We start from the raw sequence: 57,671 nt of genomic DNA on the forward strand, positions 1-57,671 counted from the left end.
TCCAAATGAAAACGAACTTGGATAAATGAGCGTATCCGCTTTAACCGCTTTGTCAATTTGGATTCTTCCAGTACCTTGTTCAATCGTGGAATAGTAGTCGTCTTTGTTTACTAACAGTTTTGCTGTATTCATTAAGGCAGCTTTTATCTGCTCAGGATTCCAAGTTGGATGGGCTTGTTTAATGAGCGCGGCTGCTCCTGCTACGTGTGGAGCAGCCATACTAGTTCCTTGCAGAGATTCATAGCCATTTGGAATGGTGCTCTCAATGGCAACGCCCGGCGCTACAACATCCGGCTTAATATCCCATGTATACGTAACGGGACCACGTGAGCTAAAATCAGCAATACTATCTTCTACCTTCTTATAATTTGTTTCAATATAGGGTTGTTGTTTCATCTTCTTCTTCAAGAAAAGGCCATCTTCCTTTGAAACGGAAACAACCGGAATTGAAATCCCTACCTCTAATCCACCCGCGAACTCACCTTTTACATTGTTATAAATCATAACGCCTATTGCACCTTTTTTTAACGCATTGATCGCTTTTTCTGTGAATGGAATGGTTCCTCTTTCTATTAGTGCGATTTTCCCTTTTACAGTATTGGGGATATCCTGTGGATAACCCTTTCCTCCGAAAACTATTTCTTCCTCTCGATTAAAACTCCATTCACTGGCTCCTTGCATCTGCGTTACGTTTATCTGCCTTTCATTAACACCGATTGTAACGTACGGAATTTGAATAGGAGGAGTTGAGGCTCCGACTGAAATTGCTTTTGATGCTGTTCCAGGAGAGCCGACTGTCCACATATTGGGGCCAGAGTTTCCGCTAGAGGTTACGGCTACAATTCCATTTTCAGCAGCTTTATTTAATGCAAGGCTTGTTGGCCAATCGGGACCATTCACGTCGTTTCCAAGTGATAAATTGATAACATCTACCTTGTCTTTTATTGCCTTTTCAATAGCCGCAATGACTTGCTCACTTGTTCCCATTCCCCCAGGTCCAAGTGCTCTATACGCAATAATTTCAGCTTCAGGTGCAACACCGTGAATTTTGCCGTTCGCTGCGATAATTCCTGCTACATGTGTTCCATGTATTGTCGGCATCCCTTGCTTAGCCTTTGTTTCCATTGGGTCACTATCTTTATCAACTAAGTCATAGCCACCTTTGTAATTTCTCCTTAAATCGGGATGTGAGTAATCCACCCCTGTGTCAATCACTCCTACTTTGATTCCTTCACCAGTAAGACGGTGATTGTCTGCATCTAAATAACTTCGAATATCTTCTGCTCCGATATAATGAACACTTTTCTCTACCGTCACACTGTAGGTTTGATTTGGGTATACATTTTCAACACTCGTCATTTCTGTGAGCTTCTTTAAATCCTCTTCATTTCCGGTAACCGAAAAACCCTCAAACACAGTGTCATACTCTTTATTTACTTTAATAGAAGGAAGTTGTTTTAAACGGTCTAAAACTTCGCTCTTTTTCATCGTTTTTGCTTGAATAATGACCGTTTTGATCCCTTCAACCCGTGAATCAGGTAACGGCGGATAATGAGGGAACGTTACATCTTTTGCCAGAACCTCATACGCTCCACCACTTGCACCCGTCAGGATAAGTAGAGTACATATTTGTAAACCAATTACGATCCACTTCATTCCCTTTAACATTTCCCATCCACCTCTTACCATATATTGCGCCTTTTAGCAGCATATCATTCTTAAAGAAAGTGGACTTTAACGCATTAAAGGAGTGGGGGACAGGCCCCCACTCCTTTAATGCGTTAAAGCGTTTATTATTTTGTTCCGAAGAGACGATCTCCTGCGTCTCCTAGTCCTGGTACGATGTAGCCGTGGTCATTTAGTTTTTCGTCCATTGCAGCGACAAAGATGTCTACATCTGGGTGTGCTTCTTGTACAAGCTGTACCCCTTCAGGTGCAGCGATGATACAAATAAGTTTTATGTTTTTCGCTCCCCGTTTCTTTAAGGAGTTGATTGCTTCTGCCGCAGATCCCCCTGTTGCAAGCATTGGGTCTAATACGTAGAACTCTCTTTCTTCCACATCACTTGGAAGTTTTACATAGTACTCAACAGGTTGCAATGTTTCAGGGTCACGGTATAACCCAACATGTCCTACCTTTGCAGCTGGGATTAACTTTAAAATCCCGTCTACCATTCCTAGTCCCGCACGAAGGATTGGAATTAAGCCCAGCTTTTTCCCTGCCAATACGTTTGTTTTCGCTATGGCAACTGGTGTTTCAATTTCGATTTCTTGCAGAGGTAGGTCGCGAGTAATTTCGAATGCCATTAGGCTTGCTACTTCATCCACAAGCTCACGGAATTCTTTAGTACCTGTATGTTTATCTCTTATGTACGATAGTTTATGTTGAATTAATGGGTGATCAAACACATACACTTTACTCAATATTAACAGCTCCTTTAATAGCTAAAAGTTATGAACCTACTTCCACCAAGGACTCTGGTACAAGACTTGTCCATCTAGTCACACTTCCATTGATTTTACAGAAAAAGTTTTCCTGTTTCAAGCGACATATATAAAAAATGTTGAAACGGTCTTATATATATCAATTCACGAGAAAAAGCAGACCTTTTAAGATCTGCCCTTTTACCATTTATTCGTATAACGGAAATTTCTTCGTTAGTGCTAATACGCGATTTTTTGCATCTATAATTGCTGCAGAATCTTCTGGATTACGTAGAATAAACGAGATGATGGATGCAATCTCTTCCATTTCTTCTACTCCAAACCCTCTGCTTGTTACAGCTGCCGTCCCGATACGGATCCCACTTGTCACAAATGGACTTTCCGGATCAAACGGAATCGTATTTTTATTGACTGTTATTCCCACTTCATCTAAAAGTTTTTCTGCAGCCTTACCTGTCGTATTTAACGAACGAACATCTACCAATAATAAATGGTTATCTGTTCCGTCTGAAACGATCGTTAGACCTTCTTTTTTCAACGATTCTGCAAGACGCGCAGCATTATTCACAACGTTTTGTGCATAAGTTTTGAAGCTATCTTGCATTGCTTCACCAAACGCTACAGCCTTTGCTGCGATGACATGCATTAACGGCCCACCTTGGATACCAGGGAAAATTGATTTATCAATTTGCTTTGCAAATTCTTCTTTACACAAAATCATTCCACCACGTGGTCCACGAAGTGTTTTATGAGTAGTAGTTGTGACAAAATGTGCATGTGGTACTGGATTTGAATGCAAGCCCGCTGCCACTAAGCCAGCAATATGAGCCATATCAACCATTAAGTAAGCTCCCACTTCATCTGCAATTTCACGGAATTTCTTAAAATCAATTTCTCTAGGATAAGCAGAAGCACCTGCCACAATTAACTTTGGCTTATGTAATCTAGCTTTTTCTAACACATCTTCATAGCTGATACGATGCGACTTATCATCCACACCATACTCCACAAAATTATATTGAATACCACTGAAGTTAACAGCGCTACCGTGTGTTAAATGTCCACCGTGAGAAAGGTTCATACCAAGGACAGTATCTCCAGGCTTTAACACAGTAAAATATACAGCCATATTCGCTTGAGCACCAGAGTGAGGTTGAACATTGGCATGCTCTGCGCCAAAAATTTCCTTCGCTCTGTCACGCGCGATGTTTTCTACAACGTCTACATGCTCACAACCACCGTAATAACGACGGCCAGGGTACCCTTCGGCATATTTATTTGTTAAAACAGATCCTTGTGCTTCCATTACTGCTTTACTTACAAAGTTTTCAGATGCAATCAATTCAATATTATCTTGCTGTCTTTTACGCTCTGCTTCCATCGCTTCGAATACAAGTTGATCTTGCTGTGATAAAGTTCCCATTGCCATCCCCCTTAAAAATTACATCCATTTTATTTTACCATTATTGTGAAATAGATAGAAGCCGAATTATTAAAACATTCACATCATTTATCGTTCGTTTATCTTATATCCATACTTCAGATAAGTGTTTAATCCCTCGCTCAATCTCAACAATACTCAATCCACTGTATCCTAGCAAAATTTCCGGATTGCGATAGTCTACAGTTTCATAAAATAGACTGGTTCCATACACTTTTAATCCTTTTTTTCTAGCAAGTTCGATCAGCTCTAACTCCGTATAACTAGAATCTAAAAACTCAATCACTACGTGTAAGCCTGACTTTTCACCTTTTATTATTACTTTTTCCGTGTCAAAATAATGATTTAAGCTTTCTATCACTGTTTCTCTCTTTTTTCGATACAGTGTTCTCATTTTATTTATATGTTTATCCCAGTGACCTTCTTTTATAAAAAGGGAAATCGTTAGTTGATGGATTTTCGAGACCGTTTGTTTGATGTAAAAAAGCTCTTGTTTATATTTTTCTAGCAACGGCTCTGGTAAAACCATATAGTTCACTCGTAATGATGGGATAAGAGATTTTGAAAAAGTTCCTAAGTAAATAACTTTTCCATAAGAATCTAATCCTTGTAGTGAAGGAATTGGCTTCCCTTCATAGCGGAATTCTCCATCATAATCATCTTCAATAATAAATCCGTCGTTGTCATTGGCCCATTGAATGAGCTTTTGACGCTGTTGCACTGGCATAATCATCCCAAGTGGAAATTGGTGTGATGGCGTACAATATACTAGGTTGATAGTAGACGTTAACAAATCTAGTTGGTCCACATCAATCCCGTGTTCTCGTACCGGTATTGGAACAACCTCCATTCCCGCTTGCTTAAAGATAAGGCTTGCCCGGTGGAAGCCCGGGTCTTCCATCGCAATAGTTGATCCTTTAGGGAATAAATATAAAAGTCGCTGAAGCAATGCTTGTGTACCAGCACCAATGATTACTTGTTCACCAGTACACCTTACACCTCTTGCACGATATAAATAATCTGCAATCTGGTTTCTAAGTTCAATCTCCCCCATATTTTCACCAAGCTGCAGGCTTTGAGGGTTGTCTAGAGCTGCAATGGTACATTTTCGCCAAGCCTTATGAGGAAAATGCTCTAAATCTATATCACCTTGGCTGAAATTAATAAGTTTGTCAGGCTGTTTCGTAATTGGTTTGTGTTGAAAATGTGACGCCTGGCCAAAAGGATGTGTAGGTTCTATTTCATTGATAAATAAACCCCTTCTAGGACGACTTTCAATGTATCCCTCCGCTAGTAACTGCTGATAAGCAGCATCTACTGTATTTAGGCTTACGTTTAGAAGCGTAGACAACTTTCGCTTGGAAGGCAGTTTTTCTCCCGCTATTCTTTTTCCTATTAAGATGTCGTTTTTTATATGTACGTAAAGCTGCTGATATAAAGGTTGATTTTTTGTGAAGTTGATCGTAAGGTCTGTCATCATTCGCGCCTCCTCTGACACCACTAACTTCTTTAAAACTGACACTAACAACAGGTTCAGTTTTTTATTACTTTAATTATATAGGAAGAAGGAGGAATAGATATGACAAAACATAATGTGGTTATAAAAGAAATGAAAACAAAGAAAGACTTCGAGAGTGCCTATCCTGTTATGCACGAACTGCGTACTCATTTATCTTTAGAGGATTATTTTTCGCTACTAGACAAAATGGTGCCACAAGGCTTCCGAATGTTTGCAGCGTTCCACGCAGAGCAAGTAGTAGCCGTAACAGGGGTAATTGAACTCGTAAACTTCTATAACTTCAAACATCTCTATGTGTATGACCTTGTAACAAAAGAAACAGAGCGTTCAAAAGGATATGGGGATGTATTACTATCGTACATTCACACTCTAGCTGAAGAATCTGACTGCAGGTACGTTGCCCTCTCATCTGGATTACAACGCACCGATGCCCACCGCTTCTACGAAGAGAAAATGAACTACAAAAAAACCTCATATTCATTTGTTTATGAAGTTGAAAAATAAAGAAAATTCGACAAGTGCCTGGCACCTGTCGAATCAGCATGATAAATTACTTTTTTCATTTGTGTAAACTGCTCGGGCTCCGCCGATGAGTTTTGGTCTTGTTTTGGCCATTGTGACATGGGCATGTCCGAGTGTTTTTTCTTTAGAGCGAATCGGTACTGCTACGTGCTTAAGGTGCATTCCGATAAAGGTATCACCTATATCGATGCCTGCATCTGCTTTAATATGTTCCACAACTACCGGGTCACTCAAGTGCTGATATGCGTATGTTGCCATTGCTCCACCTGCTGTACGAACTGGTACAACGGTTACTTCTTCTAGTTGAAATCGCGTTGCAGTTTCTCGCTCAAGGACGATGGCACGATTAATGTGCTCGCAGCATTGAAACACAAATTGACACCCGATTTCGTTTGAAACCTTTTGTAATTCCTCAAATATTAGTTCCGCCACTTCCTCAGATCCAGCCGTTCCAATTCTCTCACCGAGCACTTCACTTGTACTGCAGCCTACCACTATTACTTTGTTTTTTGTAAGGCTAGCCTGCTCCTTAAAATCACGAATAATTTGCGAGAGTTGAACTCTCCAAATTTCAATTTCCGGGCTCATGTTTTACAACATCCTTCCCTAAATCCTACTTGCTTTCATAAGTAGAGATCTTATCTAATCTATTTTTATGCCTTCCACCCTCGTACTCTGTGGTTAACCAAATCTTCGCAATCTCACGTGCTAATCCAGGTCCAATTACTCTCTCACCCATTGCTAAAATATTGCTATCATTGTGTTCCCGGGTTGCTTTTGCACTAAACATATCATGAACGAGAGCGCAACGAACTCCCTTGACTTTATTCGCTGCAATACTCATTCCAATACCCGTACCACAAATTAAAATACCTTTGTTCACCTCGCCATTTGCTACTTTTTCCGCAACTGGTACAGCATAATCCGGGTAGTCAACTGATGTTTCACAGTCACATCCCATATCTTCATACTCAATGCCCATTTCGTCCATAAGGCTTTTAATTTCTTCTCGAATATTTAATCCACCATGATCTGATGCAATTGCTACTTTCATATTTCTACACCTCTATCATTAATATTGATTAGCTTTCTACAATACCCTTTATTTATTCTCACTTAAGCTTTTCAATCATTGAATCAATCATTGCTGTAAGCTGATTATACGTCTCTCGATAAATTGTAAGTGATCCACCATACGGATCGATAATATCACCCTCAGAACCATTAGCAAATTCCATTATCGTAAAAGCTTTTGCAGCTACCCCAGGAAAACGGTCCACAACAAGCTGCTTATGCGAACTGGTCATTGTAAAGATATAATCTGCCCATTCTACTTGCTCCTCAGTAAGAAGCTTCGATGAATGTTCAATCCCTATTCCTTGTTCTCTTAATGCCTCCACAGTATTCATTGAAGCAGGACTACCATCTGCGGCAAAAACCCCAGCTGACTTTACATGTATATCTTTTAATTTATGCTTCACAATTGCTTCTGCCATCGGACTTCTACATGTGTTTCCCGTACATACAAATAATATGTTTTTCACGGTCGATTCTCCTTATTTTCTGCATTTCTTATATGTATATTATATAGCATTGACCATATGGAATACAGTTTTTCACTTTAGAGAACAAAAAGCTCAGAGCGCCCCGTTTAACCTCAGGCATAGCAAATGTTTTGGAGAGAATAAAAGGGTGCACTTCCCTATTCATCTCTCCAGGTTTGACCTCAGGCGGGCTGGGTGCTGGAGCTAGATTAAGAATACACAAATACATAAGATACACTTATACTTTCTTAAACTGCAAAAAAAGAACTAGCAACTACTAGTTCCATTAAAAAGGTAGCAATAGTTTAATACCAAATGCAAAAAGGATACAACCGCCTAAGGCTTCGCTATATTTCCCCAACCACTCTTGCACTCGTCTTCCGAGTAATAAACCAGCCCACGTTAATAGCATACTGACCAAACCGAAGATGGAAATGGCAACAATAGGATGAACCTTGTAAATTCCAAGACTTAACCCAACAGAAAAACTGTCCAAGCTCACACTTAACGCAAAAACAAATAATCCGAAACCAACGGGTGTGATCATTGGTTCCTCGTCTTTTTTAAACGAAGAAATCATCATTTGAATACCAAGTAGCAACAATAAGACTCCACCAATTATGGTAGCAATTGTACCGAACTGGTCAGATAAAAAGCGACCAATAATGATCCCAGCAAGTGGCATCCACATATGGAAAATGCCGATTGTAACGCCTATGTATAGTATTTGCCTTAATCTAAGCCTGATTAACCCCATCCCAAGCCCTATTGAAAATGCATCCATTCCTAATGCAAACGCCATGATGAATAAGGTTACGACTTCTCCTACTATCACTGTTGTATCCATTCTAACCCTCCTCGGACTTGCTAATTCAACATATGCACGTCCAAGGAAAATTAGAATGGATTTTATTTCTCACTTATCTTTTGAAACCCTGCTGCCTTTTCTAATCTGTTCATGATCGCTTCTCCAACTCCAGTAGCAGGAAAAGTTTCAGAAAGTATGATATCTATATTTTCATGATCAAAACGCCTTAAAGAATCATATAAGTTTTGAGCGATTGAGGATAGGTCCTCACGTGAGCCACAAGATAAAACAACATCTGCTTTATATCTAGGCACTGTTTCAGTTGTCGCCAATACACCTACTTTTTTACCTTCAGCCTTTTCTTGATCCACAAGCATTTGTAAAAAATCAGTCGTTCCCTCCACGATAAAAAGAGGTGCCTTTGGCGCATAGTGTGTATACTTCATTCCGGGTGATTTTGGCGCTTCATGTGCTGATTTAATTGCCGGGTCGATACCCACTCGTCCAACCACTTCTTCTATTTGTACTTTCGTTACTCCGCCAGGCCTTAAGATTGTCGGTATCACTTCCGTGCAATCCACAACGGTAGATTCTAATCCAACTCCAGTCGGACCACCGTCGACGATTCCTGCGATTCTACCATTTAAATCTTCAAACACGTGCTGCGCCGTAGTTGGACTAGGTTTTCCTGATAAATTCGCACTCGGAGCCGCAAGTGGAAGACCTGATTCTTCTATTAAAGCTAGCGCAACAGGATGATCTGGCATTCTAATTGCTACTGTTGATAAACCCGCTGTTACTCGGTCAGAAACCGCTCCATCCTTCGCTTGAAAAATGATCGTCAACGGCCCTGGCCAAAATGCATCCATTAACTTTTCTGCAACTGACGGAACATCAGTTACAAGCGCATTTAGTTGTGACACATTTGAAATATGTACAATTAACGGATTATCCCCCGGTCTTCCTTTTGCGTTGAAAATCTTGTCTACAGCATCTGTTGATGTTGCATTTCCACCAAGTCCATATACTGTTTCAGTCGGAAATGCGACCACTTCGTTATGTTGTAAAAAGTGGGCAGCTTCTGTAATATGTGTAAAACTTGTGGATAGATTATCCGTATTATCCACAAGCCAAACCTTTGTATTCATAATAAAACCCCTCTACCTGTGAATCATTGTCTTATTATTAAACCATAAACGTTATTTTTAATAAACATCTTCACAATTTTTGTGGTAATTTATGAACTTATACACAAAAACAGGAAAGTTACCCACATTTTTGTGGATAACTTTCCTGTTTTGTGGAAAACTTTGTGAATAACTTAAATTACAAACTCCATGATGACTGTTTCATCCATATGTAACGTTTCAACAACATGCTCCGCTAATTTAATATGTTGTGGTACATCTTCTATATTTTGTCGCGTAAAGCCCATGAGTGCAAAGAACTCGATCGACACGATTTTGTTCGTTGCCAGATATAAACGCTTTAATTCTTTATCTCTCGCTAACATTAAAATTTGTCTGAACATATCTAGAATATTTGTTTTGTCAGCACCTTTTGAAATCACTAATGATCGAAGTAGCCCGTCCTGTTCAATTCTTTGAATGCCTAACGTCCCTAGAATACTACCATTAGCATCTTCCATTACAACAAAGTGGTCAATTTGTTCCTCTAATCCCTTAGTACTTACATTAGCTTGTCCTAAAAAAGACTTCATTACTTGTACATCTTTTGTTTCAGCAGCACGAATTACAGTTGTCATGTTCTACTCCTCCTTAAGTCCATCGTTTTCTTGTTAATCTAATCTATGAGGATACGAGAAAGAATAGAACATTTTACTAGATTCTTTTTTTAATCATTCTGCGTTGATTTTTCTCTGTTTAAACTATTAACTAAAAAGGTCCGAAAACCACTCTACTACAAAGAATTTCACTTCTACCTCTTCTTCTTGTTCTTCTACTACTATCTTTGGTTCTTCTTTTGCTTCTTCTTGTAATTGAGGATCAACTGCCTCGCCGTTGCCAAAATCTAAGAAACATAACGGTGGGAATAATACACACCACCAGTTGTCTCCTTCTGCTTCGCCTAAGCTAATTAAAATCGCCTCATACTCACCAGATGGATACACATATTCTCCATAAACTTTTGTAGGAAACTTAACACCACTACCATAATCTACTTTATAAGACTGGTTACTGTTTTCTTCCTTTAACACTCGTTCTACAATGGTTTCAATTTCAGGTAAACGGTTTTGAATTAATGTTCTCGCTGCATCAATAGATGTTAATTCTTCCACCCAGTTTGTAATTTCTTTATTCACTTCATCACGAATCTCTTCTTTTAATGCTTGGTCTTCATCAGAGTTACTGTTTGCCAGTATACGTAGGCGAATCGCTTCGTCTGGAATCATCACCTGTTCATTCAACTGCGTACCTTCTGCCTGAGCAGACTTAAATGTAATGGAAATATTCGCTCCAAGAAAAAGTAATAACATATATATAAGTGCTAGTTTAGTATGTTTCATTATTTATCCCCATCCCTTCACAAACAGTGTGGACAAAAAATAAAAATCTTAAACTAGTAAATTAAAAAAATCTAGTAAACTTTTATTTTTTATATTCTGCTCTTTAACACAGTAAAGCAGTGGGGGACAGGCCCCCACTGCTTTACTGTGTTAAAGTTTTGTTATCCAATTAACGCATATACCATTCGGTCTTTTCCGTTTATGTCATTTTGCACTTCAACGGTTGATTGTGGAAAAGTTGTGAGTAAAAGTTCGGCAACTGCATTTCCTTGGCCTTCTCCAACTTCAAATGCGACTAGGGCCTTATGTTTCAGGACTAGTGGAAGCTGTTCCATAAATCTTCTGTAAAAATCTAAGCCGTCATTTCCTCCGAATAATGCTAAATGCGGCTCATGGTCTACTACGATATCTGAAAGTTTTTCGTCATTTGGTATGTATGGAGGATTTGAGACGACAATATCGACTTTCGTTTGTCTTTCAATAAACGGTGTTAATAAATCTCCATGTATAAATTCGACGTTTGCATCTAATTGTTTTGCATTTTCACTTGCTACTTTTAATGCAAATTCAGAGATATCCACAGAATAGACAGTAAGCCTCGGTTCCTCGAGTGATAATGTAATGGAAATTGCTCCACTTCCTGCACCTACATCCACTACAACTAATTTTTCATCTTTAGAAAAATGCTGCTTGATACGTTTCGTTACACCAAGAACAAGCTCTTCTGTTTCAGGTCTAGGAATTAACACATTTTCATTAACAATAAACTGTCTTCCATAGAACTCTTCGTGACCAATAATATGCTGTACTGGTATGCCACCTCTATGTTTTTCAACGATAGCAATGAATTCCTCTACTTGCTCGTTCGACATTTCATCTCTCATATTCATAAAAAACTGAGTACGATTAACGTTTAATACATGCATGAGAAGAAGCTCTCCCGCTTTCGCTTCTCTTCCTGCTGATTCTAAAAAAGAAGAAGCCCAGTTCAGGGCTTCGTAAACTTTCGAAAACATATTACTCTGCTGACTCCATACGGGATGCTTGATCTTCCATGATTAATGTGTTAATCACTTCGTCTAGCTTTCCTTGTAAGATTTGATCGAGCTTTTGAATCGTTAATCCGATACGGTGATCAGTTACACGATTTTGCGGGAAGTTATACGTACGGATACGTTCTGAACGATCCCCCGTACCAACAGCTGATTTACGAGTAGCATCCAGTTCAGACTGAATTTCTCTTTGGATTTTATCGTACACACGTGCACGTAATACTTTCATTGCTTTTTCTTTATTCTTAATTTGTGATTTTTCATCCTGACAGGAAACAACCGTATTAGTTGGTATATGTGTCAGACGCACAGCAGACATCGTTGTATTTACCGATTGTCCACCGGCTCCACTTGATGCAAACGTATCAACACGGATATCTTTTTCATGTATATCCACTTCTACCTCTTCTGCTTCTGGAAGTGCAGCAACCGTAGCAGTCGATGTATGAATACGTCCTCCCGATTCTGTCTCTGGAACACGTTGAACACGGTGAGCCCCATTTTCAAACTTCAGTTTAGAGTAAGCTCCTTTACCATTTACCATAAAGATAATTTCCTTATAGCCACCTACACCAGTGGAGGATGCTTCAATCACTTCAGTCTTCCAACCTTGAGCTTCAGCAAAACGAGAATACATACGATAAAGGTCGCCTGCAAACAGCGCAGCTTCATCTCCACCCGCTGCTCCACGAATCTCAACGATAACGTTCTTATCATCATTCGGGTCTTTCGGTAATAATAAAACTCGCAGTTGCTCTTCTAGTTCAGTAACTTGGTCCTCAAGCTCCCTTACCTCAAGCTTCACCATCTCACGCATCTCTGCATCTAGCTTTTCCTCAAGCATTTCTTTTGCATCCGCTAACTGCTCCCGAGCACTCTTATATTCACGGTACGCCATAACCGTATCCTGTATATCAGATTGTTCCTTTGAATATTCACGAAGCTTCTTCGGATCATTCACAATATCCGGATCACTCAAAAGCTCATTTAAACGTTCATAACGATCTTCTACCGCCTGTAAACGATCTAGCACGACAATTCACCTCATTTTTTTGCCATAACATTCTAATTATAGTATAGAGAAAATACCTAGTCAAAGCAAATCATGTTGGTGCCTGTCACTTGTCGAGTTTTAGTGATTCATTTCAAGTAACATGTACTTTTCTCGTACAACTTCAGTGTTGATATGAATATAGGTTCTGTATTTTTCTTTTTTTTCCGCTTCTTTACCAGTAAACATAGATAGTAGTATTGAAGAATTGAGGAAGTACGGTGGATATTTTGCTTCACCAATGAGGTAACGGAAGCTGCTGTATGGGTAATCTTGCGGACGTTCTGCAATTTTTGCTCTGACAGGATTTAAATGGATATACCTACTAACCTCTAGTATTCCAAAGGAATTAGGAATTGGATCACTAAAGAACCGGCTTTCAAAAACATGACCTGTTAATCGATAACGGTTGTTATAGTAGGTTGCATATCTTTTATTAATGATCGCCATTAATGTGGATATAGATGTTGTGGATGTCCTAAGCTGAAGGTGATAATGATTTGTCATTAAACAATACGAGGCTAAATCAAACGGGTGGTCTAACATAGTTTTACTTAGGATAGAAAGAAACACACGAAAATCACGATCATCTAAATATAATGCATCTCTTCTGTTCCCTCTCGAAACAACATGATAAAACATATCGGGATTCCAAATACGCCTGCTTCTCGGCATAATTTCACTCCTTTAGAGGGAATTGCGTAGTTAGAACTGTTACCGTTGGTAAAAGATCTACTAAATAGTTCTCTCTTCTCGTATTATTTTCCTGCAAAATTTAAATAAAATTCGACAAAAACCGGGTGGTGCCTGGCACCACCCGGTTTTTTCTCATATCAATTTCAATCCCCATCCCCATCATGTACGCGTACGTGAATGTGGTAGCGTGGGACAGCTTTGGTGATGTCTTTTAGTAGTTTGTGACGGAGTTTGTCACGGTCTTTTTCGTTGAAAGATTTTGTAGAGTGTACAGTTACATATGCATCTTGTCCATTTATGAAGACAGATCCAGGTGTTACATTCTTGTGCATATCGATGACTTCTCTGATTTTATCTTGATCGGTACCGATGTTTGGTCTGCTTTCTGTTACATCAATATAGTTAGTAGAACTTTGATTTGGGATGAATTGTTCCCCCTCGCCAAGATCACGTTCATAAAATCCATCTTTGTTTGTTCCTGTTTTCATCAGATTTTTACCATTTGCATCTTCTGTTGTCTCAACATTAGAGCAAGCAGTACTCATCGCTACAAGTAAACTTATACAAAAAAGCAGTATGATTCTCATGGTTCTATCCCTCCTATGGATAGGTTCCCCCCGAGTTCATACTGCTTACATGGAAATTTTAGTATGTTTCTTGTTTTAGTGATAAACGAACAGGCTTGTTTTTCACTTCATGACAATGTCTACAACGCGGCTCGTAAGATTCGGATGCACCTACTAAAATGATTGGATCATCATAAGATGCAGGAATTCCATTAATTAATCGTTGAGTACGGCTAGCTGGTGAACCACATGATTGACATACAGCTTGCAATTTCGTTACATGCTCTGCGATTGCCATAAGCCTCGGAACTGGACCAAACGGCTCTCCTTTGAAATCTTGATCTAATCCCGCAACAATTACTCGATGCCCACGATTTGCAAGAATTTCGACAACCTCTAAAACATCCGCATCGAAAAATTGAACTTCGTCAATTGCTACTACATCAACATCTGCTGTCACAAGCTTCACAATATCATGAGAAGACGATACAGGTCTTGCTACTACAGAAGTACCATTATGCGAGACTACATTTTCTTCACTATAGCGATTATCAATTGCTGGTTTAAATACTTGCACATGTTGCTTTGCATATTGTGTTCTTTTCACTCGTCTAATGAGTTCTTCAGATTTACCTGAGAACATACTTCCACAAATTACTTCAACCCAACCGCTTTTCCTCATTTCGTACATAACGGGGACTCTCCCTTCCTGCCTTTACACTGCCATATGTTATAGTTTCTCATTCATTTCAATGTATTATAATGGCGAAATCCTTGTTTTTTCTATATAAAAAAGTAAAAAAGCAGACAAGAGATGAACACACTTGCCTGCCTTTAAGTTTTAACTTTTGATAAGCTGCGTTTCTATAATATGGTCACAGCAATAAACTCACGCAAAGTAGAGATTATTTAAGACCGTATTTCTTGTTGAATCGATCCACACGTCCGTCAGCTGTAGCAAACTTTTGACGTCCAGTATAGAATGGGTGACATTCGTTACAAACCTCGATTTTAACTTCTTCCATCACAGATCCGCTTTCGAATTCGTTACCACATGCACACTTAACCATAATCTTTTTATAGTTTGGGTGAATTCCTTGTTTCATGTTTTCATCTCCTTCGGCCCTGAAACCTTTTTGAATCAGAGTAAGTTTTATCATACATGAGATCTATAGTAGGTTTTTAACCACCTACAGCCAAAATCACACATGTTGAAATTATAACAGGACTAGACTCGTTTTGCAACCATACAAAAATTGTGAAAAGTTACGATCTTGTCGAAGTTGTCCCTTTTTTATCTTCATTCATCAGTTCAAAAAATTCTTCATTTGTTTTTGTTGTACGTATTCTCTTCATGAAGCGTTCCGTGAAATCAGGCGCATCGGATAAACCACGACGGATTAACCATAGCTTTTCTAAATGATCCTTTGGAACAAGCAGCTCTTCTTTTCTTGTACCAGAACGACGTATGTCGATTGCTGGGAAAATTCTCTTTTCTGCAAGAGAGCGATCAAGATGCAACTCCATATTACCAGTTCCTTTGAACTCTTCATAAATGACATCGTCCATACGTGACCCGGTTTCTACAAGTGCTGTTGCCAATATTGTTAAGCTTCCGCCTTCTTCAATATTACGAGCCGCACCGAAGAATCGCTTCGGACGGTGGAATGCAGCTGGGTCAATACCGCCGGATAATGTACGTCCACTTGGTGGAATTACTAGATTATACGCTCTCGCTAAACGAGTGATACTATCCATTAAAATAATAACGTCTTTTTTATGTTCAACTAAACGCATGGCACGTTCTAGTACGAGCTCTGCCACTTTAATGTGGTTTTCAGGAACCTCATCAAATGTTGAACTTACTACATCTCCTGCAACAGATCGTTCGATATCCGTTACTTCTTCTGGACGCTCGTCAACTAGAAGAACAATTAGCTCTGCTTCTGGATTGTTTGTTGTAATGCTATTGGCAATTTCTTTTAATAGCATTGTTTTCCCTGCCTTCGGAGGTGCAACAATTAATCCACGTTGTCCAAAACCTACTGGGGCAATTAAATCCATTATTCTCGTTGAAAAAGAAGTAGGGGTTGTCTCAAGTACAATGTGACGATCCGGATACAAAGGTGTTAAAGCAGGGAAATGAACACGTTCCTTAGCTGTTTCAGGATCTTCACCGTTTACTGCTTCTACATGAAGTAATCCATAGTAACGTTCGTTTTCCTTCGGAGGTCTTACTTTTCCGGATACTTTGTCCCCATTTCGAAGATCAAAACGTCTAATTTGAGAAGCAGAAATATAAATATCTTCTGAGCTTGGTGAATAATTAATTGGACGTAAGAATCCAAAGCCCTCTGATTGTATAATTTCTAATACCCCTTCCATAAACATAAAGCCATCTTTTTCAGCTTGTGCTTTGAGAATGGAAAAGATTAATTCTTTCTTTGTTAATTTGCTGTAGTATGAGATTTTAAAATTTCTTGCAAGCTCATATAAATCCTTTAGCTTCATTTCTTCTAAATGTGAAAGAGTAAGACTATTACTCATGAAAACACCACTCTTTTGGAATTTTTATGTACGTCACATGCAAGCGCTTAGGTATCCATCTTTTCAAAATTACAATATCAATTCTTAAGTAAGAAATGATAAAGGATGGAAAGGATAAGATAATAGAAGATTTCTTCGAAGTTATGTTTGAAGAAGTGTTAAGCGAATGAAACACGTAGCAATTCTTATTTTACCCTTATTTATACGATTTAATCAACACCCGAATTGTACAAAACATTTAGACACATTTTGCAGTTTTAACAAATCTTTTGTCAAATCAAGAAGGAGCAGCTCATATTTTGACACTGCTCCTACATATTCTTAAGGCTTAATTACGAGATTTGGCTTTTTATTCAAGCTATGACGTCCGTCAATAAAGCGGACAGTTCCTGATTTTGCACGCATAACTAGTGATTGAGTTGTTCCACTTGTCCCAGTAAATTGGACACCACGTAAAAGTTCTCCATCTGTTACTCCCGTTGCTGCAAAAATCGCATCGTCACCCTTTACTAAATCCTCCATACGAAGAACACGATTTACATCTTCAATCCCCATCTTCTTGCAGCGGATCAGTTCTTCTTCTGTTTGCGGCAGAAGCTTACCTTGAATTTCTCCACCTAGGCATTTAAGAGCAACAGCTGCAATTACACCCTCTGGTGCACCGCCTGAACCGAATAAAATATCGACACCTGTATGATCAAAGGCTGTATTAATTGCTCCTGCAACATCACCATCTGTGATTAACTTAATACGAGCACCCGCTTCTCTAATTTCGTTAATAATTTTCTCATGTCGTGGACGGTTTAAAATTGTAGCTACAACGTCTTCAATGTTTTTATTTTTCGCTTTGGCAACAGCCATTAAGTTATCATAAACAGACGCATTAATATCAATTTTACCTACAGCTTCTGGACCTACTGCAATTTTATCCATGTACATGTCTGGCGCGTGCAAGAGGTTACCATGGTCTGCGACTGCCAAAACTGCTAATGCATTCCAGCCACCTGTTGCGACAATATTTGTTCCTTCTAACGGGTCAACGGCAACATCAACACGAGGTCCATAGCCTGTACCTAGTTTCTCACCGATATAAAGCATTGGCGCTTCATCCATCTCACCTTCACCAATGACAACTGTACCTTTCATCGGAATGGTATCGAACACATCACGCATTGCAGAGGTTGCTGCATCATCTGCTTCATTTTTTAATCCTCTTCCCATCCATCTTGCTGATGCTAATGCTGCAGCTTCAGTAACTCGGACAAGTTCCATTGATAAACTACGTTCCATTCTTTTCCTCTCCCTTGCCAATCACGATCATCTTTTTTACTCTTTTAAACAAAAATATGTTATACCAATTGTTCGTTTCCACAATTAGTATAACATATATATTGAAATATGTGATTATGAATTTTGAAGCTGTTCGATTTCTTGCTTTGACATGCTTTCACGCCAAATAACTGCACCTAAACCTGTTAGCTTATCTACTAAGTTTTCATAGCCTCGGTCAATGTGCTCAAGGCCTGTTACTTCTGTAATTCCTTCTGCCATTAATCCAGCAACAACTAAAGCAGCACCAGCTCTTAAGTCACTTGCCCGAACTTTCGCCCCTTGTAATTTAGAGGGACCATTAATAATGGCAGAACGTCCTTCTACCTTAATCGTTGCGCTCATTCTACGAAGTTCATCAATATGCTTAAAACGTGCTCCATATATCGTGTCCGTTACAATACTTGATCCATTTGCCTTCGTTAATAAAGAAGTTAACGGTTGCTGAAGATCGGTTGGGAAACCAGGATATACTAATGTCTTAATATCAACAGGTTTTAAGTTATCCGTTCCTCGTACTAAAATTTGATCATCCTTTGATTCTATTGAAATCCCCATTTCACGAAGCTTTGCAATTAAAGATTCTAAGTGTAATGGAATAACGTTATCAATTAAAACTTCTTCACCCATAGCCGCGCCAAGTATTAAGTATGTACCTGCTTCAATTCGGTCTGGAATGATAGAGTGTCTGCAACCATGCAGGGAATCAACACCATCGATACGGATGACATCTGTTCCAGCACCTTTGATTTTTGCACCCATGCTCGTTAAAAGTGTTGCTACATCAATAATTTCTGGTTCCTTTGCAGCATTTTCAATGATTGTACGTCCTTTAGCACGTACAGCAGCAAGCATTATGTTAATGGTTGCGCCTACAGACACAACGTCTAAATAAATTCTCGCTCCTTTTAATTCATCTGCACGCAAATAGATTGCACCTTGTTCATTTGTTATTTGTGCTCCTAGTGCTTCGAATCCTTTAATATGTTGGTCAATTGGACGTGGGCCTAAGTGGCATCCACCAGGAAGACCGATAACCGCCTTTTTAAAACGACCAAGCATGGCTCCCATTAAATAATAAGAAGCTCTAAGCTTTTTCACTTTTCCATTTGGTAATGGCATGGAAATCATTCTTGATGGATCAACAATAATTTCATTTTCATTTAAAGAAACGGTACCACCGATCTCTTGTAATAAATCTGATAGAATTTGAACGTCTGAAATATTCGGTAAACCATCTATAACTACTGGCGAATCTGCTAGTATCGTTGCAGGAATTAATGCAACTGCACTATTTTTCGCTCCACTAACACGAACTGTTCCTCTTAATTTATTTCCACCTTCAATTTTAAGCTTTTCCATATCCATATATGTCTCCCTTCTTCCTCAAAAGACGCAAGGCTAAATAGACGACTGGCTATAACCAATAGCCCTTCCACAATTCTATTACTTTTTAGTTTACACGAAATGTAAAAAAATATGTAATGAAAAGGTAAAATTGTGACAATATATCTAGCTTAGGAAGAATTAGTATTTTATTTTAATTAGACACTATCATAACATAGAATTTAGCATTTGTTTAAGGCGATATAACGAACAATCCATGAGACGCTACAAAGTCTTTTATTTATATGGATTCTGTTAAACAATAATGTTGATTTCCTGGGAGACACTCCCTTTCCGCTTGGCGAGCGGTGAGCCTCCTCGTCGCTTTGCTCCTGCATGAGTCTTACCTGTTCCACTTCTCCCGCAGAAGTCTCGCACCTTCCACTAAAATCAACATATAGATAAAAATCAACACTGTACTTTAACAGAGTCATTTATATAAAAAAAAACCGACCAAAGGCCGATTTTTTAACGGTTTTCCCAGTCAGCCAGGAATTGTTCAATTCCTTTATCTGTTAGTGGGTGGTGGAAGATTTGCATGATTACTTTAAATGGAATTGTTGCAATGTGTGCTCCACGTAGTGCTGATTCTGTAATGTGTTGAGGATGACGGATAGATGCTGCAATGATCTCTGATTGAATCCCATGAACATGGAAAATATCTGCAATCTTTGAGATTAGCTCTAGTCCATCATGACCAATATCATCTAATCTACCTAAAAATGGTGATACATACGTTGCACCAGCTCTTGCTGCTAAAAGTGCCTGGTTTGCAGAAAAAATAAGGGTTACGTTTGTTTTAATGCCTAGTTCCGTGAAAACTTTTACTGCTTTTAGTCCATCTGGAGTCATTGGCACTTTTACTGTAATGTTAGGTGCAATCGCCGCTAACTTCTTTCCTTCTTCAATCATTTCGTCTGCTTTTAGACTTATTACTTCAGCACTAACCGAGCCTGTTACTTCGGCTGTAATTTCCTTCAGGCGGTCTTCAAAGGAAACTCCTTTTTCTTTTGCTACTAATGAAGGGTTTGTCGTGACACCCGCTAAAACCCCTAAAGAATTCGCTTCTCTAATTTCTTCGATATTCGCTGTATCAATAAAAAACTTCATATATATATTCCCCCTTTATTTAAGATAAGAAAACCGCCTCTTCATTAGGCGGTCTTCATTCGTCTATGCTTTGTTAGATGAACCAAATTCGCGCATTTTACCTTGTACCGTTTCTTTAATTGTATCACGAGCAGGTCCTAGGTATTTACGTGGATCATATTCATTTGGCTTCGCCGCTAGAACTTCACGAACTTTTGCAGCAGAAGCAATTTGATTCTCAGTATTTACGTTGATTTTAGCTGTTCCAAAGGAAATTGCTTTTTGAATATCCTTTGTAGGAATTCCTGTACCACCATGAAGTACTAAAGGTACACCCGTTGCTTTTCCGATCTCTTCCATTTCCTTGAAGCCAAGGTTAGGTTCACCCTTGTAAGGCCCGTGAACAGAACCAAGTGCTGGAGCTAAGCAGTCAATACCTGTACGGCTCACTAACTCTTCACACTCTTTAGGATCAGCGTAGATAACGCCATCTGCTACTACGTCATCTTCTTGCCCGCCAACTACCCCAAGTTCAGCTTCAACTGATACTCCATGGAAGTGTGCTAGTTCTACAACTTTGGTTGTTGTTTCAATGTTTTCTTCAAATGGATGGTGAGAAGCGTCAATCATTACCGACGTAAATCCTGCATGAATTGCTTTTGCACAAGATTCAAAGCTTGAACCGTGGTCTAAGTGAATCGCTACAGGTACTGTAATGTTGTAATCTTCTATAAGCGCCTTAACCATTGCTACAACTGTTTTAAAACCACCCATATAACGAGCAGCACCTTCAGATACCCCTAAAATTACAGGAGAGTTTTCCTCTTGTGCCGCAAGCAAAATAGCTTGTGTAAATTCTAAATTGTTTAAGTTAAACTGACCTACAGCGTAACCTTCTTCTTTTGCTTTAATTAGCATTTCTTTCATTGAAACTAAAGGCATATTAAATCCTCCTTATGTATCTTTCCTAATAACCTCGGTACGCAACACAATCTCTACTATCATACCCTAGTTACCACCAATTATGTAGCTCTTTACACTGAAAAAAGCCAAATTAGTTAAACTATTGGCTCAGGTTTCAGTTTATAGCATACCAACTAATGCTGAAAACAGCAATTGTTAAGCAGGTACATGTTTATGAACGAATGGGCAAATGCTTTCTAACCGCTTCTCTAATATCATCAATATCAAACGGCTTTGCGAAGTGTGTGATTGCACCAAGATCTTTTGCTTCTTGAATCATATCCAACTCACCATATGCTGTCATGATGATAACTTGAATATCTTTGTCCTTCACTTTCATTCGCTTCAATATTTCAATTCCATCCATACCCGGAATTTTCATGTCTAACAAAACAAGTTCAGGAGAATGCTTATCTACGATGTCAAGTGCTTGAAAACCATTTGCAGCTTGAAATGTTTGATAGCCTTCTTTTTGAAATACTTCATTTAATAGAATCCGAATTCCAAATTGATCGTCTACAATTAATAGTTTTCCACTCACCATTATTCACTCCTAGTCTTTAGCTATGAGAATAATTCTCCTTTTCATGCCAGGTTTCCTTCTTTTTGTTAAGAATAGTTTCCGACAAATTCCTACTTATTTCTCTTTCATTCGTGTTTTACCACGTATTGTTTTATAATAATAGCAAATTAAACGTAAGAAAGGTGCGAATTATGTTAAAAATTTTCGCAACACAACTACAAGGTATTTTTAAAAAAATTGAGGAAAAAGAGGAAGAGAACTTAGAGGATGGTGCACGACTACTATCACAAGCCATAATTGGGGATGGAACGGTTTATATTCATGGATTTGATGAGTTAAAAGCAGTAGAGCTAACTGCTCTAGAAGGACCAGAAGTGTTCCCAAAGGCATTACCCTTGTATAATGACGGCGTCCTTGCTGATGTGACTTCACTAGATCGAGTACTATTAATAACTAGAACTTCTGCAGATACATCTGCTGTTGAACTAGCAAAAGTTCTTAGTGAAAAAGGAATCTCAGTAGTTGCAGTCTCTAATAAAGGAGATGATGGTCGTTTGCCTTCTATTGTAGATGTACATATCGACAGTTATGTTACAAAGGGATTGATCCCAGATGAAACCGGAAACCGCTATGGTGTACCAACAACGATTGGAGCATTGTATGCTTATTATGGATTATATTTTACGGTTAAAGAATTTTTGGAAGAAAATGAGTAAAGAGCCTTCAAACGAAGGCTCTTTTTTTATGATTCTTTATTTTGTAAGGATGCTTGAACAAAATCTCTAAATAATGGTTGTGGTCTTGTTGGCCTAGAAATAAATTCTGGGTGAAATTGAGACGCAACAAACCATGGGTGATTTTTGATCTCGATAATTTCTACTAAACGACCGTCTGGGCTAGTTCCAGAGAACACAAATCCTGCATCTTCCATCGCTTGACGATATTGATTGTTGAACTCATAACGGTGACGATGACGCTCGTAGATGACCTCATCTTGATACGCTGAGAATGCACGAGTTTCTTCTTTCAGCTTACACGGTTGTAAGCCAAGGCGAAGTGTTCCACCTAAATCTTCAACATCTTTTTGTTCTGGTAAAAGATCTATAATTGCATGCGGCGTATTTGGATCAATTTCTGCCGAGTGAGCACCCTCTAGTCCTAATACGTTTCTTGCGAATTCAATCGACGCTAGTTGCATGCCTAGACAAATACCAAGGAATGGAACTTGCTTTTCACGTGCATACTTCGTTGCTGCGATTTTTCCCTCCACACCACGGTCGCCAAAGCCACCCGGTACTAAAATTCCGTCTGCGTCCTTCAGTAATTCATGTACATTCTCATGTGATACGTTTTCAGCATTAATCCAGTTTACTTGAATATCACTATCAAAAGCATATCCAGCGTGTCTTAACGCTTCAACTACTGAAATATAAGCATCTTGTAACTCAACGTATTTTCCTACTAAAGCAATCGTAGTTTTCTTAGAAAGATTTCTAACTCTATCTACTAACTCTGTCCATTCTGTCATATCTGCTTCTTTACATGTTAGTTTTAAATGCTCACATGTAATTTGATCTAAGCCTTGTGCTTGAAGAGATAGTGGAACAGCATATAATGTGTCTGCATCGATTGCTTCAATTACCGCTTTAGGATCGATGTCACAGAATAAACCGATTTTATCCTTCATGTCTTGTGTGAGTGGCATTTCCGCACGTACTACAATCACATTTGGTTGAATACCTAAGCTACGAAGTTCTTTTACACTGTGCTGAGTTGGTTTTGTTTTCATTTCACCTGCCGCTTTAATGTAAGGAACTAGCGTACAGTGAATGTACATGACGTTATCACGTCCGACATCGCTCTTCATTTGGCGAATTGCTTCTAGGAAAGGTAGTGATTCGATGTCCCCTACCGTTCCACCAATTTCCGTGATAACGATATCTGCATTTGTTTCACGACCTGCACGGTAAACTCTCTCTTTAATTTCGTTCGTAATATGAGGAATAACTTGAACCGTTCCACCGTTGTAATCTCCACGACGCTCCTTTTTTAATACAGTAGAATAAATTTTACCTGTTGTCACACTAGAATATTTACTTACGTTAATATCAACAAAACGCTCGTAATGTCCTAAGTCTAAATCTGTTTCTCCGCCATCATCAGTTACGAATACTTCACCATGCTGATACGGGCTCATTGTACCTGGGTCCACATTTATGTATGGATCGAATTTTTGGATTGTTACGCTTAATCCGCGGTTTTTTAATAATCTTCCTAATGATGCTGCTGTGATTCCTTTACCTAGTGATGAAACCACTCCACCTGTTACAAAAATATACTTTGTCATGTTGATCCCCCTCATCTGTTCTTTAACTCATTATGAAGTAACGCCTCATTGTTCATGCATAAAACACAAAAGCCCTTCCAATTATTTGGTAGCACATTCAACTTTAAAGGGTCTTCGTTTTCTGTATATAACATTCCCTTTCCAGTATGATTGTTGTGCTAAAACCTATTAAAATTTATGAAAAGAGCAATTTCGGAAAACTCACCGGCACAAAGTCCTCAAACATGTTACAGTTACCGGTTTTATTATGAGTTGTCATTAGGAAGGCAGTTTTCGCATAGATTGTTGTTTATCATGCCTATTGAGGTTATGAGGCATCTTATTTGTCTAAGCCATGAATGGTTCAGCTGTATTGATTTACTAAAGATGCCCACAATTTGATTAATACCAACAATGGTTACGAAAAGAACCTTAGAAAAACTTAAGTTAGCCCAGTCGAATGACTGGAACATTGCCATGGTTTTTCATAAATGCCAACAAAAAAAGCAGAAATTGCTCACCTTTTTCAAGGGAGCAATCTCTGCTAATTAAGTAACGTCTCTCGTGACGTTCCGTTTTTCTAGAGCCCAAATATGATTCTATATAGAGGCTTAAGAAAAGTCAAGGACTAGATTACAAATCTTCTTCGTCCTCGTCCTCTAGATCGTCAAACTCATCCTCTTCTTCATCATCTGCATCTGCATCAAGGTCTAAATCATCGTCTAGAAGATCGTCATCAAAGTCATCATCATCATCATCGTCGTCTTCATCGTCGTCTTCATCAAGTAGATCGTCGTCTTCTTCTTCAAGATCATCAATATCGTCATATTCTTCATCATCTAACTCATCATATTCTTCAATATCTAGATCTAAATCATCTTCGTCCTCAACCGCAGCCTTCTTCTTACCTTTTTTCTTCGGCTTTGCAGGCTGAGGTGTCTCTTCCTCGATTTGATCATACGGATACCAACTACGTAATCCCCATCTGTTTTCACCGAGAGTAAGGAAACGACCATCTATGTTTAAGTCTGTATAGAATTGAGCCATTTTACTTCTCAATTCATCTTCGGAGAGTTCAAGAAGTTTTCCAATTTCCTTAACAAGATCCTTAAATACAATTGCTTCTTTCTTTGAAGCCATAATCTCATATGCCAATTCAATCATTGACAGTTGCTTGATTTGCTCCGTTGAGTATTGTTTTAAACTCAAGGCGTGGCACTCCCTTTCCTATGTATAACTCTTGCTTCCATCATAATAGTATAAATGAAAGATTATGATAATAGTAATGCAAGAAGATAAAACTAATAGTAAACATACTTTTCATTATAAACAAATTTATACCAAATATGCTATACATGTGTAACGTTTTTAAGTAAAAAGTGCCTTAAACCATTCGACAGGTGCCAGGCACCACCCGAATTTTGTCGAATTATCTTTATTTCACACCATAAACAAGGAGAGCTTTACTGCTCTCCTTGTTTGTTTCTATTACATATTTCTTCTGTATTGTCCGCCTACTTCGTAGAGGGCACGTGTGATTTGGCCAAGGCTTGCTACTTTTACCGTTTCTAGTAGCTCTTCGAAGATGTTTCCACCCGATACCGCCACTTGTTTTAGGCGTTTTAGTGATTCTTCTGTTTTTTCTGCATGTTCGCCTTGGAATGCACGCAGATTTTGAATTTGTTGTTCTTTTTCTTCTTGTGATGCTCGAGCTAGCTCGATGTTATTTAACTCTTCTTCTGAAGGTGGATTTGGATTTAAATAAGTGTTCACACCAATGATTGGTAATTCACCTGAGTGTTTTTTCATTTCATAGTGCATGGATTCTTCTTGGATCTTACCACGTTGGTATTGCGTTTCCATCGCACCTAACACGCCACCGCGGTCGTTGATTCTTTCGAACTCTTGTAGTACCGCTTCTTCTACTAAATCTGTTAGCTCTTCAATGATAAACGCACCTTGCAATGGATTTTCGTTCTTCGTTAGACCATGCTCTTTTGTAATAATCATTTGAATGGCCATGGCACGACGAACTGATTCTTCAGTTGGCGTTGTAATTGCTTCGTCATACGCATTTGTATGAAGGGAGTTACAGTTATCGTGAATTGCCATTAACGCTTGTAGCGTTGTACGAATGTCGTTAAAGTCAATTTCTTGAGCATGCAGTGAACGTCCGCTTGTTTGAATATGATACTTTAACTTTTGGCTACGCTCATTCGCACCATATTTATTTTTCATGACAATTGCCCAAATTCTTCTCGCTACACGACCAATTACTGTATATTCAGGGTCTAAGCCATTACTAAAGAAGAAAGATAAATTAGGAGCAAAATCATCAATGTTCATGCCGCGGCTTAAGTAGTACTCAACATACGTAAAGCCATTTGCCAATGTAAAGGCTAACTGAGAAATTGGGTTTGCACCCGCTTCAGCAATATGATAACCAGAGATTGAAACTGAATAGTAGTTTCGCACGCGGTGATCCGTAAAGTATTGCTGAATATCTCCCATCATACGAAGCGCGAATTCTGTTGAGAAGATACATGTGTTTTGCCCTTGGTCTTCTTTTAAAATATCTGCTTGAACCGTACCACGAACCGTTTGAAGAGTTTGTGCTTTCACTTCCATATACTCTTCTACTGTTAAAATTCTACCTAGTTCCTGTTCACGCTTTTCAACTTGTTGGTGAATTGCAGTGTTAAAGAACATTGCCAGAATAATTGGTGCCGGGCCGTTTATTGTCATCGACACAGACGTTGAAGGTGCACATAAATCAAAGCCATCATATAGCTTTTTCATATCTTCAAGTGTACAAATGCTTACTCCACTTTCCCCAACCTTACCGTAAATGTCTGGGCGATAGTCTGGATCTTCTCCATAAAGCGTTACAGAGTCAAACGCCGTACTTAAGCGTTTCGCGTTATCGTCCTTTGATAAGTAATGGAAACGACGGTTTGTTCTTTCTGGTGTACCTTCACCAGCAAATTGACGTTTCGGATCTTCTCCTTCACGTTTGAAAGGGAATACTCCAGCCGTAAACGGAAATGCACCTGGGACATTTTCTTTGTAAATCCAGCGTAGGATTTCACCGTAATCTACAAACTTCGGAAGTACAACTTTTGGAATATCTAAGCCAGATAAGCTCTTCGTTGTTAACTCAGTAACAATCTCTTTATCCCGAACCTTCGTTACAAATTGCTTACCAGTATATTTTTCTTTTAACTGTGACCAGCCTTCAAGTAACTTCTTCGATACTGGAGTTAGCTTATACTCAAATGCAGCCTTTGCTTCTTCCAGTACCGCAACTGCCTCACTTTTTTCACTAACTGCCTCAATTGCACCTTCTAATTGGAACAGCTTGCGTGCTGCTTGAACTTGTTCTTCTGTCATCTTATGATAACCGCGTACTGCATCTGAAATTTCTCTTAAGTAGTAACGACGGTTGTTCGGAATGATCACGTTTTGCTTTTCAACAAGATTATCTTTTGAAAAAGTTGTAGTCCAAGCTTTTCCTGCTTTTTGATTAATTAAGTCAACTAGCGCAGCAAAAAGCGAATTCGTTCCTTGGTCGTTAAATTGACTTGCAATCGTACCGTAAACAGGCATTCCTGCTAAATCTTTATCAAACAACAGATGACTGCGTTGGTATTGCTTTTGAACTTGGTTCTTTGCATCTTCAGAGCCTTTACGCTCAAACTTATTGATGACAATTAAGTCTGCATAATCAATCATATCGATCTTTTCAAGCTGTGAAGGCGCCCCGAACTCACTTGTCATCACGTACATCGCAACATCAGAGATTTCTCTAATTTCTGCATCACCTTGACCGATTCCACTTGTTTCAACAATGACTAAGTCAAAGCCAGCAGCTTTAACTACTGCAATTGCATCTTTAATTGCAAGAGAAAGTTCTGTGCGAGAACCACGAGTTGCTAAACTTCTCATAAATACGCGCGGGTTAAAGATTGCATTCATACGGATGCGGTCACCAAGTAGTGCTCCACCTGTTTTTTGCTTCGTCGGGTCAACAGATAGTACGGCAATTTTAATATCCTCAATTTCATTTAAGAAACGACGAACGATTTCATCTGTTAACGAGCTTTTTCCAGCACCACCTGTACCTGTAATTCCTAATACAGGCGTGTCAGTTGCAAGCTCTTTCACTTTTTCTAATACAGATTCTGCTGCAGCCGCTGCTTCATTTGTTGCATTGACTTGCCCTTCAGCAAGAGTAATAAGTCTCGTAATCGCTTGAATATTGCCTTCTTTAAGCCCTTCAAGCTCGTTTGTAATGGATGTAACTGTTGGGAAATCACATTCCTCGATCATGCGGTTAATCATTCCTTGAAGACCATACTGTCTGCCATCTTCAGGCGAGAAGATTCTAGCAATTCCATAGTCATGCAGTTCATGAATTTCACGAGGAATAATAACCCCGCCACCGCCACCATAAATACGGATGTGTGAAGCATTTCTTTCTTTTAGTAAATCGTACATATATTTGAAGTATTCCACGTGTCCACCTTGGTAAGAAGAAATTGCAATTCCTTGAACATCTTCTTGAATGGCAGCAGAAACTACTTCTTCAACTGAACGATTGTGACCAAGGTGAATGACTTCTGCCCCACTTGCTTGGATAATACGACGCATAATGTTAATAGAAGCATCATGCCCATCAAAAAGAGATGACGCTGTCACAAAACGAATATGATTTTTCGGCTTATAAATTTCAGTAACCGTCATACGTAACCCTCCTTTAACTTCTTGTCTATCGATTAATACCTGTTAACAAATTTTCAATTTGAGAATTTGTATACTCTTCTAAGGAATAGAGCTTTTGCAGTGCCCATCGTCTAAAGCCCCACATTTGTCCTTGTACGAAAATATTATGAGCGATTAATTTCCTCTCATTTTCATGGAGGTCGAATTCACCATTTTCAACACAAGCCTTTAAAATTGCTTCAAACATCTCAACCATTTCTAATTCTTTTTTTAATACATATGGTAAGTCTTCTTTAGATAAAGACTTTGCTTCCTGATACATAACTAGCACTTCATCTTGCATTTCATCCATTACTTTAAAATAGTTCTTAATGGCAAGTAGCAGGCTTTTTGTATCGCCTTTCTTTGGATCAATGTCTCGTTTTAATCGTTCACTTACTTCATCATAGATTCGGTCACAAACTAAATAGAGGACGTCTTCTTTTTTTCCAATATATTCATAAAGCGTTCCAATACTAAATCCCGCTGCTTTGGCAATTTCTCGTGTTGTTGTACGGTGAAAGCCTTTTTCTTTAAATAAAGAAACTGCCCCTTTGATCATTTGATTCCTTCTTATTTCAATGAGCTTCTCATCTTTTACAGAAGCAGGCACGTTTTGCTTTTTCATCTTCACACCGCCAATAGTTAGGAAGGAGCCTAACTTTTTATGATGCTAGGCTACCTTTTACTTTTCTTATTTCGCTAGCATTCTTGAGATTACTAGACGTTGAATTTCTTGTGTTCCTTCGTAAATTTGAGTAATTTTCGCATCACGCATGAAGCGCTCTACTGGATAATCCTTCGTGTAGCCGTAACCACCGAATACTTGAACGGCTTCTGTTGTTACTTTCATTGCTGCATCTCCAGCAAATAATTTTGACATTGCCGATTCCTTTCCGTATGGAAGACCTTCTGACTCTAACCATGCTGCTTGGTATGTTAGCAATCTAGCAGCTTCTACACTTGTAGCCATATCCGCTAGTTTAAATCCAATACCTTGGTGTTCGATGATTGCTTTTCCAAACTGTTTGCGCTCTTTTGCATAATCTACAGCTGCATCTAGTGCACCCTGTGCAATTCCAACTGCTTGAGCTGCGATCCCGTTACGGCCACCATCAAGTGTCATCATCGCAATTTTGAAGCCCATACCTTCTTCGCCAAGTACGTTTTCAGCAGGTACACGGCAATCTTCGAACATGATTTCAGTTGTAGGAGATGAACGAATTCCTAGTTTTGCTTCCTTCTTACCTACAGAGAATCCTGGGAAGTTACTTTCTACGATAAATGCCGTTGTTCCTCTTGAACCTTTTTCAGGGTCTGTTACAGCAAATACAACATAAATATCTGCTACTCCACCGTTTGTAATGAAGATTTTCGAACCGTTAATGATCCAGTCATTTCCGTCTTTACGTGCAGTTGTTCTCATTCCACCTGCATCAGAACCTGAGCCTGGCTCTGTTAAGCCATATGCACCGATTGATTTTCCTTCTGCCATTGGACGAAGGTACTTTTGCTTTTGTTCTTCTGTACCAAACTTGTATACCGGCCATCCAGCTAGTGAAGTATGAGCTGAAAGTGTTACCCCTGTTGATCCACAAACGCGGGAAAGTTCTTCGATTGCGATTACGTATGCAAGGTAGTCACTTCCAATTCCACCGTACTCTTCTGGCCATGGAATACCTGTTAAGCCCAGCTCTGCCATTTTGTCAAAAATTTCACGGTCAAAGCGTTCCTCTTCATCACGTTCTGCAGCCGTTGGTGCTACCTCATTTTTTGCAAAGTCACGTACCATTTTACGAATCATTTCATGTTCTTCAGAAAGTTTAAAGTTCATTTTTATATCCTCCTAGTAGGTTTCCTCTTGTAATCTATTAAATGTGAAAATTATAAACGTTTGCTAATAACAAGTCGTTGTATCTCGCTAGTACCTTCATAAATTTCGGTAATTTTAGCATCACGGAAAAATCTTTCTACTGGATATTCCTTTGTAAAGCCGTACCCACCATATACTTGAACAGCCTCTGTAGCTGTTTCAACCGCTGTCTTCGAAGCAAAAAGCTTTGCAATCGATGCTTCTACACCGCATGGCTGGTTATTCATTCTTAGGAAGGCCGCGCGGTAGGTTAATAGCTTTGCAGCTTCTACATTTGTCGCCATGTCTGCTAACTTGAAGCCAATTCCTTGAAGATCAATAATTGACTTGCCGAATTGCTTCCGTTCTTTTGCATAGTCTACTGCATGTTCTAGAGCTGCTTCTGCAATACCTAAGGATTGAGCTGCAATACCAATTCGTCCAACATCTAAGTTTGCCATTGCAACTTTAAAGCCTTGTCCTTCCTCTCCAAGTAGATTACTTGTAGGTACTTTCATATCTTCGAAGGAAAGCTGCACTGTGCGTGAACCGTGAAGACCCATTTTGTGTTCGTCTTTTCCGATGACAAGACCTGGCGTATCTTTTTCAACAATAAATGCTGAAACTCCCTTAGTTCCTTCTTCTGGATTAGTCGATGCAAACACAATATACGTATTTGCTTCTCCCCCGTTTGTAATGAATACTTTCGATCCGTTTAAGATGTAGTGATCTCCCGTTTTCACTGCGCGTGTTTTTAAGCTTCCCGCGTCAGATCCTGCACCTGTCTCTGTAAGGGCAAATGCTCCTAGGTATTCTCCTGTCGCTAACTTTGGAACGTACTTTTGCTTTTGCTCCTCTGTACCAAAATAGAGTATTGGGTTTGTCCCTACAGACGTGTGTACAGAGAGGATCACCCCTATCGTTGCACTAACCTTTGATATTTCATGAATGGCAATAATGTAAGAAATGAAGTCCATTTCAGCTCCGCCATATTGCTCTGGAACTGGAATACCCATTAATCCAAGCTCACCCATTTTTTTTAGAATTTCGTGTGGAAATTCCCCTGCTTCCATTCGTTCAACAAATGGAGCAATTTGTCCTTGAGCAAAATCTCGAACCATCTTCCTCATCATTTCCTGCTCTTCTGTAAATCTCAAATCCATATTATGAACCTCCTTAGATGCCAAATCCCTTATGCGCTCGCCCCTGCACTTTAGCTCTTTAAAGCGATGGGGGACAGGCCCCCACTACGTTAAAGCGCGAAAGCACCGCTCGTTTTTCGTTACGCGTATGTGTAGAATCCGCGTCCTGATTTACGTCCTAACCAGCCTGCTTTTACGTATTTGCGTAGAAGTGGGCATGGACGGTATTTGTCGTCACCAAAGCCTTCGTGTAATGTTTCCATGATGTATAGACATGTATCTAATCCGATAAAGTCAGCTAAAGTTAACGGACCCATTGGGTGGTTCATACCAAGCTTCATTACTTCATCGATTGCTTCTACCGATGCTACACCTTCATACAATGTGTAGATCGCTTCGTTAATCATTGGCATTAGGATACGGTTTGATACGAATCCTGGAAAGTCGTTTACTTCTACTGGTACTTTATCAAGTTTTTTCGTAATTTCTTCGATTGTGCTATATACTTCATCTGCGGTCGCTAAGCCGCGAATAATTTCCACTAGTTTCATAACTGGTACAGGATTCATAAAGTGCATGCCAATTACTTTTTCAGGTCTGTTTGTACTTGCCGCAATTTCTGTAATCGGTAATGATGAAGTATTAGTTGCAAGAATTGCATGAGCTGGCGCAATTTTGTCTAGTTCTGCGAAGATCTTTGACTTAATTTCCATGTTTTCAACTGCTGCTTCAATAACCAGATCTACTTCGCTTGCATTGTTTATATCAGTAGAGCTGCTAATTCTTGCTAAGATTGCTTCCTTCTCATCTGCAGCCATACGTCCCTTTTCTACCTGGCGAGACAAGTTCTTGTTGATGATTCCTAATCCTCTATCAACAAACTCTTGTTTCAGATCTTGTAAGTACACGCTATATCCAGCCATTGCACAAACTTGCGCAATTCCTGAACCCATCTGACCTGCACCAATGACCATAATCTTTTCAACACTCATCGTTTCTCCTCCGAATCTAAAATAATATTAATCTATTTTTCGCGCACGATTCGCTTTAACACTTTACAGTAATGGGGGACAGGCCCCCGATGCTTTAAAGCGCTAAATCACTTTATGCTTTTACTTCAATCATAATTGCGTCGCCTTGGCCGCCACCTGAGCATATGGAGGCGATTCCGATTCCACCGCCTCGTCGTTTGAGTTCGTACGCTAGTGTGATAATGATGCGTGCTCCACTTGCACCGATTGGATGACCCAGTGCTACTGCTCCGCCGTTCACATTCACTTTTTCTGGATTAAGACCCGCAATTTTACCGCTTGCAAGTGCCACGGCCGCGAATGCTTCGTTTACTTCAAAAAGGTCGATCTCTTCAATGGATTTCCCTGTTTTCTTAAGTAGTTCGTTAATCACGATTCCTGGTGTTTTCGGGAAGTCTTTTGCTTCAGTTGCGATTGCTGCATGCCCGATGATCGTAGCTAGTGGATTGCGTCCCTCACTAATTGCTCGGTCTTCACTCATTAACACAAGTGCAGCTGCTCCGTCATTAATTCCTGGTGCATTTCCAGCTGTGATCGTACCGTCTTTTCCGAATACTGGCTTTAAGTTCGCTAACGCTTCTATCGACGTTTCCTTACGTGGAGATTCATCGTTCTCTACTACTACCGGATTTCCCTTACGTCTTGGAACTTCGACAGGAACGATTTCCTCAGCTAATCTTCCACTCTCAATTGCTTTAATCGCTAGTTCATGACTTCTGTATGACCAAGCATCTTGTTCTTCCCTTGTAAGTCCAAGCTCACTTGCCACTCCATTTCCATACGTCCCCATATGAACGCCTTCAAAGGAACATGTGAGTCCATCGTGCACCATTAGGTCAGTCACAGTTGCATCTCCCATACGTAATCCCCATCTTGCCTTTGGTAAAACATAAGGTGCGTTACTCATCGATTCCATTCCACCAGCAACAATGACTTCTTCGTCACCTGCACGAATAATTTGGTCAGCCAGTGTCACACTTCTTAATCCTGAAGCACAAACTTTATTGATTGTTTCCGTCTTCACTTCCCACGGAATACCTGCATGACGAGCAGCCTGTCTAGATGGAATTTGCCCTTGACCACCTTGAAGGACTGTTCCTAAAATAACTTCTTGAACATCTTCTGGAGTAACATTGGCGCGATTCAACGCCTCCTTCACTGCCATTCCACCTAATTCAGATGCTGTAAAAGTACTTAATCCTCCGCCAAATTTACCGAACGGTGTACGAACTCCACTTAAAATCACAGTTCTTCCCATTTCAATCCACCTCACTAATGTAGTAAACGCTTTCAACACCTAACAAAAAATATATCAATTCCTCGGCACCTATTGCTTTGTACATGCCGATTGAACGCTCGCTCGGTTACTTTCACAAAAGGGGGTGTACGACAATTTAATCGTACACCTTCACCTATACTATATTCGTAGTTTACTAGTTTTATCCCGTTCTTATGGTGAAAATAAACTTACTTAGTATTAAGAAGCTAATTCCTTTGTATCACCACAAACAGCCTTTTCTAAAATTTCGACTACGTCTAATGTTTGAACTTTATCTTCTACTTCTTTCGCCTTTGTACCATCACTGATCATTGTTAAGCAGTATGGACATCCACTACTAATGACAGATGGATTCACAGCTAATGCCTGCTCTGTTCTCGCAACGTTAATACGAGTACCTGAATGTTCTTCCATCCACATTAATCCTCCACCAGCTCCACAGCACATACCCGTTTCGCGGTTACGTTCCATTTCAACTAGCTTTACACCGGTAATTGCTTTTAAAATTTCACGTGGTGGATCATACACTTCGTTGTAGCGTCCTAAGTAACAAGAATCATGGAACGTAATCGTTTCATTAACTGCGTACTTAGGCTTTAATCGTCCGTCTCTTACTAACTCAGCCAGTAGCTCTGTATGGTGGTACACTTCAGCTTCTAATCCAAAATCAGGATATTCATTTTTAAAGATATTGTAAGCATGAGGATCGATTGTTACGATCTTCTTGACTTCATTCTTTTCAAATTCTTCAATATTCTTCGTTGCTAGCTCTTGGAATAAAAATTCATTTCCTAAGCGACGAGGAGTATCTCCAGAGTTCTTTTCTTTGTTTCCTAAAATCGCAAACTTCACACCAGCTTCATTTAAAAGCTTTGCAAAAGATAATGCAATCTTTTGGCTACGGTTATCATATGAACCCATTGAACCTACCCAGAATAGGTATTCAAACTCTTCACCTTGCTTGCTTAATTCTTTCACTGTTGGAACGACTACATCCTCGCGAGCTGTTCTCCAGTCTTCACGTTCTTTACGGTTTAATCCCCACGGATTACCTTGACGCTCTATGTTTGTCATTGCACGTTGTGCATCCGCATCCATTTTACCTTCTGTTAATACTAAGTAACGACGAAGGTCAATAATTTTATCAACGTGTTCATTCATAACCGGACATTGGTCTTCACAGTTACGGCACGTTGTACACGCCCAAATTTCTTCTTCAGTAATTACTTCACCGATTAAGCTTGGGCTGTACATATCAAGAGCACCTGCAGATTCTTCTACACCTTTACCAGAAGCCATCATTGCAATCTGATTACCTTGTGTGTTAGAAAAAGCTACAGCTGGTACCCATGGAGTACGTGATGTTACTGCCGCACCTGTATTCGTTAAGTGATCACGAAGCTTTAAAATTAAGTCCATTGGAGAAAGCATTTTCCCTGTACCTGTTGCTGGACACATATTTGTACAGCGTCCACACTCAACGCAAGCATATAAATCGATTAATTGTGATTGAGTAAAATCTTCAATTTTCCCAACACCGAATGATTCTTGTGTTTCGTCTTCAAAATCAATTTTTTCTAGTTTTCCTGGTCTTGATAATCTGTTGAAAAATACGTTCGCAGGTCCTGCAATTAAGTGAGCATGCTTGGATTGCGGCACATAAACTAAGAAAGTTAAAAGGAACAATAAGTGAATCCACCAAGCTACGTAAAACAGAACTATCGATGCAGTCTCACCAATTCCACTTAATAAAAAGGCAAAGCTAGATGCAATAGGTTCTGACCATGTTAATTCATGACCATGCCAGACGATTCCCATCCCGTTTCCGAATAAAACAGATAGCATTAATCCACCAATGAATAGTAAAACTAACCCTGATTTGAAACCTCTTTTTAAGCGGACTAGTTTCTCAACATAACGTCTATAAAAAGCCCAAACTACCGCAATTAAAATCATTAATGAGATGATTTCTTGGAAGAATGTAAAACCTGGATATAATGGTCCTAACGGCAAGTGCGATCCGGGAACTAGACCTTTCCAAATAAAATCAATCGCTCCGAATTGGACAAGAATAAAACCATAAAAGAACATAACATGTATAATTCCACTTTTTTTATCTTTTAATAGTTTTTTCTGACCAAAAACGTTAACCCAAATCTTCTCCATACGTTCTTTTAGTTTTCCATCAAATTCAACCTTTTTTCCTAGCTTAATGTAAGCAAGACGAGTTTGAATTAAGTACACAAACAAATGGACAGCGTAAGCGGTTACAAGTAAAAATGCAATGAAGTTAATCCATAATAGCGGATTCATCGTTTAACCCCTTCCTTTAAAAAATGAAAGTTTTATTACTTCGTCAAGTTAGGAAACCCTTACATAACAAATAATTTAAACAGTAATAAATTTTCAGATTTTTATTTCTATACTTCCATTATAATATGAATGAGCATTCAGTCAACACATTTTATTAATGAATCTTTTCCCATCCATTAGGGGAAGATAAAGTTTAGCGTTCAAGGTATGTGTGATGATGTTAGGAGGCTCATGAATGGCCATCTTCTTCCTTGTACTATTGATTATATTTATATGGATGATAGTTGATTACAAACTTGGCCGATTTTTTCATATTAGACGTATGAAAAAGCGAAGCTATCCTACTCGTAAAAGTGATATTGCATTATTTATTACAGGGCAAAAGCTGTATGATGATTTATTTTATGAAATCAAAAATGCGAAAAAGCACATTCATATTTTATTTTACATTGTGAAAGATGATAATATCAGTAATACCTTTCTAGAGCTATTAATGGATAAGGCGAAACAAGATGTTGAAGTAAGACTACTGTTAGATCGCATCGGTAGTGTGAATTTAACTAAACTCATGATTCAAAAGCTTAAAGATAGTGGTGTTCAATTTTCTTTTTGTCATGTTCCAAAACTTCCGTTTATTGTTTACTCGATTAATGAAAGAAATCACCGAAAAATTGCAGTGATAGATGGAAAAACCGGCTATGTTGGCGGATTTAATATTGGAAAGGAATACCTTGGACAAGACCCCAAGCTCGGGGATTGGAGAGATTACCATCTTCGCATTGTTGGGGAAGGAGTTCAGGATCTGCAGACGCAGTTCTTACAGGACTGGAAAAAAGCAACGAAGGAAAATGCATTGGATAATGATGCTTATTTTCCGCAGCAATTACCTGGAAAACATGAACATAGCATTGTTCCTACACACGGTGTTTTTCTTCAGGACGTATTTATTGATTTAATACGTGGAGCAAAATCTGAGATTATTATCGGTACTCCATACTTTATTCCAAGTCGTAAGCTATTTAATGAGATTTTACAGGCTGCTAAAAGGGGCGTAAATGTTCATGTTATTGTTCCTATGAGAGCTGACCATCCCTTCGTAAAAGAAGCCGCCATACCGTACTTCAAACCACTCTTGCAGGCAGGTTGCAACGTTTATCGTTATTATTATGGGTTCTTTCATGCAAAAGTCATTGTAGTGGATGGAGAGATATGTGATATCGGAACCGCCAACTTTGATAAGCGCAGTTTATTTTTGAATCATGAAATTAATTGCATTATTACTGATAGACCATTCATTGATGAAGTACGAGAAAGCTTATTGAGGGATATTGACTTTTCTGAAAAGGTAACGATGGATTTTCTGCAAAATCGCTCAATACTGCAAAGGCTAAAAGAAGTTTTTTCAAAACTTATATCAAAACTATTATAGATATATGGAGAAAGTTATGAGAATACGATTTGGGTATGTTTCCACAGCATTATCACTGTGGGAAAGCTCCCCCTCTAAAACAATCACCTTTACAAATTGGAAAAAGCTCATGAAAGAGGAAAGAATTCCTCGATTAGTGGAACTCGCTAAACTGAACCTTCACAACACAAAACGGGCGCTCATGTACAATGTTGCACATGAAATCGATTTATACCGCCTTTCCTCGTCTATTGTTCCGCTTGCGACACATCCAGAAGTAAACTGGGACTATATGAGCGACTTAAAAGAGGAACTTAAGGATATTGGTGAGTTTGTAAAAACACATAAACTGAGACTTAGCTTTCACCCAAACCAGTATACTCTTTTTACAAGTGATAAAAAGCAAGTCACGTTAAATGCAGTTAAAGATATGGAGTATCACTATAACGTACTTAAAGGGATGACCATTGAAGATGCCTCCCTCATTAACATTCATGTTGGCGGAGCATATGGCGATAAAGAGGAAGCCCTTAAACGATTTAACAAGAACATTCAGCTTTTGCCTACTGATGTGAAAGGTCGGATGACATTAGAAAACGACGACAAAACCTACACAATGGCAGAAACACTTGCCGTTTGTAGAGAGCATTCCATACCGTTAATGTTTGATTACCATCACCATATGGCTAACCTTAGTGAGGAAAGTTTAGAAGAGCTATTACCTTCCGTTTTTGAAACATGGGATCACTTCGGATTGATTCCAAAGGTACATATCTCTTCACCAAAAACCGAAAAACAATTTAGACATCACGCTGACTTTGTAGATTTAGAATTCATTCTACCTTTTTTAAAAGTTGCTAAATCAATCGGAAGAGACTTTGATATTATGATTGAAGCGAAGGAAAAGGATCGAGCTGCCCTAAAGCTAGTCGAAGATATTTCTAGCATAAGAGGTATAAAGAGAGTTCGTGGCGGCGCAATCGAGTGGAAATGAAAATCCCTCCTCTTTAATGAGAAGGGATTTTTGGTTTATTATTTTACCCAAGGTAATAGTGGTGATACCCACATGAATAATTTAAAACCAAGATAAACACCTACAATACCGGTTACTCCCGCTAACGCTGGTGGTGCAGGAATCGGTAAGCGTAATAAAGCAAATAAAAAACCTACAATAACACCTGTGATAAGTGCTAAGAAGACTTCTCTCATTCTTCAAACATCCTTCCATTTTTCACATTCTAAGTTTTACTATTATAAGTATGACCTAATTTTGTGGTCATAACTCTCAAAAAAAGAAAGCGCACCAGTCATATGCTTCGACTGGGCGCCACATATTTCCGGAACCAAAAATTAATAAGAGGTTGGGACAAAACTAAAACACGATACTCTAAAGACGAACAATTTCAAATTAGATAGCCTTTTAATACAGCTGTTAATTTCCGTGCAAGACTTCGCTTTCCGTGGGCGGTTGGTGAGCCTCCTCAGTCGTTCCTCCCTGCGGGGTCTCACCTAACTCGCTTCTCCCGCAGGAGTCTTCGTCTTGCACTCCAATTAACAGCAAGAACATACCTTAAAACAAAACGTAGTCTCTAACAATACAAATAAAAAAATCCGAACTCATTCAAATCCTATTAAACGAATTTGAGATGATTGTTCGGATTTTTCTTCGCCAAAAATACTTTTGGCCAAGCCTTTTAGCTTTCATTAACTCATCACATGCAAGATAAAGTTAATCAAAAATAGTGTCGCGATTACGAGTAATATTAATGAAACCTCTTTACCTCTACCTGTAGCAAACTTAAGAATTGGATATAAGATGAATCCAATTGCAATACCATCAGCGATGCTGTAAGTAAAAGGAATCATAGCAATAATAAGAATAGCCGGGAAACTCTCTGTTAAATCTTCTAAATCTAGATTGCGAATATTTTGGAGCATTAATCCACCAATGATAATCAAGATCGGTGCAATTGCACTATTTGGAATTAATTTAATAACAGGGATGACAAATACGGACAGTAAAAACAAAAGTCCTGTTGTTACTGAGGTTAGTCCTGTTCTGCCTCCCGCAGCCATACTGGCAGCACTCTCGACACTTGATACAGTCGGGCTTGTTCCGAACAACCCTGATAGCATGGCTGATATAGAATTCATTTGAAACGCACGAGCAAATTTTTCATTTCGCTCAATGAACGCTACATGACCATGAACAAGTCCTATATTCTCAAAAACAATAACCATCGTTAGTGAGAAAACAGCGATCCAAAAGGTGGACGATAAAATCTTGGCAAAGGACATTGCGCTGAATACTTCCATATAGTCAGCTAGAGAGAATTCTTCTCCAGCAGGCTGCGCGAAGTCAATGATACCAAATAAGGATCCAATAATTGTCCCCAAAACGATTGTAATTAAGAAGTTTCCTGGTATATTGCGTATAAACAATATTAGCGCAATTAGAAAAGTCACAATTGTTGAAAGAACTAAAGGCTCTCCTAACTCACCCAGTTGGATAATTGAATTTGTTCCTTTCTCTACAATTCCACCCTTCTCAAGACCAATCAATATCAAAAACATTCCAAGTCCAACCGAAATCGCCTCTTTTAAGGAGTGCGGAATTGAATCGCTTAGCGTTTTTGAAAAGCGAGAAAATGCAACCAGCATAAAAATGAGACCGGAAACAAATACGACAGCTAATGCTTCCTGCCATGATAATCCCATTGATTGGACCATTGTGTAGGAAAACAACGCATTAATGCCCATCCCTGGTACAAGGAGTATGGGTACATTCGCAAAAAAGCCCATAAGCAAACAACCGACAACTGATGTAAAAATAGTTGCTAATATTGCCCCTTCCATTGGTATCCCAGCTTCAGATAAAATGAGAGAATTGACAGCAATGATGTATACGATTGTAAAAAAGCCAATTGTTCCTGCCATTACCTCTCGTTTAGCTGTTGTCTTATTTTGCTCAAGCTGAAATTGCCTGTATAACCATTTGTTTTTCATGATGCTACTACCTTTATTCAATTAGCCCTCTCCCTACCCGCTCTCTATAAAGAAAGCCACAAAATAACATTTTAACAGAAACTCTTCTTATTGAAAATAGATTAGAATACTTGGCCAAGAGCAGATCATTCGAAGCTGGAGATTACCTATGGTTTACCTCATCCTTTCTTACGCGCAAAAAAGGGAAGTCTTACAATGCCTTTACTTAGCATTATGAGAACTTCCCAATTTTTATAAATTGTTTAAATAGACACACTACATTTTTTCTGGAGCAGAAACTCCAATTAATGATAATGCATTTTTTAATGTTATTTGAACAGCCTTCATTAATGCATAACGAACTTTACTTAATTCAAGCTTTTCAGCATCTAACACCTTCTCCGCATTGTAGAAGCTATGAAGTGCTGTAGCTAATTCAAATACATAGTTTGTAATTCTGTGAGGCATGCGTTTCTCTGCTGCTTCTGTAACAGCTGCCGGGAATTCCCCTAACTTCTTAAGTAGTTCATATTCTTTTTCTGATGTAACAAGATCCAGATTCAGATCTGAGCCTTGTAGGTTCATCTCTTCACCTTGTCGTAAAATACTGCATATACGTGCATGCGCATATTGAGCATAGAAGACTGGGTTTTCGTTTGATTTCGAAACAGCTAAGTCCATGTCAAAATCCATATGAGAATCAGCACTTCTCATGGCGAAGAAGTATCTCATCGCGTCTACTCCAACTTCATCCATTAATTCACGGAGTGTAACAGCCTTTCCTGTACGCTTTGACATTTTTACTTTTTCACCGTTTTGGTATAGTTGAACCATTTGAATGATTTCAACTTCAAGTACATCTGCACCGTACCCTAGTGATTGAATCGCCGCTTTCATACGAGGGATATAACCGTGGTGGTCCGCTCCCCAAACGTTGATTAACTTATCGTGCCCTCGTTCAATCTTATCCTTATGGTACGCAATATCTGGCGTTAAGTATGTGTAAGAGCCGTCATTTTTAATTAATACACGGTTCTTGTCATCACCGTAGTCCATAGAACGCAACCACGTTGCACCCTCTTCTTCAAAAATCATTCCCTGCTCTTTTAGCTTCGCAAGTGCTTGATCTATTTTTCCGTTCTCATATAAAGATGTCTCAGAGAACCAAACATCAAATGGAACACGGAAGCTGTCTAAGTCCTTCTGAAGCTTTTTAAGTTCATATTTCAAACCGTACGAACGGAAAAATTCATATCGCTCTTCATCTGACTTCGATTCATACTGGTCACCGTACTCACTTGCAAGTTGTTTTCCGATTTCAATAATATCTGCTCCATGGTAGCCATCTTCCGGCATAGGCTTGTCCTGACCAAGCGCCTGGAAATAACGAGCTTCTACAGAAAGAGCTAAGTTGTGAATTTGATTACCTGCATCATTTATGTAATATTCTCGTGTTACGGAATAGCCTGCTTTTGCAAGAATATTACTTAATGAATCCCCTACTGCGGCACCACGAGCATGTCCTAAGTGAAGGTCACCTGTTGGATTTGCCGATACAAACTCAACATTGACTTTTACATTATTGCCTGCCTTTGTTTCACCGTAACTGTCTCCTGCATCAACGATCGTTGGAATTAAATCTGCTAAGTAACGGTTGTTCATGTAAAAGTTAATAAAGCCGGGTCCAGCAATTTCTATCTTTTCAATTGAAGCTTTTGATTTGTCAAAGTTGTTCACAAGCTCTTCTGCAATCACACGTGGTGCTTTTTTCGCTACACGTGCCAGCTGCATAGCCATATTTGTCGCATAGTCACCGTGAGCCTTTTCTTTTGGTAATTCTAAAACAACTTCAGGTATTTCTTCAGCATTAGCAAGACCTGCTTTTATAACTGCTTCTTTAATCTCTGCTTTTAACCGATCCTTTACTTGATCGACAACGTTCATTGTCTATTCCTCCTTAAATGCTATATGTAACAAGTATGTTCCGACTTCCTCGCCTCTCATACTAAGTCTATAGGTTAATCGAAAGAACCCCGTGCGATTTTGTTCGTCCCATTCATGAGAGATGTCATCCGTAGTTGCCGTTACTTCTAATTTAATATGAGGTGTTTCATGAATTCCTTTTGTCTTGTTATGTAGTCGAAACGGAATTCTCATATTTACCGAGCCACTTCTACGAATCCATGCTTCATCTCCGCCGAAGCGAACTGTCGTTTTCACGGGACCCTGCTCCTCTATTTTCTCCTCAAACAACAAAAAACTTTTATGATCCTTTATGTAGTATAGACCATTTGTCTCAAAAGAAAAATGCGCCTTCTCGTCCTGGTCTTGAATATCACTAGAAAAGGTAATGTGCACAGGAATACCATTCATCTGTTGCATACGTTCACGTCCTTATCCGTTATCCCGGTATAAACCGTCCGTAATTCCCCACTTAAAACCCTTTTGTGGAGATGATGATTAGCTAACACCCCGATTGTTTCGCACGCAGGATGGTGGTCACTTAGGTGTTGCCATAGGCCTACTCACGCAGGATGTGCTAACTTCTGTGTTGCTGACAGGACGTCAACGCTCTTAACAGAAGTTCCACTGTTAACCTAAGTTCCTCTTTCCATCTATGGAATACCATCACTCATGGAAATTTCACTTTATAACTTAATAAGTATATAGATTTCTATGAAGAAGTTCAATATCAAGAGTTTTTATTCGACAAAATCCGGGTGGTGCCTGGCACCAAAAAACCCAGCATATGCTGGGTTTGGCAAATACTATACTGCTTTAGACTGCGATGTAGTTTTGTGTTTGAGTTCAAAGCTTTGGTTGTTAATTTGGATTTTCTCTTGAATGGCTTCTTCTGATTTACGTTTTTTTCTTCTTTTACTTTCACCCATGCTAATTTTGGTGAAACCTTCTGTCATAAGGTTGACTGCATAGATAGAGATGGCGAAGAACAGAATTGGCGTGAACGGAATCCAAATGGATGTCTTCATAAATCTCTGTGCATCACCAATTAGCCCTGACCATTCCATTGAGAGCGTTGTTGGTGGATCTCCCATCATCGGGTCGAACGATACGACCGTTCCTCCAAAGAACAGTTTCATTAATCCTAAATGTGATAAAAGAAGAAGGACTTGAACTACTTGTTGTCCAAACATAATCACAAACTTTTCCTTTAAAAGTGGTAATATATGCTTACGTATCATAAAAAACTTACTTGCACCAAGTGTTTGTGAGCTTATGACGAAGTCCTTTTTCATAACTTCAGCACTTTCGTTGCTTATTAATACTGCTAATATTGGTACCGCTAACACCGTGAGCACCACTACTTCGATTGAAATTCTCTCAAAAAAACTATAGTGAAACCCTTCTGGCCCCATCCATAGCACCGGATATAGAATGTAATAAGCGATCAAAGTTAACGGTATATAGTGAAAGGAATCAATAAACCCATTCAAATATTTTCTAAACTTTGTTAAATAGGAGCTAAAGAAGATCCCAATTGGTATCGCCACAATTACACGCAATAGAGCAATACTTAACGCAGCTAAAATCGTAAATTTTGCACCAATAATCATTTTGTGAAGCATATGGAAGCCGAACATATCTGTCCCAAACCAAGCGTCCTTGCTCGGTGGAAGTGGAGCAGAATCTACGACACTCCCATTCTCATCATAAATATACCGATCCTGCGGCACTACGTCATCATAAACAGCCGTATAAACAAAGCTTGAAATCAAAAGTCCTGCGATAATCACAAAACCTATCAGAAACATTGGTTGAGTAAACAATTTTTTTATCATATAGATTCTCCCCCGTTTGCCACGTTCTTTAGAACAGCCTCTGTAATGTTGTATAGAAGGAAAATCGGAATAAAGAATAATAATACTCCAATTGTAAATAAAACCGGTGTCATGTACTGACTTAAAAATCTCGTTATTCCAAAAATATTAAATAAATATTCAATGATAAATAGATTGGAAAGCATAAACCAAATGACTTTCTTCGACTGGAAAAACAGGCTGATTGATGCGTTCCGTAAGACATGTATAAAAAGAATTGTAGATTTTGTAACTCCCTTCATTCTTGCCAAGTCCACATAATCCTTTTTCAATTCTTGCTCAAACAACAAGAAACTTAAACGGTAAAGTTGAATCGTTGGAAAAATAGCTAAACACAGCATTGGCAGTAAATACACTCGTTCTTCTGAAAGTGTGACAAAGTTAATTAATAGGATGTCAGTCTTTTGGTAGAAGAAAATAATAAAAAACTGCATAAGGAACACAATAAAAATGTCTGGTAAGGACTCGAATATATAGACAAATAGCTTCGTTTTCCCACGGTGCCTCTCTGGAAATAACATAGTAATGATGGTTAATGCAGTGGAAATAACATAAGCGATGAAAAGGGCACCAATTAAAAGAGTTAACGAATATAACACTGGACTAAACAGAGATGGAAATAAATTACGCGGTCTTCCATTCCAATCATACGTTAACGTATCATATTCCATTAAACCTTTTACAATCTCTTTTAATGCAGTGACGTACTGGGAAAAGTTAAGCAGGCTTTCACCTGATGCCGAAAATAAAGCCGGAATTGCACCTACTAAAATAATACCCATACACGCCACAATAAACTGTAGACTCACTTCTAGTATGCGTGGCATTTTTGATCCCCCTACTGTTTTTTCTCTCTTTTTTGATTTTTCTCTCAATTAATTTCAACATAAATTAAATAATATCACAAAAAACAGAAGAGAATAGTAAAAACGGATTAACTAATTTACATTTTTTTCTAATTATTTTTGGGGGAATAGTTATTGATGGAACTTTTAAAAGAACTTGCAATTGTATTAGGTCGAATTGTAACGATATTACCTTTACTTTTATTTATGACACTTTATATGGGAAGAAGATCCATCGGACAACTACCGATTTTTGACTTTCTGGCGATTATCACCTTAGGGGCTGTGGTTGGGGCTGATATTGCGGATCCGAAGATTGAACACATTCATACGGCTTTTGCTATCGTCATGATTGCGGTTTTCCAAAAAATTGTTGCACGGTTAAAAATACATAACAGGTGGTTTGGAAGATTGGTTACGTTTGAACCAACAGTCGTTATTCAAGATGGCGTTATGATTGTTAAAAACATTAACAGAATACAGTATTCAGTGGATAATATTCTCCTGATGCTTCGTGAAAAGGATATCTTTGATATCAGTGAGGTTCACTTAGCTATAATTGAAGGAAGTGGAAATATTACCGTTTTGCGAAAAGGAGAAAGTACACCTGTTACAAGAAAGGACCTGTCCTTGTCTAACGATAACATTTCTATAGGCTATCCCTTGATCGTTGAAGGAACGGTATATGAAGCGATTTTAAAAGAATTTTCTTTAGATAAGGCATGGTTGGAGGATGAGCTTCAGTCAAAAGGGATTACTCAAATCAACCAAGTATTTTTTGCATCCATTAATGTAAATAAACAACTTCAAGTCACTTTGCATCAACAGGATATCAAGACACCTCCTATTTTTCATTGATAAGAACAGGATTGCATAAAAAAAGAACCATAGACTTTTTCATCTATGGTTCATTTCTTTTATTTCACCCAGCCTAAAATCATTTCACGAATGAGTTTACTAGCTGTGTTAGCAGTTTGTTCAGAGTGATCGTAAATCGGCGCTACTTCTACTAAGTCTCCACCTACAACATTCACTTCAGAACGAGCAATTGCGTGGATGGATGCTAGTAATTCTCTAGAAGTAATTCCTCCTGCATCCACAGTTCCTGTTCCAGGAGCATGTGCAGGATCTAATACATCAATATCAATCGTTACATATACAGGACGTCCAGCAAGCTTAGGCAAGATTTCCTTTAGTGGCTCAAGCACTTCAAATTTCGAGATGTGCATTCCAACATTTTTTGCCCATTCGAATTCTTCCTTCATTCCAGAACGAATTCCGAATGAGAAGACATTTTCAGGACCCATTAATTCTGCTGCTTTACGAATTGGAGTGGAGTGAGATAAAGGCTCGCCTTCGTAATGCTCTCGTAAGTCTGTATGTGCATCCATATGGATAATAGCCAAATCAGGGTAGTTTTTGTACATTGCCTTAATTACCGGCCATGATACAAGATGCTCCCCACCCATTCCAAGTGGAAATTTCCCTTCCGCTAGAAGAGAGTCCACATATTCTTCAATCATTTCAATACTTTTTTGTGGGTTACCAAACGGCAGGGGGATATCTCCTGCATCGAAGTATTTTACATCTTCTAATTCTCGGTCTAGATACGCACTGTACTCTTCTAATCCGATTGACACTTCACGAATACGAGAAGGACCGAAACGTGAGCCAGGACGGTACGAAACTGTCCAGTCCATTGGCATACCGTATAAAACTGCCTTGCTTTCTTCAAAGCTAGGGTGACTTTTTATAAACACATTTCCTGAATAGGCTTCATCAAAACGCATAGCTAACCCTCCTACTTACTTTGTTAGATCTGATACAAATTTTGGTAGGACAAAGGCAGCTTTATGAAGCTCTTTTGTGTAGTACTTTGTATCAATCTCATGGAAACGACTTTCTTCAACTTCAAGTGGATCATGCTTCTTTGAACCTAATGTAAATGTCCACATACCACTTGGATACGTTGGAATGTTAGCAATATATAGACGCGTTATTGGGAAAATTTCTTTTACATCACGTTGTACGTTGCGAATTAAATCAGGTGTAAACCAAGGGTTGTCTGATTGTGCAACGAAAATTCCGTCTTCCTTTAATGCTTTAGAAATACCAGCATAGAATCCTTTTGTGAACAGGTTAACAGCAGGACCAACAGGTTCAGTAGAGTCAACCATGATTACATCGTAGATTGCTTCGCTTTCAGCGATATGCATGAATCCGTCTCCTACCTTCACTTCTACACGAGCGTCGTCAAGCATACCTGCAATTTCAGGTAAGTACTGTTTAGAGTACTCAATAACTTTACCATCGATCTCAACTAGAGTTGCTTTTTTCACACTTGGGTGTTTTAACACCTCACGGATTACACCACCGTCTCCCCCACCAACTACAAGTACGTTTTCAGGATTTGGATGCGTGAATAAAGGAACGTGAGCAACCATTTCATGATAAACCCACTCATCCTTTTGAGTAGTCATGACCATGCCATCAAGAATTAACATGTTTCCAAACTCTTCTGTCTCTACCATATCTAGCTTTTGAAACTCCGTTTGCTCCGTATGTAAAGTCTGCTTAATCTTAGCCGTAATACCAAATTTTTCAGTCTGTTTCTCTGTAAACCATAATTCCATTTTAGTCACACCTTTCTAGTTATTTCCCACAGTATGTATGTACTTTTTCTTACATTTGTATCTTTCCCTGTTACAACGATAAAAAACCATATTTTTACCGCATAAGCTTGTGTTAAACAATGATGCAAATAATATACAGCAAGTCAAAGTATAGCCCAATCTATGAAAAATGTTAAGCATAAAATTTTAAAAAATACGACACGATGCTTTATTCAACTAAAGCTTTAAAGCAGTGGGGGCCTGTCCCCCACTGCTTTAAAGTGATAAAATATACGATTTTATGTTTAAAATACGGCTTTTTTCTCAATAATGATGAAGATTATGTCTTTAATATGGATCCTTTTGGTAGGTGAGTCGATGATGGAAGTCATCACGAATGAACGGTTGAAGCAGACGTTGAAATATGTGCGTGCACTTTTATTTATAGGGTTATTTCTAGCAATCTTCTTTGTTTTAGGAGTGGTAGGTGTATTAACGTATGCCAAAGTGAAGGGTGCTCCACCATTAGCTGTGCCACAGTCTACAATCTATTACGGAACTGACAATAGTATTATCGGTGAAAGCCATCAAGGACAAACTCGTTATTGGGTACCGCTAGCCGAAATATCTCCCCACTTAGTCAACGCTACAGTTGCAATTGAAGACAAGCGTTTTTATGATCATAATGGCTTTGATTATAAGAGAATTGTTGGAGCTGCACTTGCGGATATTAGAGCGATGTCTAAAGTTCAAGGGGCAAGTACAATTTCCCAGCAATATGCTAGAAATCTATTTCTAGAGCATGACAAGACGTGGAAGCGTAAAATGACTGAAGCTCTTTATACGCTTCGACTTGAAATGAATTATACGAAAGAACAGATTATTGAAGGCTATTTGAATACGATTTACTATGGGCATGGTGCTTATGGGATCGAAGCCGCTTCACAATTTTATTTCAATAAATCAGCTAAAGACTTAACTCTAGCAGAAGCCACCATGCTTTCTGGTATTCCTAAAGGGCCAACCTATTATTCTCCTTTGGAAAATCTAGATCATGCGAAGAAACGTCAACAAATTATACTCAATTCCATGGTTGCAAATGAATTTATCTCAAAAAAACAAGCGAAATTGATTTTTGCTGAAAAACTAGATTTCTATGGGAAGTTTGATGTCAAAAAACAAAATATCGCGCCATATTTCCAGGAAGCAGTGAAAAAAGCTTTACTGTCAGAAACAGATATCACACCAAGAATGATTGAGATGGGCGGTTTAAAAATCTATACAACTCTTGACCCAACGATTCAAGAGATTGCAGAAGAGAAGATGGAAGAGGTTATTAACCCTAATTCTGAAATACAAGCAGCAATTGTCGTAACGAACCCTGCAAATGGCGATGTAAAAGCACTCGTCGGCGGTAGAGATTTCTCAAAAAGTCAATTTAACCGCGCTACACAAGCAAGACGTCAACCCGGGTCTACATTCAAACCATTTTTATACTATACGGCGGTTGAACAAGGCTTTACTCCTTCTACAATGTTAAAAAGCGAGTATACAACCTTTCAATTTGGTGAGGACAACAAAACGTATTCGCCTAGTAATTATAATGACTATTATGCAAATGATTCTATTACTCTTGCTCAAGCGATTGCTCTATCTGATAATGTTTATGCTGTAAAAACCCATATGTTTTTAGGGGTAAACTCATTAATCGATACGAGTAGACGATTAGGCATTACTGGAAAACTACCTGCAGTACCATCACTGGCTCTCGGAACGTCAACTGTCAAAATGATAGATATGGTAAATGCCTATGGAATTATCGCGAACGGCGGTAAAAAAACAGAACCTTCCTTTATAAAGAAGATCGTCAATCACAACGGCGAAGTGATCTATGAAAAGGAGAAAACGAAAGAACAAGTATTAGATAAAGATGTAGCCTTTGTAACTACTCATATGATGACTGGAATGTTTGATGAAAAGTTAAATGACTATACAAAAGTAACGGGGCGCACCATATCAGACCAATTAACAAGAATCTACGCTGGTAAATCAGGTACAACAAAAACCGATAGTTGGATGATTGGTTATTCTCCAGAGCTCGTTACTGGAGTTTGGGTCGGGTACGATAAAGATCACACACTCGATTTAGCAGATGAAAAAACCTATTCCAAAACAATTTGGGCTGGTGTTATGGAGGATGCACTAAAGAAAAAACCTGTACAAGCCTTTAAGCCGACTTCTGGCGTAGTTGGAGTTTACGTCAACCCAGATAACGGCATGCTTGCAACAGAAGGCTGTCCGGTCATGAGGTTAACCTACTTCATTGAAGGTACAGAACCAACAGAATATTGTCAGGACCATCTTCCACACCAACATAAAAAGAAGAAAAAGATAAAAGAGGAAATAGAAGAAAAAGGCTTTTTTAAGAAGATTTTTAATTGGTTTGACTAAGGGCTCTTTTTGTAAACTTTGCTGCTATTTATTAAATTTCGTGTATCTTTAGTAATCCAATACATTTAAGATATCTATTACATTGACGAAAAGATGTCCCGAAACCACCTTTATCTTTATGTTTTTTCTGCTCCTTCGAACAATAACAATCTATGTGATAACAGCCTTGACTAAATATATATGCAAAAAACCGCAGGGAAAACTCCCCGCGGTTTTTTGTGTCCTAGTTTTACAGTGCAAAGACTGTAAAATAAGTTTACTTTTTTTCGAAAAAAACCTCAACTATTTTATGACGTTCCCCGCAAATGTCATAAAAGTTTCACATTCTTTTAAGATAAAAGATCATCTTTAAGTTGAGAAGATGATCGATTCCACGTACCTTCATCATGCTTTTGTAAAAAGTCAGCTAAAATCTTACGAGACTTTTCGTCCATATGATTTACAATAATTTTGCGCTTTAGCGATTTATCCATAAGATTCACATGTTCTGCCAGAATCTTGTAGCCACGGCGAACTTCACGATCTACCGTCATTTCACAACCTGTTACTCCTGCATAATAAGGGCCGTTTTCCAGGCGTTCAATCGTAACCCATACTAGCCAATATAACTTACCATTCGGTACATCTTCTTTGTTTGGTAAAAACTTAATACCCTTTTCAACAACACTTCGAGCATGCATTGCTCCGATATCTACAAATGCTTCTCCTTCTTCGGGATCAACAAATACTGGTGAGATATTTTCAAGACTGAGAGCACCGCCTGCACCAAATCCCCCGTGTCCGTCCGTTGGGTCATTTTTAATTATATTAAAACCAATTGTTTTCTTTTTCTTTTCTTGTTCCATACTGCGACCTCCTCTTGTGTTTACATTGTAACGAATTTAAGAGCCTAGATTCAATATTAGGGCAGTGACTTCTGATAAAAGCTCAGCTACGAATGGAATAGCTGTGATAAAAATTGGTGTTATTGTATATTGGTCAAGTGGTGTGATTACTAAGATTAAAAAGATAATTGATCCATATTGTTCATATTGCGTTAATTTTGCACGAACTCCAGACGGTGCTAAATCCTCTACAACTCGATATCCATCAAGGGGAGGGAAAGGTAAAAGATTAAACACAAATAGGGCAATATTGATGGATATAAATGTTTCAAAAAACAAATGAATGCTCTCTACAACGTTTAGTGAAACGCTACTTAAAATCCCTAAAGGTGCTAGACTATACCACACTATAAATCCAATTAATGCAAGTATTAGGTTACTGAACGGACCTGCTAATGAAACCGAGATACCCGCTAAGCGTGGATTTTTAAAGAAAAAACGATTCACTGGAACAGGCTTAGCCCAACCGAATCCTAGTATAAATAAGGCAATCGTTCCAATTGGATCTAGATGTGCAAGTGGGGATAATGTTAATCTTCCTTGGTCCTTTGCCGTTGAATCCCCAAACTTATACGCTACAAATGCATGTGCAAACTCATGAATGGTAAAGGCAATAAGTAAGGTAATAATGACGAAAGGAAGCTCCTGTAGACTATATCTTAAAAACGGAAGGAATTCCATTTGCTTTCTCCTCTATTCTTTATATATAATTCTCCCATTAGTATACTATACTTACACACTCGATTAGAAATACTTAACCATTTTCAAGACTTATATCAGGTTGTATTTCTTATCATCCAAAAATAGAAAGCGAGGATTTCCCATGCCATACGTAACAGTAAAAATGCTAGAAGGTCGATCTGAAGAACAAAAGAAAGCACTTGTTGAAAAAGTAACAAATGCTGTATCTGAAACAACTGGTGCACCAGAAGATAAAATCGTCGTTTTCATCGAAGAAATGAGCAAAAACCACTACGCAGTAGGTGGCAAACGTCTAAGCGACGAATAAATCATTTGCTTGATACCTTTAAACTAGTAAGTAATTATTAAGTAAATTAAAAACTCCTTTGTAGAAGTTGTTACAAAGCAAACCTTCTACAAAGGAGTTTCTTTAGAGAAATTAGGTAAATCTATAATCCTAACGTTTCATTTGGAACCTTAATTCTGAACGTAATTTGGTCATTCTTTAAATCAAAGCTTTGTACCTTTACTTTAAAGTTACTTTTGACCTCCATTTGCGTTACGGCAATATAGATTAGTTGATTATCAGGATTAATTTCAACCCATTCAGGTGTTGTCAATTCTTTCTTCACGTATTCAAGAATCTTCTTTTCCGGCAATTTCAGTAATCCAAGTGACATATCTGATGCATATAAGACAAGGTCTCCGTTTTCTTGGACCGAGGGCTCTAATGTGATGGATATTGGTATTTCGGTCTGAAAGGCTTCAATTGACCCCAATAATTGAACATTTTCATCAAGCTTTACAGTATATTTATCATCTTTATCCTTCATAAATTTATCTACATATTCATTAACTAGCTCATTTAAGTTTTGCTTGCTCGATTTAATCGTAAATTCTGCCCCTGGTTCATCTTCTATAAATTCTTTTATAGGTATTTCTGAATCAGATACGGGCCATAGTAAAAAAATGAAGAAAGATAACACGAAGAATACATTCACTCCGACTACACATAAAAATAATTGTTTCCATGACGGTTTTGTTTTAAACTGTATTTCCATTCATTTCACCTTCTATTCGATAGCCTCAATTGGTAACTCAGCTTCTTCATTATATTTATTTAAATACTCAATAACTCGCTGTGCCATTAATTTGTACCCACTCGTATTTGGGTGAAAATTATCATCGGCTAATAAGTTACTCGTCTTAGTAGAGAATAAGTCTTCTGTTGGAATATAGTATACATTCTCAAACTCTTCTGTAACGGATTTACCTGTTTGATTCCAATCATCCAGAATGATCTCTAACTGCTCAATATCACTAAAGTACAGCTCAAACGGATTATAAAATCCGATCAAATAGATTTGACTATCTGGATTTAATTCATTAATTTTATTAAAAATAGCAGTTAACCTCTCAACATATCCGATTTTTTCTTTTTGAAAAGGCTCTATACGAAGATTTGTATAATTACTTCTAACAACTTTCATAATATCATTTGCACCAATTGTAATTAAGACTATATCCGCATCTTTTATTGCTGTTGCAATTTCTTTTTTATCCAATCTTTTTAACAATTGATCTGTTCTATTGCCTCTTTTCCCTAAGTTTTCTATGGTTATATTTAGTTCATTATCTTCAAATGTGTTGTTTAAAATCCCTACATAACCACCATTTTCTGTTTCATCTCCAACTCCCTCAGTTAAAGAATCACCAATAGAAACGATTTTCTTATCATGACTTAAAAAATTGATGGCACCTTCTATAACTTCTCTGAACTTTTCTTTTACAGAATCCGCCACTGCTTTATCATCAAGGTCTGTTGTTTCTATTTTTACTTCTTCTTTCACTGAAGTTTCAACAGATCGACTGTCTTGTTCGATATGAAGATTTGTAACTATCACACGTTCTTCCTTTAGTTGAATAAAGTCCGGAAGAATGAAATAAAGAAGGGAAAAAAGTAAGAGAACACTAGAGGCACTGATCAAGACCTTCTTACTCATCACGTATCTTCACCACCAGTTTACTTTGATATCACTTTCTAACAAATTAAGAATATACTATATCTGCTTTTCTACTTAAAAAGCTAACATGTAATTTTATCATTCATTTCACGAAAAAAGTAAAAAGAGATTGTAACAGAAATGGGAGTAATTGACGTTTTACAGCGATTCACTGCAACTAACATATTAAATGAGTGGTAAAAATTGTGATTGTATCGTTCTTCAATAGGACCTTACCAGTTAACTAGTGGTAATCGAGGAAATAAGGAAAGTAAATGGTCAAATAATTAGGATGCTAGTATGTATCTAAAAGGAATAAGTTCATCAATATCTAATCTTTGCTGAGTTTTATAAATTACAATACCCAACTACCCTGTCCCCGCTACTTATAAACATAAAAAAATGCACATTCGCCAAAGGAGAATGTGCATTTTTTTATTGCTGCAGTTGGTTTTTTAGTTGATTGATGTACTTGTACGCTTCTTCAATTTCCTCTTCTGTATAGCGTTGTTTGCTTTTTAGTGTGAAGACTTTTTCGATTACTTCTTCTTTTTCTAAATCTTCAAAGTACATAACGGTTGATACGAGTTCAAGGAATCTGGCATTTTGATCGTTCATGTGTTTCATACAGCCGTTAAGTTTTGGAGAATCTTGTTCGTTTTGTTGTAAGAAATTCTCGCCAACTTCTGTTAAGGAGTATCGATATTGCGAATACCCCCCTTTATTTTCTTTTACTTCCTGTATGAAACCAAGGTTACAAAGCTCTTCAATTCGTAACGTTAACTCCTCAGAGTATGGTCCATAAAAATGAAAATCGTAGCGCTCATAAAAGGGTAGTTGTAGCTTTTTTCCGATGTACACCATCTTCTGAAGCTTCTTTCTGCCGATCACTTCCCCAGCCTCTGCAAATACTTTCATTACTTTTACATGATCCTTTAACAACCGTCTTCATCTCCTAACTCCATCTATATGTTCAAACGCTTCACACGTATATGTCTTTAGTAAGGCTTCTTTAAAATCTCTAAAATTTGTTCCTTCACCTTTCGCTTCGTAGAAAGGTCCTCAATCAAGTCAAGTGGATAATATAACTTATGATCCGTTCTGCGCTTACCTGATATTGCCTCTACGATCTCAGATTCTCTCGATAATTCACGAAGCTCTCCATTTGGCATAAGTAAGTGAATAGGCATTCTTTCCTCTTCTTCACCTGGTCTATAAAAGTCATATGGCAAATCGGAAGAAGAATCCAATACAAGATAATAGTCTGGATCGATGCCAGCCTTTTTAAATAATTGAATTAAATCAAACCACTGTTGCATTTGTAAACTCGGATTAAATTCTGCATATTGGAAAAGATTACGATTGACAAAACGAGAACATAAATCAGCTAAAATTGGATCTTCCTCTTCCATCCATGCCTGGAAATAGAATAAAATAATCGACTCATCTAGCTTTAAATAATCATGTACATTTACCTCTTCTTCAAATAGGGAGTAAAAATGAACAGGTTCTGTTTTGAAATTATAAAAATCTTGGTGAAGATGTTTTGCTCTGTGTAAAATCTTCGTTAAAATAACTTCTGCAGCGCGAGATACCGGATGAAAATAAATTTGCCAATACATTTGATAGCGACTCATAATATAATCTTCTACCGCATGCATCCCGCTCTTTTTAATCACAACTTGATCTTCTCTTGGTCTCATGACACGCAAAATACGTTCCATATCAAATTGGCCATAGCTAACACCTGTAAAGTAAGCATCCCGTTGCAAATAATCCATACGATCTGCATCAATTTGACTTGAAATCATACTCACAACCAGTTTATTTTCATACGTTTTAGCAATAACTTCTGCAACCTTCTTAGGGAAATCTTTACCCATACGACTTAACACTTTGTTAATCTGAGTATCTCCTAATATAATTGCCCTCGTAAATTCCTCATGATCAAGGTGAAATACCTTTTCAAAGGAATGTGAAAAAGGACCATGTCCTAGGTCATGTAATAATGCTGCACACAAACAAAGCAGGCGTTCATTATTGTCCCATTGCTCTCGGTCTACGAATACATCATCGATCATTCTACGAATAATTTCATAAACACCTAGTGAATGATTAAATCGACTATGCTCAGCTCCATGGAACGTAAGGTATGTAGTCCCTAGTTGTCGAATTCGTCTTAATCTTTGAAACTCTGGCGTACCAATTAAATCCCAGATTAGCTTATCACGCACATGAATATAGCGGTGTACAGGATCTTTAAACACCTTTTCTTCACTTAGTTTTCCATTGGGATATGTCATTCCATTACCCCTTTCGCTCTTCTATCGGTAAAATCATTATCCCTTTACATAGTTAAAAAGTCTTGAACGTTCATTTTTAAAGTATGAATTTTATTATAGCTTTTTTTATTCGATAAAAAAACCTTGTTTTTGACAAAATCCGTTTTATAAGATTTTCGGGCAACGCCTAAACCCTTACAGGCACCTTATTCACAAAAGTTTTAAAAAAACATGACTCTACTAGTGAAATTTCACCTTATTTTAATAGCAAAAACCCCTGTATCGCTATACAGGGGGAAAGGTTTTATAAACCGAGTTTTTTCTCAATTTTCTCGATTAACTCATCTTCAGTTGGAGCCGATAACGGACGGTTATTTACAAACGCAAAGGACTTCTTTCGTCCTGGTCCACAATAAGACTGACAACCAATATCAATTGATGCATCTTTATCTATTTTTTCAAGACGCGGCACTAATGTTTTGATATTAGTAGCCTGACAATCATCACATATACGAAATTCGTTTGCCATTAGAGACAATCCCTTCTCTCTCAGTTCACTATACGGTATTTTACCTTCTTCATTGTGACAATGCAAGTTTACATTTAGCACTCTGTCATTCGTAACTTTCACATATAGCAATCTACTACCCTCACTTTTTTTGTATAAAACCCTGAGATTCTGTCCATACTGATAGTAAATTCGTGAAATGTTTTTCTACGTATGTGTTTACTAAAACAGGAAAGAAACATAGATAAGGAGATGACTATAATGAAAACACGCCAAGATGCTTGGTCAGAAGAAGATGATTTACTACTAGCAGAAACCGTATTACGTCATGTAAGAGAAGGAAGCACACAGTTAAACGCTTTTGAAGAAGTTGGTGACAAATTAAACCGTACAGCATCCGCTTGTGGTTTTAGGTGGAATGCAGTTGTTCGTGACCAATATGAAAAAGCACTAGATTTAGCA

The 57,671-nt window shown here is 38.4% G+C and carries 55 protein-coding genes (2 of these 55 cut by a window edge); 8 read left to right on the forward strand and 47 right to left on the reverse strand.

The window, feature by feature from the left end; genetic code table 11:
- The 4 genes from JR050_RS20470 to pdxR form a co-directional block, all read right to left on the reverse strand.
- Positions 1 to 1,668, reverse strand: the 5' portion of a protein-coding gene (locus JR050_RS20470) for a S8 family serine peptidase (RefSeq protein ID WP_283244047.1). It extends 603 nt beyond the left edge of the window; 1,668 of the gene's 2,271 nt are visible here — the first part of the coding sequence; the start codon lies at positions 1,666 to 1,668; its stop codon lies beyond the left edge, outside the window.
- 125 nt (positions 1,669 to 1,793) lie between these two features.
- Positions 1,794 to 2,423, reverse strand: coding sequence for a uracil phosphoribosyltransferase (upp, locus tag JR050_RS03540; RefSeq protein WP_204202138.1), 630 nt, complete (start codon positions 2,421 to 2,423; stop codon positions 1,794 to 1,796).
- 208 nt (positions 2,424 to 2,631) lie between these two features.
- Positions 2,632 to 3,867, reverse strand: coding sequence for a serine hydroxymethyltransferase (glyA, locus tag JR050_RS03545; RefSeq protein WP_204202139.1), 1,236 nt, complete (start codon positions 3,865 to 3,867; stop codon positions 2,632 to 2,634).
- Between the two features lie 103 nt (positions 3,868 to 3,970).
- Positions 3,971 to 5,365 carry a MocR-like pyridoxine biosynthesis transcription factor PdxR gene (gene pdxR / locus JR050_RS03550; protein WP_239454081.1) on the reverse strand — a complete coding sequence of 465 codons (1,395 nt, stop codon included), beginning with the start codon at positions 5,363 to 5,365 and terminating at the stop codon, positions 3,971 to 3,973.
- Positions 5,366 to 5,464: 99 nt separating this feature from the next.
- Here pdxR and JR050_RS03555 point away from each other — a divergent pair, with 99 nt between their 5' ends.
- Complete coding sequence (locus JR050_RS03555) at positions 5,465 to 5,908, forward strand: GNAT family N-acetyltransferase (protein ID WP_204202140.1); 444 nt, start codon at positions 5,465 to 5,467, stop codon at positions 5,906 to 5,908.
- A gap of 33 nt (positions 5,909 to 5,941) precedes the next feature.
- On the opposite strand, the gene JR050_RS03560 is transcribed toward JR050_RS03555, so the two are convergent.
- The 19 genes from JR050_RS03560 to JR050_RS03650 form a co-directional block, all read right to left on the reverse strand.
- A complete protein-coding gene (locus JR050_RS03560) occupies positions 5,942 to 6,514 on the reverse strand; it encodes a TIGR01440 family protein (RefSeq protein ID WP_204202141.1) in 573 nt (190 codons plus the stop codon).
- A 25-nt stretch (positions 6,515 to 6,539) separates the two neighbouring features.
- Positions 6,540 to 6,980 carry a ribose 5-phosphate isomerase B gene (gene rpiB, locus JR050_RS03565; RefSeq protein ID WP_204202142.1) on the reverse strand — a complete coding sequence of 147 codons (441 nt, stop codon included), beginning with the start codon at positions 6,978 to 6,980 and terminating at the stop codon, positions 6,540 to 6,542.
- A 58-nt stretch (positions 6,981 to 7,038) separates the two neighbouring features.
- The gene (locus tag JR050_RS03570) at positions 7,039 to 7,470 is read right to left on the reverse strand and encodes a low molecular weight protein arginine phosphatase (RefSeq protein WP_204202143.1); all 432 of its coding nucleotides are present in this window, start codon (positions 7,468 to 7,470) and stop codon (positions 7,039 to 7,041) included.
- 286 nt (positions 7,471 to 7,756) lie between these two features.
- A complete protein-coding gene (locus tag JR050_RS03575) occupies positions 7,757 to 8,317 on the reverse strand; it encodes a manganese efflux pump MntP (protein ID WP_204202144.1) in 561 nt (186 codons plus the stop codon).
- A 62-nt stretch (positions 8,318 to 8,379) separates the two neighbouring features.
- The gene (locus JR050_RS03580) at positions 8,380 to 9,426 is read right to left on the reverse strand and encodes an L-threonylcarbamoyladenylate synthase (protein ID WP_204202145.1); all 1,047 of its coding nucleotides are present in this window, start codon (positions 9,424 to 9,426) and stop codon (positions 8,380 to 8,382) included.
- A gap of 173 nt (positions 9,427 to 9,599) precedes the next feature.
- Entirely contained in the window at positions 9,600 to 10,043 is a 444-nt protein-coding gene (locus JR050_RS03585) for a GNAT family N-acetyltransferase (RefSeq protein ID WP_204202146.1), read from the reverse strand.
- Between the two features lie 126 nt (positions 10,044 to 10,169).
- Positions 10,170 to 10,805, reverse strand: coding sequence for a stage II sporulation protein R (spoIIR, locus tag JR050_RS03590; protein ID WP_204202147.1), 636 nt, complete (start codon positions 10,803 to 10,805; stop codon positions 10,170 to 10,172).
- Positions 10,806 to 10,966: 161 nt separating this feature from the next.
- The gene (gene prmC / locus JR050_RS03595) at positions 10,967 to 11,821 is read right to left on the reverse strand and encodes a peptide chain release factor N(5)-glutamine methyltransferase (RefSeq protein WP_204202148.1); all 855 of its coding nucleotides are present in this window, start codon (positions 11,819 to 11,821) and stop codon (positions 10,967 to 10,969) included.
- Between the two features lies 1 nt (position 11,822).
- Entirely contained in the window at positions 11,823 to 12,890 is a 1,068-nt protein-coding gene (gene prfA, locus JR050_RS03600) for a peptide chain release factor 1 (protein ID WP_204202149.1), read from the reverse strand.
- A 99-nt stretch (positions 12,891 to 12,989) separates the two neighbouring features.
- Positions 12,990 to 13,583 carry a transposase gene (locus JR050_RS03605; RefSeq protein ID WP_204202150.1) on the reverse strand — a complete coding sequence of 198 codons (594 nt, stop codon included), beginning with the start codon at positions 13,581 to 13,583 and terminating at the stop codon, positions 12,990 to 12,992.
- Between the two features lie 164 nt (positions 13,584 to 13,747).
- Positions 13,748 to 14,191 carry a hypothetical protein gene (locus JR050_RS03610; protein WP_204202151.1) on the reverse strand — a complete coding sequence of 148 codons (444 nt, stop codon included), beginning with the start codon at positions 14,189 to 14,191 and terminating at the stop codon, positions 13,748 to 13,750.
- Between the two features lie 58 nt (positions 14,192 to 14,249).
- Entirely contained in the window at positions 14,250 to 14,861 is a 612-nt protein-coding gene (locus JR050_RS03615; protein WP_204202152.1) for a thymidine kinase, read from the reverse strand.
- A 214-nt stretch (positions 14,862 to 15,075) separates the two neighbouring features.
- On the reverse strand, positions 15,076 to 15,276 hold the full coding sequence (rpmE, locus tag JR050_RS03620; protein ID WP_149219058.1) for a 50S ribosomal protein L31: 201 nt from the start codon (positions 15,274 to 15,276) through the stop codon (positions 15,076 to 15,078).
- Positions 15,277 to 15,436: 160 nt separating this feature from the next.
- Positions 15,437 to 16,717, reverse strand: coding sequence for a transcription termination factor Rho (gene rho, locus JR050_RS03625; RefSeq protein ID WP_204202153.1), 1,281 nt, complete (start codon positions 16,715 to 16,717; stop codon positions 15,437 to 15,439).
- Between the two features lie 321 nt (positions 16,718 to 17,038).
- Positions 17,039 to 18,007 (reverse strand): class II fructose-bisphosphatase, encoded by a 969-nt coding sequence (gene glpX / locus JR050_RS03630; protein ID WP_149219060.1) that lies wholly within the window; start codon positions 18,005 to 18,007, stop codon positions 17,039 to 17,041.
- Positions 18,008 to 18,121: 114 nt separating this feature from the next.
- Positions 18,122 to 19,408, reverse strand: a complete 1,287-nt coding sequence (gene murA, locus JR050_RS03635; RefSeq protein ID WP_204202154.1) for a UDP-N-acetylglucosamine 1-carboxyvinyltransferase — start codon at positions 19,406 to 19,408, stop codon at positions 18,122 to 18,124.
- Positions 19,409 to 19,900: 492 nt separating this feature from the next.
- On the reverse strand, positions 19,901 to 20,542 hold the full coding sequence (gene fsa / locus JR050_RS03640) for a fructose-6-phosphate aldolase (protein WP_204202155.1): 642 nt from the start codon (positions 20,540 to 20,542) through the stop codon (positions 19,901 to 19,903).
- Between the two features lie 63 nt (positions 20,543 to 20,605).
- Complete coding sequence (locus tag JR050_RS03645; protein ID WP_204202156.1) at positions 20,606 to 21,463, reverse strand: class II fructose-bisphosphate aldolase; 858 nt, start codon at positions 21,461 to 21,463, stop codon at positions 20,606 to 20,608.
- A gap of 193 nt (positions 21,464 to 21,656) precedes the next feature.
- Entirely contained in the window at positions 21,657 to 22,028 is a 372-nt protein-coding gene (locus JR050_RS03650) for a response regulator (RefSeq protein WP_204202157.1), read from the reverse strand.
- Positions 22,029 to 22,198: 170 nt separating this feature from the next.
- Between JR050_RS03650 and JR050_RS03655 the strand changes: the two genes are divergently transcribed.
- On the forward strand, positions 22,199 to 22,723 hold the full coding sequence (locus JR050_RS03655; RefSeq protein ID WP_204202158.1) for a DUF2529 family protein: 525 nt from the start codon (positions 22,199 to 22,201) through the stop codon (positions 22,721 to 22,723).
- 26 nt (positions 22,724 to 22,749) lie between these two features.
- On the opposite strand, the gene pyrG is transcribed toward JR050_RS03655, so the two are convergent.
- The 9 genes from pyrG to JR050_RS03700 form a co-directional block, all read right to left on the reverse strand.
- Positions 22,750 to 24,354, reverse strand: a complete 1,605-nt coding sequence (gene pyrG / locus JR050_RS03660; RefSeq protein ID WP_204202159.1) for a CTP synthase — start codon at positions 24,352 to 24,354, stop codon at positions 22,750 to 22,752.
- A gap of 612 nt (positions 24,355 to 24,966) precedes the next feature.
- Positions 24,967 to 25,542, reverse strand: a complete 576-nt coding sequence (gene rpoE / locus JR050_RS03665) for a DNA-directed RNA polymerase subunit delta (RefSeq protein WP_204202160.1) — start codon at positions 25,540 to 25,542, stop codon at positions 24,967 to 24,969.
- Between the two features lie 279 nt (positions 25,543 to 25,821).
- Complete coding sequence (gene icmF / locus JR050_RS03670; RefSeq protein WP_204202161.1) at positions 25,822 to 29,076, reverse strand: fused isobutyryl-CoA mutase/GTPase IcmF; 3,255 nt, start codon at positions 29,074 to 29,076, stop codon at positions 25,822 to 25,824.
- 25 nt (positions 29,077 to 29,101) lie between these two features.
- On the reverse strand, positions 29,102 to 29,722 hold the full coding sequence (locus JR050_RS03675; RefSeq protein ID WP_204202162.1) for a TetR/AcrR family transcriptional regulator: 621 nt from the start codon (positions 29,720 to 29,722) through the stop codon (positions 29,102 to 29,104).
- Positions 29,723 to 29,788: 66 nt separating this feature from the next.
- A complete protein-coding gene (locus JR050_RS03680; protein ID WP_204202163.1) occupies positions 29,789 to 30,928 on the reverse strand; it encodes an acyl-CoA dehydrogenase in 1,140 nt (379 codons plus the stop codon).
- Positions 30,929 to 30,978: 50 nt separating this feature from the next.
- Entirely contained in the window at positions 30,979 to 32,109 is a 1,131-nt protein-coding gene (locus JR050_RS03685; RefSeq protein WP_204202164.1) for an acyl-CoA dehydrogenase, read from the reverse strand.
- Positions 32,110 to 32,228: 119 nt separating this feature from the next.
- Positions 32,229 to 33,080, reverse strand: a complete 852-nt coding sequence (locus tag JR050_RS03690) for a 3-hydroxybutyryl-CoA dehydrogenase (protein ID WP_204202165.1) — start codon at positions 33,078 to 33,080, stop codon at positions 32,229 to 32,231.
- A 112-nt stretch (positions 33,081 to 33,192) separates the two neighbouring features.
- Positions 33,193 to 34,377, reverse strand: a complete 1,185-nt coding sequence (locus JR050_RS03695; protein WP_204202166.1) for an acetyl-CoA C-acetyltransferase — start codon at positions 34,375 to 34,377, stop codon at positions 33,193 to 33,195.
- Between the two features lie 219 nt (positions 34,378 to 34,596).
- Positions 34,597 to 36,711, reverse strand: coding sequence for a (Fe-S)-binding protein (locus JR050_RS03700; RefSeq protein WP_204202167.1), 2,115 nt, complete (start codon positions 36,709 to 36,711; stop codon positions 34,597 to 34,599).
- Between the two features lie 241 nt (positions 36,712 to 36,952).
- On the opposite strand from JR050_RS03700, the gene cls reads away from it, so the two are divergent.
- Positions 36,953 to 38,140: a cardiolipin synthase gene (cls, locus tag JR050_RS03705; protein WP_430392851.1), complete on the forward strand. Its 1,188-nt coding sequence runs from the start codon at positions 36,953 to 36,955 to the stop codon at positions 38,138 to 38,140.
- A gap of 16 nt (positions 38,141 to 38,156) precedes the next feature.
- Positions 38,157 to 39,113, forward strand: a complete 957-nt coding sequence (gene uvsE, locus JR050_RS03710) for a UV DNA damage repair endonuclease UvsE (protein WP_204202169.1) — start codon at positions 38,157 to 38,159, stop codon at positions 39,111 to 39,113.
- Positions 39,114 to 39,151: 38 nt separating this feature from the next.
- On the opposite strand, the gene JR050_RS03715 is transcribed toward uvsE, so the two are convergent.
- The 6 genes from JR050_RS03715 to JR050_RS03740 all read right to left on the reverse strand — a co-directional run bounded on the left by JR050_RS03715 (position 39,152) and on the right by JR050_RS03740 (position 45,770).
- Positions 39,152 to 39,328, reverse strand: coding sequence for a XapX domain-containing protein (locus tag JR050_RS03715; RefSeq protein ID WP_204202170.1), 177 nt, complete (start codon positions 39,326 to 39,328; stop codon positions 39,152 to 39,154).
- A 495-nt stretch (positions 39,329 to 39,823) separates the two neighbouring features.
- Positions 39,824 to 41,125 (reverse strand): NCS2 family permease, encoded by a 1,302-nt coding sequence (locus JR050_RS03720; protein WP_204202320.1) that lies wholly within the window; start codon positions 41,123 to 41,125, stop codon positions 39,824 to 39,826.
- Positions 41,126 to 41,380: 255 nt separating this feature from the next.
- A complete protein-coding gene (gene argS, locus JR050_RS03725; RefSeq protein WP_204202171.1) occupies positions 41,381 to 43,048 on the reverse strand; it encodes an arginine--tRNA ligase in 1,668 nt (555 codons plus the stop codon).
- Positions 43,049 to 43,051: 3 nt separating this feature from the next.
- The gene (locus JR050_RS03730; protein ID WP_204202172.1) at positions 43,052 to 43,486 is read right to left on the reverse strand and encodes a YwiB family protein; all 435 of its coding nucleotides are present in this window, start codon (positions 43,484 to 43,486) and stop codon (positions 43,052 to 43,054) included.
- A gap of 386 nt (positions 43,487 to 43,872) precedes the next feature.
- Complete coding sequence (locus tag JR050_RS03735) at positions 43,873 to 44,904, reverse strand: ABC transporter permease (RefSeq protein ID WP_204202173.1); 1,032 nt, start codon at positions 44,902 to 44,904, stop codon at positions 43,873 to 43,875.
- A complete protein-coding gene (locus JR050_RS03740; RefSeq protein WP_204202174.1) occupies positions 44,901 to 45,770 on the reverse strand; it encodes an ABC transporter permease subunit in 870 nt (289 codons plus the stop codon). The genes JR050_RS03735 and JR050_RS03740 overlap by 4 nt, the downstream gene beginning before the upstream one ends.
- Positions 45,771 to 45,926: 156 nt before the next feature.
- Here JR050_RS03740 and JR050_RS03745 point away from each other — a divergent pair, with 156 nt between their 5' ends.
- Positions 45,927 to 46,646 (forward strand): DUF421 domain-containing protein, encoded by a 720-nt coding sequence (locus JR050_RS03745; protein WP_204202321.1) that lies wholly within the window; start codon positions 45,927 to 45,929, stop codon positions 46,644 to 46,646.
- A 59-nt stretch (positions 46,647 to 46,705) separates the two neighbouring features.
- Here the strand turns inward: JR050_RS03745 and speB are convergent, their stop codons facing one another.
- Complete coding sequence (gene speB / locus JR050_RS03750) at positions 46,706 to 47,578, reverse strand: agmatinase (protein WP_204202175.1); 873 nt, start codon at positions 47,576 to 47,578, stop codon at positions 46,706 to 46,708.
- Between the two features lie 15 nt (positions 47,579 to 47,593).
- Positions 47,594 to 48,421: a spermidine synthase gene (gene speE, locus JR050_RS03755; protein ID WP_204202176.1), complete on the reverse strand. Its 828-nt coding sequence runs from the start codon at positions 48,419 to 48,421 to the stop codon at positions 47,594 to 47,596.
- Between the two features lie 360 nt (positions 48,422 to 48,781).
- Between speE and JR050_RS03760 the strand changes: the two genes are divergently transcribed.
- Positions 48,782 to 50,851: a transglycosylase domain-containing protein gene (locus JR050_RS03760; RefSeq protein WP_204202322.1), complete on the forward strand. Its 2,070-nt coding sequence runs from the start codon at positions 48,782 to 48,784 to the stop codon at positions 50,849 to 50,851.
- A gap of 329 nt (positions 50,852 to 51,180) precedes the next feature.
- Here JR050_RS03760 and JR050_RS03765 read toward each other — a convergent pair whose 3' ends face one another.
- Positions 51,181 to 51,696: a YwhD family protein gene (locus tag JR050_RS03765; RefSeq protein ID WP_204202177.1), complete on the reverse strand. Its 516-nt coding sequence runs from the start codon at positions 51,694 to 51,696 to the stop codon at positions 51,181 to 51,183.
- A gap of 36 nt (positions 51,697 to 51,732) precedes the next feature.
- A complete protein-coding gene (locus JR050_RS03770; RefSeq protein ID WP_204202178.1) occupies positions 51,733 to 52,416 on the reverse strand; it encodes a site-2 protease family protein in 684 nt (227 codons plus the stop codon).
- 142 nt (positions 52,417 to 52,558) lie between these two features.
- On the opposite strand from JR050_RS03770, the gene thmT reads away from it, so the two are divergent.
- A complete protein-coding gene (gene thmT, locus JR050_RS03775) occupies positions 52,559 to 52,744 on the forward strand; it encodes a 2-hydroxymuconate tautomerase (protein ID WP_204202179.1) in 186 nt (61 codons plus the stop codon).
- A gap of 121 nt (positions 52,745 to 52,865) precedes the next feature.
- Here the strand turns inward: thmT and JR050_RS03780 are convergent, their stop codons facing one another.
- The 5 genes from JR050_RS03780 to JR050_RS03800 all read right to left on the reverse strand — a co-directional run bounded on the left by JR050_RS03780 (position 52,866) and on the right by JR050_RS03800 (position 57,230).
- Positions 52,866 to 53,477, reverse strand: coding sequence for a YpmS family protein (locus JR050_RS03780; protein WP_204202180.1), 612 nt, complete (start codon positions 53,475 to 53,477; stop codon positions 52,866 to 52,868).
- 12 nt (positions 53,478 to 53,489) lie between these two features.
- Complete coding sequence (locus JR050_RS03785; protein WP_204202323.1) at positions 53,490 to 54,419, reverse strand: SGNH/GDSL hydrolase family protein; 930 nt, start codon at positions 54,417 to 54,419, stop codon at positions 53,490 to 53,492.
- 435 nt (positions 54,420 to 54,854) lie between these two features.
- Positions 54,855 to 55,361: a YwgA family protein gene (locus JR050_RS03790; RefSeq protein WP_204202181.1), complete on the reverse strand. Its 507-nt coding sequence runs from the start codon at positions 55,359 to 55,361 to the stop codon at positions 54,855 to 54,857.
- Between the two features lie 56 nt (positions 55,362 to 55,417).
- A complete protein-coding gene (locus JR050_RS03795) occupies positions 55,418 to 56,722 on the reverse strand; it encodes an HD domain-containing protein (RefSeq protein WP_204202182.1) in 1,305 nt (434 codons plus the stop codon).
- A 283-nt stretch (positions 56,723 to 57,005) separates the two neighbouring features.
- A complete protein-coding gene (locus JR050_RS03800; protein ID WP_149220843.1) occupies positions 57,006 to 57,230 on the reverse strand; it encodes a YuzB family protein in 225 nt (74 codons plus the stop codon).
- A 240-nt stretch (positions 57,231 to 57,470) separates the two neighbouring features.
- Between JR050_RS03800 and JR050_RS03805 the strand changes: the two genes are divergently transcribed.
- A protein-coding gene (locus tag JR050_RS03805; protein WP_204202183.1) for an RsfA family transcriptional regulator crosses the window boundary here: on the forward strand, positions 57,471 to 57,671 show its 5' portion. It continues 474 nt past the right edge of the window; only the first 201 of its 675 coding nucleotides appear in the window; its start codon is at positions 57,471 to 57,473; its stop codon lies beyond the right edge, outside the window.

Origin of the sequence: Bacillus suaedaesalsae, assembly GCF_016890225.1 — a bacterium.
In the GTDB taxonomy this organism is placed as follows: domain Bacteria; phylum Bacillota; class Bacilli; order Bacillales; family SA4; genus Bacillus_BS; species Bacillus_BS suaedaesalsae.

Excerpts from the sequence above, each read along its gene's own strand:
- JR050_RS03555 (WP_204202140.1), top strand. The coding sequence starts at position 5,465 with ATGACAAAACATAATGTGGTTATAAAAGAAATGAAAACAAAGAAAGAC.
- JR050_RS03695 (WP_204202166.1), bottom strand. The coding sequence starts at position 34,377 with ATGGGAAGAACTGTGATTTTAAGTGGAGTTCGTACACCGTTCGGTAAA.
- murA (WP_204202154.1), bottom strand. The coding sequence starts at position 19,408 with ATGGAAAAGCTTAAAATTGAAGGTGGAAATAAATTAAGAGGAACAGTT.
- JR050_RS03690 (WP_204202165.1), bottom strand. The coding sequence starts at position 33,080 with ATGAGTGTTGAAAAGATTATGGTCATTGGTGCAGGTCAGATGGGTTCA.
- rpmE (WP_149219058.1), bottom strand. The coding sequence starts at position 15,276 with ATGAAACAAGGAATTCACCCAAACTATAAAAAGATTATGGTTAAGTGT.
- JR050_RS03680 (WP_204202163.1), bottom strand. The coding sequence starts at position 30,928 with ATGAACTTTAAACTTTCTGAAGAACATGAAATGATTCGTAAAATGGTA.
- JR050_RS03785 (WP_204202323.1), bottom strand. The coding sequence starts at position 54,419 with ATGAGTAAGAAGGTCTTGATCAGTGCCTCTAGTGTTCTCTTACTTTTT.
- JR050_RS03580 (WP_204202145.1), bottom strand. The coding sequence starts at position 9,426 with ATGAATACAAAGGTTTGGCTTGTGGATAATACGGATAATCTATCCACA.
- JR050_RS03745 (WP_204202321.1), top strand. The coding sequence starts at position 45,927 with ATGGAACTTTTAAAAGAACTTGCAATTGTATTAGGTCGAATTGTAACG.
- JR050_RS03800 (WP_149220843.1), bottom strand. The coding sequence starts at position 57,230 with ATGGCAAACGAATTTCGTATATGTGATGATTGTCAGGCTACTAATATC.
- JR050_RS03685 (WP_204202164.1), bottom strand. The coding sequence starts at position 32,109 with ATGGATTTGAGATTTACAGAAGAGCAGGAAATGATGAGGAAGATGGTT.
- JR050_RS03765 (WP_204202177.1), bottom strand. The coding sequence starts at position 51,696 with ATGGAACAAGAAAAGAAAAAGAAAACAATTGGTTTTAATATAATTAAA.
- speB (WP_204202175.1), bottom strand. The coding sequence starts at position 47,578 with ATGCGTTTTGATGAAGCCTATTCAGGAAATGTGTTTATAAAAAGTCAC.
- JR050_RS03700 (WP_204202167.1), bottom strand. The coding sequence starts at position 36,711 with ATGAATCCGCTATTATGGATTAACTTCATTGCATTTTTACTTGTAACC.
- glyA (WP_204202139.1), bottom strand. The coding sequence starts at position 3,867 with ATGGGAACTTTATCACAGCAAGATCAACTTGTATTCGAAGCGATGGAA.
- JR050_RS03560 (WP_204202141.1), bottom strand. The coding sequence starts at position 6,514 with ATGAGCCCGGAAATTGAAATTTGGAGAGTTCAACTCTCGCAAATTATT.
- JR050_RS03585 (WP_204202146.1), bottom strand. The coding sequence starts at position 10,043 with ATGACAACTGTAATTCGTGCTGCTGAAACAAAAGATGTACAAGTAATG.
- JR050_RS03735 (WP_204202173.1), bottom strand. The coding sequence starts at position 44,904 with ATGATAAAAAAATTGTTTACTCAACCAATGTTTCTGATAGGTTTTGTG.
- speE (WP_204202176.1), bottom strand. The coding sequence starts at position 48,421 with ATGGAATTATGGTTTACAGAGAAACAGACTGAAAAATTTGGTATTACG.
- fsa (WP_204202155.1), bottom strand. The coding sequence starts at position 20,542 with ATGAAGTTTTTTATTGATACAGCGAATATCGAAGAAATTAGAGAAGCG.
- pyrG (WP_204202159.1), bottom strand. The coding sequence starts at position 24,354 with ATGACAAAGTATATTTTTGTAACAGGTGGAGTGGTTTCATCACTAGGT.
- JR050_RS03795 (WP_204202182.1), bottom strand. The coding sequence starts at position 56,722 with ATGACATATCCCAATGGAAAACTAAGTGAAGAAAAGGTGTTTAAAGAT.
- prmC (WP_204202148.1), bottom strand. The coding sequence starts at position 11,821 with ATGTTTTCGAAAGTTTACGAAGCCCTGAACTGGGCTTCTTCTTTTTTA.
- JR050_RS03715 (WP_204202170.1), bottom strand. The coding sequence starts at position 39,328 with ATGAGAGAAGTCTTCTTAGCACTTATCACAGGTGTTATTGTAGGTTTT.
- JR050_RS03740 (WP_204202174.1), bottom strand. The coding sequence starts at position 45,770 with ATGCCACGCATACTAGAAGTGAGTCTACAGTTTATTGTGGCGTGTATG.
- glpX (WP_149219060.1), bottom strand. The coding sequence starts at position 18,007 with ATGGAACGTAGTTTATCAATGGAACTTGTCCGAGTTACTGAAGCTGCA.
- JR050_RS03675 (WP_204202162.1), bottom strand. The coding sequence starts at position 29,722 with ATGAAAAAGCAAAACGTGCCTGCTTCTGTAAAAGATGAGAAGCTCATT.
- JR050_RS03575 (WP_204202144.1), bottom strand. The coding sequence starts at position 8,317 with ATGGATACAACAGTGATAGTAGGAGAAGTCGTAACCTTATTCATCATG.
- JR050_RS03720 (WP_204202320.1), bottom strand. The coding sequence starts at position 41,125 with ATGAAAAACAAATGGTTATACAGGCAATTTCAGCTTGAGCAAAATAAG.
- JR050_RS03655 (WP_204202158.1), top strand. The coding sequence starts at position 22,199 with ATGTTAAAAATTTTCGCAACACAACTACAAGGTATTTTTAAAAAAATT.
- JR050_RS03605 (WP_204202150.1), bottom strand. The coding sequence starts at position 13,583 with ATGCCGAGAAGCAGGCGTATTTGGAATCCCGATATGTTTTATCATGTT.
- JR050_RS03760 (WP_204202322.1), top strand. The coding sequence starts at position 48,782 with ATGGAAGTCATCACGAATGAACGGTTGAAGCAGACGTTGAAATATGTG.
- spoIIR (WP_204202147.1), bottom strand. The coding sequence starts at position 10,805 with ATGAAACATACTAAACTAGCACTTATATATATGTTATTACTTTTTCTT.
- icmF (WP_204202161.1), bottom strand. The coding sequence starts at position 29,076 with ATGACGGTTACTGAAATTTATAAGCCGAAAAATCATATTCGTTTTGTG.
- uvsE (WP_204202169.1), top strand. The coding sequence starts at position 38,157 with ATGAGAATACGATTTGGGTATGTTTCCACAGCATTATCACTGTGGGAA.
- JR050_RS03650 (WP_204202157.1), bottom strand. The coding sequence starts at position 22,028 with ATGGTGAGTGGAAAACTATTAATTGTAGACGATCAATTTGGAATTCGG.
- JR050_RS03615 (WP_204202152.1), bottom strand. The coding sequence starts at position 14,861 with ATGTACGAAATGAGGAAAAGCGGTTGGGTTGAAGTAATTTGTGGAAGT.
- JR050_RS03730 (WP_204202172.1), bottom strand. The coding sequence starts at position 43,486 with ATGCAACAGATGAATGGTATTCCTGTGCACATTACCTTTTCTAGTGAT.
- thmT (WP_204202179.1), top strand. The coding sequence starts at position 52,559 with ATGCCATACGTAACAGTAAAAATGCTAGAAGGTCGATCTGAAGAACAA.
- rho (WP_204202153.1), bottom strand. The coding sequence starts at position 16,717 with ATGAGTAATAGTCTTACTCTTTCACATTTAGAAGAAATGAAGCTAAAG.
- JR050_RS03610 (WP_204202151.1), bottom strand. The coding sequence starts at position 14,191 with ATGAGAATCATACTGCTTTTTTGTATAAGTTTACTTGTAGCGATGAGT.
- rpiB (WP_204202142.1), bottom strand. The coding sequence starts at position 6,980 with ATGAAAGTAGCAATTGCATCAGATCATGGTGGATTAAATATTCGAGAA.
- argS (WP_204202171.1), bottom strand. The coding sequence starts at position 43,048 with ATGAACGTTGTCGATCAAGTAAAGGATCGGTTAAAAGCAGAGATTAAA.
- JR050_RS03770 (WP_204202178.1), bottom strand. The coding sequence starts at position 52,416 with ATGGAATTCCTTCCGTTTTTAAGATATAGTCTACAGGAGCTTCCTTTC.
- JR050_RS03645 (WP_204202156.1), bottom strand. The coding sequence starts at position 21,463 with ATGCCTTTAGTTTCAATGAAAGAAATGCTAATTAAAGCAAAAGAAGAA.
- pdxR (WP_239454081.1), bottom strand. The coding sequence starts at position 5,365 with ATGATGACAGACCTTACGATCAACTTCACAAAAAATCAACCTTTATAT.
- JR050_RS03780 (WP_204202180.1), bottom strand. The coding sequence starts at position 53,477 with ATGGAAATACAGTTTAAAACAAAACCGTCATGGAAACAATTATTTTTA.